Annotated in this window: 51 protein-coding genes and 2 tRNA genes (2 of these 53 cut by a window edge); 20 read left to right on the forward strand and 33 right to left on the reverse strand. The window is 66.5% G+C overall.

Annotated elements, in window-relative coordinates:
- The 4 genes from recF to gyrB form a co-directional block, all read left to right on the forward strand.
- Positions 1-834, forward strand: the 3' portion of a protein-coding gene (gene recF / locus H7F16_RS11350; RefSeq protein WP_185797719.1) for a DNA replication/repair protein RecF. It extends 261 nt beyond the left edge of the window; 834 of the gene's 1,095 nt are visible here — the last part of the coding sequence; its start codon lies off the left edge, out of view; it ends in the stop codon at positions 832-834.
- A complete protein-coding gene (locus tag H7F16_RS11355) occupies positions 831-1,259 on the forward strand; it encodes a VOC family protein (protein ID WP_185797720.1) in 429 nt (142 codons plus the stop codon). Before recF ends, H7F16_RS11355 begins: the two co-directional genes overlap by 4 nt.
- Entirely contained in the window at positions 1,260-1,880 is a 621-nt protein-coding gene (locus tag H7F16_RS11360) for a LysE family translocator (RefSeq protein WP_185797721.1), read from the forward strand.
- Between the two features lie 80 nt (positions 1,881-1,960).
- Positions 1,961-4,411 carry a DNA topoisomerase (ATP-hydrolyzing) subunit B gene (gene gyrB / locus H7F16_RS11365; RefSeq protein ID WP_185797722.1) on the forward strand — a complete coding sequence of 817 codons (2,451 nt, stop codon included), beginning with the start codon at positions 1,961-1,963 and terminating at the stop codon, positions 4,409-4,411.
- Positions 4,412-4,462: 51 nt separating this feature from the next.
- Here the strand turns inward: gyrB and H7F16_RS11370 are convergent, their stop codons facing one another.
- Together H7F16_RS11370 and H7F16_RS11375 are read right to left on the reverse strand one after the other, a co-directional pair.
- The gene (locus H7F16_RS11370) at positions 4,463-4,702 is read right to left on the reverse strand and encodes a hypothetical protein (RefSeq protein ID WP_185797723.1); all 240 of its coding nucleotides are present in this window, start codon (positions 4,700-4,702) and stop codon (positions 4,463-4,465) included.
- Positions 4,703-4,786: 84 nt separating this feature from the next.
- A tRNA-Arg gene (locus H7F16_RS11375) sits at positions 4,787-4,862 on the reverse strand.
- Positions 4,863-5,083: 221 nt separating this feature from the next.
- Between H7F16_RS11375 and H7F16_RS11380 the strand changes: the two genes are divergently transcribed.
- Positions 5,084-6,148: a LacI family DNA-binding transcriptional regulator gene (locus tag H7F16_RS11380; RefSeq protein WP_185797724.1), complete on the forward strand. Its 1,065-nt coding sequence runs from the start codon at positions 5,084-5,086 to the stop codon at positions 6,146-6,148.
- Here the strand turns inward: H7F16_RS11380 and H7F16_RS11385 are convergent.
- From H7F16_RS11385 to H7F16_RS11400, 4 genes are all read right to left on the reverse strand, one after another.
- Positions 6,145-7,026, reverse strand: coding sequence for an endonuclease/exonuclease/phosphatase family protein (locus H7F16_RS11385; protein WP_185797725.1), 882 nt, complete (start codon positions 7,024-7,026; stop codon positions 6,145-6,147). The genes H7F16_RS11380 and H7F16_RS11385 overlap by 4 nt on opposite strands.
- Entirely contained in the window at positions 7,023-8,777 is a 1,755-nt protein-coding gene (locus H7F16_RS11390) for a hypothetical protein (protein WP_185797726.1), read from the reverse strand. Before H7F16_RS11390 ends, H7F16_RS11385 begins: the two co-directional genes overlap by 4 nt.
- Positions 8,777-8,968 (reverse strand): hypothetical protein, encoded by a 192-nt coding sequence (locus H7F16_RS11395; RefSeq protein ID WP_185797727.1) that lies wholly within the window; start codon positions 8,966-8,968, stop codon positions 8,777-8,779. The genes H7F16_RS11390 and H7F16_RS11395 overlap by 1 nt, the downstream gene beginning before the upstream one ends.
- A gap of 279 nt (positions 8,969-9,247) precedes the next feature.
- A tRNA-Lys gene (locus H7F16_RS11400) sits at positions 9,248-9,323 on the reverse strand.
- 94 nt (positions 9,324-9,417) lie between these two features.
- Here H7F16_RS11400 and dapF point away from each other — a divergent pair.
- Together dapF and mtaB are read left to right on the forward strand one after the other, a co-directional pair.
- Positions 9,418-10,269 (forward strand): diaminopimelate epimerase, encoded by an 852-nt coding sequence (gene dapF, locus H7F16_RS11405; RefSeq protein WP_185797728.1) that lies wholly within the window; start codon positions 9,418-9,420, stop codon positions 10,267-10,269.
- The gene (mtaB, locus tag H7F16_RS11410) at positions 10,266-11,519 is read left to right on the forward strand and encodes a tRNA (N(6)-L-threonylcarbamoyladenosine(37)-C(2))-methylthiotransferase MtaB (RefSeq protein ID WP_185797729.1); all 1,254 of its coding nucleotides are present in this window, start codon (positions 10,266-10,268) and stop codon (positions 11,517-11,519) included. Before dapF ends, mtaB begins: the two co-directional genes overlap by 4 nt.
- A 505-nt stretch (positions 11,520-12,024) precedes the next feature.
- On the opposite strand, the gene H7F16_RS11415 is transcribed toward mtaB, so the two are convergent.
- From H7F16_RS11415 to H7F16_RS11430, 4 genes are all read right to left on the reverse strand, one after another.
- Positions 12,025-13,263, reverse strand: coding sequence for a saccharopine dehydrogenase NADP-binding domain-containing protein (locus H7F16_RS11415; RefSeq protein WP_185797730.1), 1,239 nt, complete (start codon positions 13,261-13,263; stop codon positions 12,025-12,027).
- Positions 13,264-13,321: 58 nt separating this feature from the next.
- Entirely contained in the window at positions 13,322-14,416 is a 1,095-nt protein-coding gene (locus tag H7F16_RS11420; RefSeq protein WP_185797731.1) for a carboxynorspermidine decarboxylase, read from the reverse strand.
- 142 nt (positions 14,417-14,558) lie between these two features.
- A complete protein-coding gene (locus tag H7F16_RS11425; protein WP_185797732.1) occupies positions 14,559-15,263 on the reverse strand; it encodes a response regulator transcription factor in 705 nt (234 codons plus the stop codon).
- A complete protein-coding gene (locus H7F16_RS11430; protein WP_185797733.1) occupies positions 15,235-15,525 on the reverse strand; it encodes a hypothetical protein in 291 nt (96 codons plus the stop codon). Before H7F16_RS11430 ends, H7F16_RS11425 begins: the two co-directional genes overlap by 29 nt.
- A 193-nt stretch (positions 15,526-15,718) precedes the next feature.
- On the opposite strand from H7F16_RS11430, the gene H7F16_RS11435 reads away from it, so the two are divergent.
- The 3 genes from H7F16_RS11435 (at position 15,719) to H7F16_RS11445 (ending at position 18,188) form a co-directional block, all read left to right on the forward strand.
- Complete coding sequence (locus H7F16_RS11435) at positions 15,719-16,204, forward strand: hypothetical protein (RefSeq protein WP_185797734.1); 486 nt, start codon at positions 15,719-15,721, stop codon at positions 16,202-16,204.
- Positions 16,205-16,333: 129 nt separating this feature from the next.
- Positions 16,334-16,975: a ribonuclease HII gene (locus H7F16_RS11440; RefSeq protein ID WP_185797735.1), complete on the forward strand. Its 642-nt coding sequence runs from the start codon at positions 16,334-16,336 to the stop codon at positions 16,973-16,975.
- Positions 16,976-17,063: 88 nt separating this feature from the next.
- Complete coding sequence (locus H7F16_RS11445; RefSeq protein WP_185798125.1) at positions 17,064-18,188, forward strand: site-specific DNA-methyltransferase; 1,125 nt, start codon at positions 17,064-17,066, stop codon at positions 18,186-18,188.
- A 306-nt stretch (positions 18,189-18,494) separates the two neighbouring features.
- Here the strand turns inward: H7F16_RS11445 and H7F16_RS11450 are convergent, their stop codons facing one another.
- Positions 18,495-19,631, reverse strand: a complete 1,137-nt coding sequence (locus tag H7F16_RS11450; RefSeq protein ID WP_185797736.1) for an alkane 1-monooxygenase — start codon at positions 19,629-19,631, stop codon at positions 18,495-18,497.
- Positions 19,632-19,779: 148 nt separating this feature from the next.
- Positions 19,780-20,844: an A/G-specific adenine glycosylase gene (locus H7F16_RS11455; RefSeq protein ID WP_185797737.1), complete on the reverse strand. Its 1,065-nt coding sequence runs from the start codon at positions 20,842-20,844 to the stop codon at positions 19,780-19,782.
- Between the two features lie 81 nt (positions 20,845-20,925).
- On the opposite strand from H7F16_RS11455, the gene H7F16_RS11460 reads away from it, so the two are divergent.
- From H7F16_RS11460 to H7F16_RS11470, 3 genes are read left to right on the forward strand one after another with little or no spacing between them, the layout of a single operon-like run.
- Positions 20,926-21,450 (forward strand): DUF721 domain-containing protein, encoded by a 525-nt coding sequence (locus H7F16_RS11460; protein ID WP_185797738.1) that lies wholly within the window; start codon positions 20,926-20,928, stop codon positions 21,448-21,450.
- Between the two features lie 14 nt (positions 21,451-21,464).
- Complete coding sequence (locus H7F16_RS11465; protein ID WP_185797739.1) at positions 21,465-22,097, forward strand: DsbA family protein; 633 nt, start codon at positions 21,465-21,467, stop codon at positions 22,095-22,097.
- The gene (locus H7F16_RS11470; protein ID WP_185797740.1) at positions 22,097-23,224 is read left to right on the forward strand and encodes a CaiB/BaiF CoA transferase family protein; all 1,128 of its coding nucleotides are present in this window, start codon (positions 22,097-22,099) and stop codon (positions 23,222-23,224) included. The genes H7F16_RS11465 and H7F16_RS11470 overlap by 1 nt, the downstream gene beginning before the upstream one ends.
- On the opposite strand, the gene lpxK is transcribed toward H7F16_RS11470, so the two are convergent.
- From lpxK to H7F16_RS11490, 4 genes are all read right to left on the reverse strand, one after another.
- Positions 23,221-24,207: a tetraacyldisaccharide 4'-kinase gene (lpxK, locus tag H7F16_RS11475; RefSeq protein WP_185798126.1), complete on the reverse strand. Its 987-nt coding sequence runs from the start codon at positions 24,205-24,207 to the stop codon at positions 23,221-23,223. The two genes, H7F16_RS11470 and lpxK, sit on opposite strands and share 4 nt — an antisense overlap.
- Complete coding sequence (locus tag H7F16_RS11480) at positions 24,207-25,400, reverse strand: 3-deoxy-D-manno-octulosonic acid transferase (RefSeq protein ID WP_185797741.1); 1,194 nt, start codon at positions 25,398-25,400, stop codon at positions 24,207-24,209. Before H7F16_RS11480 ends, lpxK begins: the two co-directional genes overlap by 1 nt.
- 12 nt (positions 25,401-25,412) lie before the next feature.
- A complete protein-coding gene (locus tag H7F16_RS11485) occupies positions 25,413-25,658 on the reverse strand; it encodes a DUF4170 domain-containing protein (protein WP_185797742.1) in 246 nt (81 codons plus the stop codon).
- 158 nt (positions 25,659-25,816) lie between these two features.
- Positions 25,817-26,251 (reverse strand): hypothetical protein, encoded by a 435-nt coding sequence (locus tag H7F16_RS11490; RefSeq protein WP_185797743.1) that lies wholly within the window; start codon positions 26,249-26,251, stop codon positions 25,817-25,819.
- Between the two features lie 243 nt (positions 26,252-26,494).
- Between H7F16_RS11490 and H7F16_RS11495 the strand changes: the two genes are divergently transcribed.
- Positions 26,495-28,975 (forward strand): DEAD/DEAH box helicase, encoded by a 2,481-nt coding sequence (locus H7F16_RS11495; RefSeq protein ID WP_185797744.1) that lies wholly within the window; start codon positions 26,495-26,497, stop codon positions 28,973-28,975.
- Positions 28,976-29,174: 199 nt separating this feature from the next.
- Here H7F16_RS11495 and H7F16_RS11500 read toward each other — a convergent pair whose 3' ends face one another.
- From H7F16_RS11500 to H7F16_RS11510, 3 genes are all read right to left on the reverse strand, one after another.
- Positions 29,175-29,945, reverse strand: a complete 771-nt coding sequence (locus H7F16_RS11500) for a 3'(2'),5'-bisphosphate nucleotidase CysQ (protein ID WP_185797745.1) — start codon at positions 29,943-29,945, stop codon at positions 29,175-29,177.
- Positions 29,932-31,275: a TldD/PmbA family protein gene (locus H7F16_RS11505; protein ID WP_185797746.1), complete on the reverse strand. Its 1,344-nt coding sequence runs from the start codon at positions 31,273-31,275 to the stop codon at positions 29,932-29,934. The genes H7F16_RS11500 and H7F16_RS11505 overlap by 14 nt, the downstream gene beginning before the upstream one ends.
- Positions 31,276-31,396: 121 nt before the next feature.
- Positions 31,397-32,944 carry a DUF2125 domain-containing protein gene (locus H7F16_RS11510; RefSeq protein ID WP_185797747.1) on the reverse strand — a complete coding sequence of 516 codons (1,548 nt, stop codon included), beginning with the start codon at positions 32,942-32,944 and terminating at the stop codon, positions 31,397-31,399.
- 119 nt (positions 32,945-33,063) lie between these two features.
- Here H7F16_RS11510 and H7F16_RS11515 point away from each other — a divergent pair, with 119 nt between their 5' ends.
- A complete protein-coding gene (locus tag H7F16_RS11515) occupies positions 33,064-33,810 on the forward strand; it encodes an SDR family oxidoreductase (protein ID WP_194308472.1) in 747 nt (248 codons plus the stop codon).
- On the forward strand, positions 33,807-34,415 hold the full coding sequence (locus tag H7F16_RS11520; protein WP_338402000.1) for an enoyl-CoA hydratase/isomerase family protein: 609 nt from the start codon (positions 33,807-33,809) through the stop codon (positions 34,413-34,415). Before H7F16_RS11515 ends, H7F16_RS11520 begins: the two co-directional genes overlap by 4 nt.
- 114 nt (positions 34,416-34,529) lie before the next feature.
- On the opposite strand, the gene H7F16_RS11525 is transcribed toward H7F16_RS11520, so the two are convergent.
- Complete coding sequence (locus H7F16_RS11525) at positions 34,530-34,820, reverse strand: HNH endonuclease family protein (protein WP_185797750.1); 291 nt, start codon at positions 34,818-34,820, stop codon at positions 34,530-34,532.
- 37 nt (positions 34,821-34,857) lie between these two features.
- On the opposite strand from H7F16_RS11525, the gene H7F16_RS11530 reads away from it, so the two are divergent.
- A complete protein-coding gene (locus H7F16_RS11530) occupies positions 34,858-36,018 on the forward strand; it encodes a TIGR03862 family flavoprotein (RefSeq protein ID WP_185798127.1) in 1,161 nt (386 codons plus the stop codon).
- A gap of 197 nt (positions 36,019-36,215) precedes the next feature.
- Here the strand turns inward: H7F16_RS11530 and H7F16_RS11535 are convergent, their stop codons facing one another.
- The 12 genes from H7F16_RS11535 to H7F16_RS11590 all read right to left on the reverse strand — a co-directional run bounded on the left by H7F16_RS11535 (position 36,216) and on the right by H7F16_RS11590 (position 49,416).
- A complete protein-coding gene (locus H7F16_RS11535) occupies positions 36,216-37,637 on the reverse strand; it encodes a gamma-aminobutyraldehyde dehydrogenase (protein ID WP_185798128.1) in 1,422 nt (473 codons plus the stop codon).
- A 34-nt stretch (positions 37,638-37,671) separates the two neighbouring features.
- The gene (locus H7F16_RS11540) at positions 37,672-38,478 is read right to left on the reverse strand and encodes an ABC transporter permease (RefSeq protein ID WP_185797751.1); all 807 of its coding nucleotides are present in this window, start codon (positions 38,476-38,478) and stop codon (positions 37,672-37,674) included.
- The gene (locus H7F16_RS11545) at positions 38,468-39,415 is read right to left on the reverse strand and encodes an ABC transporter permease (RefSeq protein ID WP_185797752.1); all 948 of its coding nucleotides are present in this window, start codon (positions 39,413-39,415) and stop codon (positions 38,468-38,470) included. Before H7F16_RS11545 ends, H7F16_RS11540 begins: the two co-directional genes overlap by 11 nt.
- Positions 39,412-40,449: an ABC transporter ATP-binding protein gene (locus H7F16_RS11550; protein ID WP_185797753.1), complete on the reverse strand. Its 1,038-nt coding sequence runs from the start codon at positions 40,447-40,449 to the stop codon at positions 39,412-39,414. Before H7F16_RS11550 ends, H7F16_RS11545 begins: the two co-directional genes overlap by 4 nt.
- 94 nt (positions 40,450-40,543) lie before the next feature.
- A complete protein-coding gene (locus H7F16_RS11555) occupies positions 40,544-41,710 on the reverse strand; it encodes an ABC transporter substrate-binding protein (RefSeq protein WP_185797754.1) in 1,167 nt (388 codons plus the stop codon).
- 311 nt (positions 41,711-42,021) lie between these two features.
- Complete coding sequence (locus H7F16_RS11560) at positions 42,022-42,924, reverse strand: LysR family transcriptional regulator (protein WP_185797755.1); 903 nt, start codon at positions 42,922-42,924, stop codon at positions 42,022-42,024.
- A 67-nt stretch (positions 42,925-42,991) separates the two neighbouring features.
- The gene (locus H7F16_RS11565) at positions 42,992-43,432 is read right to left on the reverse strand and encodes a GAF domain-containing protein (RefSeq protein WP_241741423.1); all 441 of its coding nucleotides are present in this window, start codon (positions 43,430-43,432) and stop codon (positions 42,992-42,994) included.
- A 41-nt stretch (positions 43,433-43,473) separates the two neighbouring features.
- The gene (locus tag H7F16_RS11570) at positions 43,474-44,541 is read right to left on the reverse strand and encodes an HPP family protein (protein ID WP_185797757.1); all 1,068 of its coding nucleotides are present in this window, start codon (positions 44,539-44,541) and stop codon (positions 43,474-43,476) included.
- Between the two features lie 180 nt (positions 44,542-44,721).
- Positions 44,722-45,744, reverse strand: coding sequence for a DNA polymerase III subunit delta (gene holA / locus H7F16_RS11575; protein ID WP_185797758.1), 1,023 nt, complete (start codon positions 45,742-45,744; stop codon positions 44,722-44,724).
- A complete protein-coding gene (gene lptE / locus H7F16_RS11580; protein ID WP_185797759.1) occupies positions 45,741-46,223 on the reverse strand; it encodes an LPS assembly lipoprotein LptE in 483 nt (160 codons plus the stop codon). The genes holA and lptE overlap by 4 nt, the downstream gene beginning before the upstream one ends.
- On the reverse strand, positions 46,210-48,768 hold the full coding sequence (gene leuS / locus H7F16_RS11585) for a leucine--tRNA ligase (protein ID WP_185797760.1): 2,559 nt from the start codon (positions 48,766-48,768) through the stop codon (positions 46,210-46,212). The genes lptE and leuS overlap by 14 nt, the downstream gene beginning before the upstream one ends.
- A 93-nt stretch (positions 48,769-48,861) precedes the next feature.
- Entirely contained in the window at positions 48,862-49,416 is a 555-nt protein-coding gene (locus H7F16_RS11590) for a DUF3576 domain-containing protein (RefSeq protein WP_185797761.1), read from the reverse strand.
- A gap of 416 nt (positions 49,417-49,832) precedes the next feature.
- Here H7F16_RS11590 and H7F16_RS11595 point away from each other — a divergent pair, with 416 nt between their 5' ends.
- The 3 genes from H7F16_RS11595 (at position 49,833) to H7F16_RS11605 (ending at position 52,525) form a co-directional block, all read left to right on the forward strand.
- Complete coding sequence (locus H7F16_RS11595; protein ID WP_185797762.1) at positions 49,833-50,723, forward strand: porin; 891 nt, start codon at positions 49,833-49,835, stop codon at positions 50,721-50,723.
- Between the two features lie 173 nt (positions 50,724-50,896).
- Positions 50,897-51,571: a glycosyltransferase gene (locus H7F16_RS11600; RefSeq protein WP_185797763.1), complete on the forward strand. Its 675-nt coding sequence runs from the start codon at positions 50,897-50,899 to the stop codon at positions 51,569-51,571.
- 45 nt (positions 51,572-51,616) lie between these two features.
- On the forward strand, positions 51,617-52,525 hold the full coding sequence (locus tag H7F16_RS11605; protein WP_185797764.1) for a glycosyltransferase family 92 protein: 909 nt from the start codon (positions 51,617-51,619) through the stop codon (positions 52,523-52,525).
- On the opposite strand, the gene H7F16_RS11610 is transcribed toward H7F16_RS11605, so the two are convergent.
- On the reverse strand, positions 52,522-55,093 hold the 3' portion of the coding sequence (locus H7F16_RS11610; RefSeq protein ID WP_185797765.1) for a non-ribosomal peptide synthetase. Its footprint extends 128 nt past the window's final position; only the last 2,572 of its 2,700 coding nucleotides appear in the window; the start codon falls outside the window, past its right edge; it ends in the stop codon at positions 52,522-52,524. The genes H7F16_RS11605 and H7F16_RS11610 overlap by 4 nt on opposite strands.

Below are 55,093 nucleotides of genomic sequence, written 5' to 3' on the forward strand. Positions count from 1 at the left end.
GAGACCTTTGCCGAAGGGGCCGAGGCGCGGGTGGTGCGGATCGACGGCAAGGCCGCGCCGCAGGTGGCGCTGGGGCGTATCTTGCGGGTGCTGTGGCTGGTGCCGGCGATGGACCGGCTGTGGATCGAGGCGGCCGAGGGGCGGCGGCGGTTTCTCGACCGGATGGTGCTGAGCTTCTTTCCAGACCATGCGGACGCGGTGCTTGCCTATGACAAGGCGATGCGCGACCGGAACAGGCTGCTCAAGGACATGGTCGGCGATGCGCATTGGTATGCGGCGCTCGAGGGGCAGATGGCCACCAGCGGCGCGCAGATGACGGCCAACCGCAGGGCTGCCCTTGCGCTGATCGCGGCGGCGCAAGAGGGGGCCGAGACGGCCTTTCCAAGCGCCGGGCTGGCACTGACAGGCCCCGAGGGCGAGGCCGAGCCGGAAGACCTTGGCGCGGCACTGGCCGAGGGGCGTCGGCGCGACATGGCGGCGGGGCGCACGCTGGTCGGCCCGCATCGGGCGGATTTGCAGGCGGTCTATACCGCCAAGGGCGTGGCGGCGGCGCAATGTTCGACCGGAGAGCAAAAGGCGCTGCTCATCAGCCTGATCCTGTCCAATGCGCGGGCCTTGGCGGCCGAGATCGGGGCCGCGCCGATCCTGCTGCTTGACGAGGTGGCCGCGCATCTGGACCAGTCGCGGCGGGCGGCGCTTTATGACGAGATCTGCGCCTTGGGGGCGCAGGCGATCATGACAGGAACGGAACCCGGTCTGTTCGACACATTGGGCGACAGGGCGCAGCATATAGTCGTGCAAGAGCATGGCGGGGCATCGGAGGTGCGGGCATGACGCCGCAACGGGTGACGCTGGTCACGCTGGGCGTGGCCGATCTGGCGGCGGCGCGGGCCTTTTACGCGCGGCTGGGCTGGCGCGAGCATGGCGCGACCGAGGGTGTCGCCTTTTACCAGATGAACGGAATGGCTTTGGCGCTGTTCGGGCGCGACGATCTGGCCAAGGATCAGGGGCGGGCCGGGGCCGCGCTTGGCACGGGGGCCATGACGCTGGCGCAGAACTTTCCGACCGAGGCCGCGGTGGATGCCGCCTATGCCGCTGCACTTGCGGCGGGCGGCACCGCGCTGAAGCCGCCTGCGAAAGTGTTCTGGGGTGGATACTCCGGCTATTGGGCCGACCCCGACGGTCATGTATGGGAGGTGGCGATGAACCCCTTCTGGCCATTGGCCGAGGATGGCTCGCTGACTTTGCCCGAGGCGTGAATGAACGTTACCGCATACCAGTTGTTTCTATATGCCTGCGGCATGGCGGCGCTTTGGGTCGTGCCCGGCCCTGTCTGGGTGGCGCTGACCGCGCGGGCGCTTTCGGGCGGGTTCGCGGCGGCATGGCCCTTGGCTGTCGGCGTGGCGCTGGGCGATCTGATCTGGCCGCTGGCGGCGGTGCTGGGGCTGACATGGATCGAGGGTGTCTACGGCGATTTCCTGTCGCTCTTGCGCTGGGTCGCGGCGGGGGTGTTCCTGTTCATGGGGATCATGCTGATCCGCAAGCCGGCGGCCACGCTGAACGCCGACAGCCGCCTGACACGGCCCGGAATGCTGGCGGGCTTTACCGTCGGTGTGGCGGCGGTGATCGGCAACCCCAAGGCCATCCTGTTCTACATGGGGGCGTTGCCGGGGTTCTTCGATCTGGGGCGGCTGACATGGGCCGATACGGGGGCGATCATCGCGATTTCGGCCTTTGTTCCGATGGCCGGAAACCTGTGCCTCGCGCTGTTTCTAGACCGTGCGCGGCGGGTTCTTTCCAGCCCCGAAAGCGTGCGGAAACTGAATGTCGGATCGGGTGTCCTGCTGGTCTGCGTCGGGCTGGTGATTCCCTTCCTGTGACCCAATATCTTGTGGCCCGTGCGTGACATTCCCCGCTAAGGGCGGTATAAACCCGAGACAAATTCAAGGGTCTGGAACGCATGGCTGAAGCCGCCAAGAAGGTTGCCGAATACGGCGCCGATTCCATCAAGGTTCTCAAGGGGTTGGAGGCCGTTCGCAAGCGGCCCGGCATGTATATCGGTGACACCGACGACGGGTCGGGTCTGCACCATATGGTCTACGAGGTCGTGGACAACGGCATCGACGAGGCCCTGGCCGGTCACGCCACCGCGGTGAGCGTGAAGATACACGCCGACAGCTCGGTTTCCGTGCGCGACAACGGGCGCGGGATTCCGGTGGACATCCATCAGGAAGAGGGCGTTTCGGCGGCCGAGGTCATCATGACCCAGCTGCACGCGGGCGGTAAGTTCAACAACACCGACGAGGGCGGAAATGCCTACAAGGTGTCGGGCGGTCTGCACGGCGTGGGCGTGTCGGTCGTCAACGCGCTTTCGGAATGGCTTGAGCTGACGGTCTGGCGCAACGACACCGAATACCGCGCGCGGTTCGAGCATGGCGAATGCGTCGTGCATGTCCACGAGGTCGGCCCCGCGCCCGGTATGCGCGGAACCGAGGTGCGGTTTCTGGCATCGGCCAAGTCGAACATCCCCGAGGGGACGTTCAGCAACCTCGACTACCAGTTCAAGACGCTGGAAAACCGCCTGCGCGAGTTGGCTTTCCTGAATTCCGGCGTGCGGATCATCGTCGAAGATGAACGCCCCGCCGAGCCGCTGCGGACCGAGCTGTTCTACGAAGGCGGCGTGCGCGAATATGTGAAATACCTCGACCGGTCCAAATCTTCGATCATGCCCGAGCCGATCTACATGGTGGGCGAACGCGGCGGCATCGGGGTCGAGGTCGCGATGTGGTGGAACGACAGCTACCACGAGAATGTGCTGCCCTTTACCAACAACATCCCGCAGCGCGATGGCGGCACGCATATGGCGGGCTTTCGCGGCGCGCTGACACGGACGATCAACAATTACGCGCAGTCCTCGGGCATCGCGAAAAAGGAAAAGGTCGATTTCACCGGTGACGACGCGCGCGAAGGGCTGACCTGCGTGCTGTCGGTCAAGGTGCCGGACCCGAAGTTTTCCAGCCAGACCAAGGACAAGCTGGTAAGTTCCGAAGTCCGCCCCGCGGTCGAGAACCTGGTGAACGAAAAGCTGGCGGAATGGTTCGAAGAGAACCCGGCCAACGCCAAGATCATCGTCGGCAAGATCATCGAGGCGGCGCTGGCGCGCGAGGCGGCGCGCAAGGCGCGTGACCTGACGCGGCGCAAGACGGCGCTCGATGTGGCAAGCCTGCCGGGCAAGCTGGCCGACTGTCAGGAACGCGATCCCGCGAAATCCGAGCTGTTCCTTGTCGAAGGGGATTCGGCGGGCGGATCGGCCAAGCAGGGCCGCAGCCGCGCCAATCAGGCGGTGCTGCCGTTGCGCGGCAAGATCCTGAACGTGGAGCGCGCGCGCTTCGACCGGATGCTGGGCAGCCAGGAGATCGGCACGCTCATCACCGCGATGGGCACCGGCATCGGGCGCGACGAATTCGATGTGAAGAAACTGCGCTACCACAAGATCGTCATCATGACCGACGCCGATGTCGATGGCGCGCATATCCGGACGCTTCTGCTGACCTTCTTCTTCCGGCAGATGCCCGAAATCATCGAAGGCGGCTATCTCTACATCGCGCAGCCGCCGCTTTACAAAGTCGCGCGCGGCAAGTCCGAGGTTTACCTCAAGGATCAGGCCGCGCTTGAAGATTATCTGGTCGAGATGGGCATCGAAGGCGCGGTGCTGCGGTTGAGCGACGGCCAAGAGATCGCCGGAAACGACCTTGCCCGCGTTCTGGAAGGCGCGCGCCAGTTCCGCCGCGTGCTCGATGCCTTTCCGACGCATTACCCCAAGAACATCCTTGAACAGGCCGCGATTGCCGGCGCGTTCGAGACGGGCCGCGCCGATGTCGATTTGCAGGCGGTGGCCGATCTGGTGGCCAAACGGCTTGATCAGGTCGCGGCCGAATATGAAAAGGGCTGGGTGGGCCGGATCACGCAGGATCACGGCATCCGCCTGAGCCGCGTTCTGCGCGGGGTCGAGGAATTGCGCACGCTGGACGGCGCGGTCCTGCGCTCGGGCGAGGCGCGGCGTTTGTCGACGGTCGCCAGCCAGCAGCGCGAATATTACCGCGATCCCGGCAGGCTGGTGCGCAAGGACCGCGAGCAGACGATCTACGGCCCCATGGACCTGCTGCGCGCCATTCTGGCCGAGGGTGAGAAAGGCCTGTCCTTGCAGCGCTACAAGGGCTTGGGCGAGATGAACCCCGAGCAGCTTTGGGAAACCACGCTCGACCCCGATGCCCGCACCCTGTTGCAGGTCAAGATCGACGATATGGCCGAAGCCGACGACATCTTTACCAAGCTGATGGGTGACGTGGTCGAACCGCGGCGCGAGTTCATCCAGCAGAACGCGCTGAATGTCGAAAACCTCGACTTCTGAATGACAAAGGGGCAGGCGATGCCTGCCCCCCGTGACCCTGCTCGACAGGACTCAGTTTTTCGCGCCAAGGTTCTGGTAGATGGAGGTCACATTCTCTGTGGCGGCCATCGCTTCGGGCGACAGCGAGCCGAGGATCATCGCATTCACGGCGACAAAGGCGATCGCGGCAAGGATCCGCGCATTGCGCGCGATGTTGCTGCTTTCGACGCTGCGGCCGATAAGGCCCATGCGTTCGGCCGCATAAGCATTGCGCGGCGTGTCGTCAGAGACAATGCTTCTCGAGAGGCTCATCTGGTTCCCCGGAATCGGTTAACCCTTATGAAGCGAGGGAATTGCGGAAATTGCAGGCCAGAGTTGTGGCGAAACTGTGGCAGGTGGCGACCCCGGCAGGACTTGAACCTGCAACCTTCCCCTTAGGAGGGGGACGCTCTATCCGTTGAGCTACGGGGCCACGACGCCCTTAATGCTGCGAAACCGCGCGTTCTGCAACCGTCTGTCGGGGCAAGTGAGGGGAAGATAGGGGGAGTGAATTTGGCCCACCACTCCCCCCGTGGTCCGTTGCGTCTGGGTTGAGAGCTTGCAGGACGCGCAGGATACCGTCAGCCATACGGCTGTTAGCGGTAACATAGCGCATTCGCGGGGCTTGGACAAGGGTGAAGTTTGGCGCTAACAATGGGAGTGCGCCGCTTCAGCAGGATATTGCCCGTGACCAAACCCCCCGTTCACGACCCGAGACGCACGCTGACCTTGCGGGACGTGTCGGAAGCGTCGGGGGTCAGTGAAATGACGGTAAGCCGCGTGTTGCGCAATCGCGGCGATGTGTCGGTAGCCACGCGCGAGAGGGTTCTGGAAGCCGCGCGCAGCCTTGGCTACGTGCCGAACAAGATCGCGGGGGCCTTGGCCTCGCAGCGGGTCAATCTGGTCGGTGTGGTGATCCCGTCGCTGTCGAACATGGTGTTCCCCGAGGTTCTGGCGGGCATTTCCGAGACGCTGGAAGACACCGGCCTGCAACCCGTGGTCGGGGTGACGAACTATTCACCCGAGCGGGAAGAAACGGTGATCTACGAGATGCTGTCATGGCGGCCTTCGGGGATGATCGTGGCCGGGCTGGAACATACCGAAGCGGCGCGGGCCATGTTGGCGCAGGCGGGGATTCCGATCGTCGAGATCATGGATATCGATGGCGAGGCGGTGGACAGCGCGGTCGGCATCTCGCACCGCCGCGCGGGGCGGCAGATGGCCGAGGCGATCATCGCATCGGGTTATCGGCGCATCGCCTTTCTGGGCACGATGATGCCGCATGACCACCGCGCCCGCAAACGCCTGCAAGGGTTCGAGGAGGCCTTGGCCAAGGCGGGGCTGACGCTTGCGGATCAGGAATTCTATTCCGGCGGATCGGCGCTGCTGAAAGGGCGCGAGATGACGGAAGCGGTTCTGAAACGCTCGCCCGACATTGATTTCCTGTATTATTCCAATGACATGATCGGCGCAGGCGGGCTGCTTTACTGTCTGGCACAGGGTATCGACGTTCCCGGCAAGATCGGGCTTGCGGGGTTCAACGGGGTTGAACTGCTTGACGGTTTGCCCCGCCGTCTGGCCACGATGGACGCCTGTAGGCTTGAGATCGGTCGCAGGGCGGCCGAGATCATCGCCGGAAAGCACGCAGGCACCATCGGGGGCGAGGTGATCGAACTCTTTCCGACGCTACAGGCGGGCGACACGATCCGCAGGGCCTAAAGGTCGATTTCCACGGTCAGGGGAAAGTGGTCGGATGCGGCGCAGCCCGTGTCGACCGCGACGCTGCGCACCAAGGGCGCAAGGTCGGGCGTCACGAAACAATGGTCGAGTTGGCGCAGGCGCAGCTTGCCCGCGATGGTCTTTTCATGCGTGTGCAGGCTGCCGGGGGTCTGGCCCGCCGCCGCGACGGCATCGACGAAACCGTCGGCATAGCGCGCGCCGGGATGGTAGGGGGTTTCCCCGACGATCCGGCGGTATTCGGCGCTGTGGGGTTCGGAATTGAAATCACCCATCCAGATCGCGCTGGCGGGGCAGGCGGGTTCGGCCTGACCTTCGGTCCAGTTGCGGGCGGGTTCATCGTCTGTCCCGCTCCACGGCCCGCCCTCGAAGGGGGCGCGGGCATGTTGGGCGAGCAGGAAATCGAGTTGCTCCAGCCGTTCATCCACGCCGACATGGGCCAGATGCAGCGACATCAGGCGCAGCGGGCCGCGCGGGGTCTGAACCATCGCCTCGAGTGCGGCGTTCTGCGTGTTCAACGGGTCTAGCATCCGCCGCTTGGGCAGGGGCCAAAGGCGCGACCACCGGATCGGCAGGCGCGACAGGATCATCGTGCCGAACTGGCGGCGACGGTGGATCACGCGGCCCGCGCGGGTTTCGGAAGCGTCCATGTCAAAGGCGGGGCCATAGACCCAATGGTGGCCGGGCAGCCGGTCGGCCAGCAGGGCGGGCTGGTCGTCCATGCCCGTGCGGGTCCAGTGGCGTTCGACCTCTTGCAGACAGATGATGTCGGCTTCGCGGATCACATCGGCCACGCGCGACAGGTCGTAACGGCCATCGCTGCCGAAACCGTATTGGATGTTATAGCTGACCAGCTTCAACGCAGCACCCTGAGCAGGCGAAGTTTGGACCCCTCTAGCGGCACTTCGGCCAGCCACGGGCGCAAGCCACCCTTGGACAGTTCGGTTCCGATGCTGGTTTCGGGGCCGTAAACATCGCCCGCGCAGAACAAAAGGTAGTCGGCCCTTGTGCGGTCGATGGCGGCGCGCAATCCGGCTTCGTCGCCCTCGAACGGCAGGATGCCATTGGCAAAGGCATCGGCGCTGCGGTGATAGGGGGCCGAGGTGACGGAATGGGGTGTCGCAAGCAGCAGCATCGGGCCGAAGTTCAGCGGATTGAAGATGATGCCCGCCGGAACCTCTGCAAGGCGCTTCACCTGGTCGATGGTGTTGCAGCGGTCACCCAGCGCGACCTGCCCTTCGGCGGGGCCGGAACCGCTCCACGTCAGGGTGACGAAGGCGGCGGCGATTGGCCCTGACAGGCCGACAAAGGCGAAAACGCCAAGCCCTGCGGCGCGTAGCGCTGTGCGACCGTGGTTGATGGCCCAAGCGCAGGCTGCCCCGAAGGCCATGGCGATGACGGGAAGCGCCATCGTTCCCATGCGGGTTTGCCAGAAGGACAGCACCGCCCCGAGCGCCAGAAACCCGAGGATCACAAGCCCCTCGCCGCGACGGGCGATCACCATCGCGCCGTAAAGCAGGGTGATGACGTAAAAGGGGTAGAACAGCGCGATCGAGCGCGCTCCGTCGTTGATCAGGTAGTAGAGGGCGGGTTTGATCTCCTGCACCCGCGCCAGAACGGTCCGCTGCACCTCGGGCGACAGGGCCGTGTAGGGACCGGCTAGGCAGGGTTGCAGCGATGGCAGCAGCGCCAGCGCGACGGCCGCGCCAAGGGGCAGCAGCAGCAACAGGCGCAGGGCAGGCCTTGCCAGATAGCGCCCCGCCCCGATGGCGATGGCCGATGCGGCAAATGCAGCGGTGGTCAGGGCGACCAGCGGCGGCGAAATCGCGTCGCAGACAGGCACAGACCACAGCGCCGGATCGAGCTGGCCCGCCATCAGCAAGGGCACCGCCACCGCCAGCGCCGCCGAAAACCCGAGCAGCCGCTTGTCGGCCTCGGGTTTGCACAGGGCGTGCGACAGGACCAGCACAAGGCCCGCCACCGCGATGAACAGGATCATCTCGAGCCCGATGGCCAGCGACAGGGCGGCCGCCAGACCACCGGCAATTCCCCTGCGCAGCGCGTGGTCGGGCAGGACGAGCGACCCGCAGAGCAGCAGCATCAGGATGATCTGCACCGCATGGTGGTCGGTCGCCCCGGCGCCGAAGCCGCCGTTGAACAGGACGGTAATCGTCATGAAACCCAAAAGGGCAATCGTTGCGGCGAGATAGCCGAAAAGCCGCGCGGTCAATCGCGCCGTCAGCACCATGAACAGGACGCCCAGCGAAAGCGGCCAGATCACCGCAACCCAGCGCGCTGCCATATCTGCGCCGACAAGCGGGTCAAGCGCCGCCATGATCGCCGCCATGGGCGCGTCGATATAGCGTGACCAATGCATCGACAGCCCTTCGGGCGGCAGGACGCGGTGCTGGAAAAGATCATACCACGGCTGGCCGCCCAGCAGGTCGCGCACCTCGACCAGACGCATCGCATCGTCGGTGGAAAGCCGGTCGCCCTGTTCCAGAACCTTGCGCGCACCCGTGATCTGCGTGACCAGATAGATCATCGCAAGCGGCGGCAAGATGAAGCGGAAGCCCTGCGCGGTGTCGAACAGACGACGGGAAGCGTCCATCAGAAAGAGCCCTTGGCGTAAAGGTAGATCAGAAAGAACGCGGCCCCCGCGCTTGCCCCTGCCGACCCGAGCCAGAGCGCAAGGCCGAAGAGCTTGGGAACCAGCCGGACCACAAAGACCAGCGCCACCAGCATGGTTCCGACACCGAAAAGCAGACCCATCGCACCATCCCGACCCCAATTGGCCGCCATTCATGCACCGGTGCGTGATTTTGGCAAGCATCAGCCGCGCCATATGCGGCCCCCGCGTGTTCCGGCCCGACCGGTGGCAATGCCCTGCCCGACGGGGGAGGGGCAAAGAAATTGTTACGGCCCGCGATCAGGATCGGCGCACCGGTCGCCTTGGCCGCGCAGGGGGGGCGATTCACCGGAAAGCCCGCTGCGTTTGACATGTGGAGCGGGTGAAGCCCGCCCGAAACGACAGCGAACCCTGCAAAAGCAGGGCAACGCCGTCATCGTTTCAGGATGAAGTGGTGAGCCGGACAGGATTCGAACCTGTGACCCGCTGATTAAAAGTCAGCTGCTCTACCAACTGAGCTACCGGCCCCACGCGGCGCTGATTAAGGGGGAGGGGCGGGGGGGTCAAGGGCAAAATCAGGGGCCTCTGGCAAAATCCGCCCCCAAGGCGTATATCGGCGCCCATGACCGAGATTCAGGCCCCTTCCGGCCAGCCCTTCATGAAAATGCATGGGCTTGGCAATGACTTCGTGGTGATCGACTCGCGCGGGCGCGGGCCGGATGCGGCGGGCGTGACGACGCCTGCCCTGGCGCGGGCGCTGGGCGACCGGAACCGTGGCGTGGGCTTTGACCAGCTGGCCGAGATTCGCGATGCTGCGGGGGCGGACTTCACGCTCGACTTCTGGAACAGCGATGGCAGCCGTGCGGGGGCCTGCGGCAATGCCACGCGCTGCGTGTCGGACTATGTGATGCGCGGGTCGGGCAAGGCGGCGGTCAGCCTGCTGACCCAGCGCGGGGCGCTTTATGCGGTGCGGCGGGCTGACGGGCTTGTGTCGGTGAACATGGGCCACCCGCAGCGCGACTGGGCCGAGGTGCCCTTGGCAAAGGCCGTGGATACGCTGCATCTGCCGCTGGCGGGCGACCCGGTGGCGGTGGGGATGGGCAATCCGCATTGCGTGTTCTTTGTGCCGGATGCCGAGGGGGTCGATCTGGCCGGTGTCGGGCCGAAGTGGGAGCATGACCCGCTTTTCCCGCAGCGGACCAATGTGGAATTTGCCAGCGTCACGGCCCCCGACCATTTGCGCCTGCGGGTGTGGGAGCGCGGGGCGGGGATCACTTTGGCTTGTGGATCAGGGGCTTGCGCGACCGCTGTGGCCGCTGCCTTGCGCGGGCTGACGGGACGGAGGGTGACGATCGACGCCGATGGCGGCACGCTCGAGATCGACTGGCGGGACGATGGCGTCTGGATGACCGGACCCGTGGCGCATGTGTTCGATGGTGTGCTGTCGCCCGAATTTCTGGCGCAGCACGCATGAGCGCGCCGATCTTTGCCACCCTTGGCTGCCGCCTGAACGCCTATGAGACCGAGGCGATGAAGGAATTGTCGGCTGCTGCTGGCGTCGAGAATGCGGTGGTCGTGAACACCTGCGCCGTGACGGCCGAGGCGGTGCGCAAGGCCAAGCAGGAAATCCGGCGGCTGAGCCGTGAAAACCCCGGTGCGACGATCATCGTCACGGGGTGCGCGGCGCAGACCGAGCCTGAGACCTTTGCCGCCATGCCCGAGGTGGCGCGGGTGATCGGCAATACTGAAAAGATGCAGGCGGCGACCTGGAACAGCCTGAAAGCCCCTGATCTTATTGGAAAAACCGAACGGGTTCAGGTCGATGACATCATGTCCGTGCGCGAGACGGCGGGGCATCTGATCGACGGGTTCGGGCGGCACCGGGCCTATGTGCAGGTGCAGAACGGCTGTGACCATCGCTGCACCTTCTGCATCATTCCCTACGGACGCGGGAACAGCCGTTCGGTGCCCGCCGGGGTGGTGGTCGAGCAGATCAAGCGTTTGGTGGACAAGGGTTTTAACGAGGTCGTGTTGACCGGTGTGGACCTGACGAGCTGGGGGGCGGACCTGCCCGCGCAGCCGCGTCTGGGCGATCTGGTGATGCGGATTCTGCGGCTGGTGCCCGATCTGGCGCGGTTGCGGATCAGTTCCATCGACTCGATCGAGGCGGACGAGGCGTTGATGGGGGCGATTGCCACCGAGCCGCGTTTGATGCCGCATCTGCACCTTTCGCTTCAGGCGGGGGATGACATGATCCTGAAGCGGATGAAGCGGCGGCATTTGCGCGACGATGCGATCCGCTTTTGCGAAGAGGCGCGCAAGCTGCGGCCCGATATGGTTTACGGCGCTGATATCATTGCCGGATTCCCGACCGAGACCGAAGAGATGTTCGCGCAGTCCCTGAAGCTGGTCGAGGAGTGCGGGCTGACGTTCCTGCATGTTTTCCCGTTTTCCCCCCGCAAGGGAACGCCCGCCGCGCGGATGCCGCAGGTCAAGGGGCCGCTGGTCAAGGAGCGGGCGGCGCGGTTGCGGGCGGCGGGAGATGCGGCGCTGGCGCGGCATCTGGCGGCACAGGTGGGCGTGGTCCATCGGGTGTTGATGGAGGGGCCGCGCATGGGGCGGACCGAGCAGTTCACCGAGGTTTCATTCGGGTCGGATCAGCCGGAAGGGCAGATCGTGACGGCGCGGATCACGGGGTTTGCGGGCGAGCGGCTGGTCGTGTGACGCGGCGGGTTTTGCTGCATCGCTTTCCCCTGTTTAACGCTGTGTTAAGCCTTTCGGGGCGATCTTCCAGCTGGTCGGATTTCTTTTTTGATTCAGCGGGTTGAGGAAAACGGGTGCAAACGGGTTTCATCAAACTTGAATGCACACCCTATGCAGACGCGGGTGTTGTGGGGTTACCGGACTGTTAAGGATTTTGATGGGCTGGCGGCACCAAGACGGCGGGCTTTTCTTCTGCCGCTTCTCTGATGCGGCGCCGATAGCAGGGCAGGTATGGCAAAGGCGCGTGCTTTTGCCACGCGGGACGGTTCCACCTTCCGCCGGTGGCCCCAAAGGCCACCGGCCAGCGCCCGCCCCGCCCATGGCGGGCGCTTCTCGCCCGCCGGGGCAGGCGCTGGCCTCTGTCGTGTTTGAGGCAGGCGGCCTTGCGGTGGGCGTTGCGATGCGGGCGGGGAAACGCGGTGCGTTTCCTTATCCGCCCGAGTTCAGCGGGACTGGGTCACCCTCGTCAGAAACTTACCAAGCGATCCCCTGCCGCGTCCTTGATACGGGTGGGCAGGCCCATGTCGTTCAGGAGGGTGATGAAGGGCTTGGGGTCAAGCTCTTCGACATTGGCCATATGGCCCACGTCCCACGTGCCATCGGCCACCAGAAGGGCGGCGGCGACGGGGGGGACGCCTGCGGTGTAGCTGATGCCTTGCGAGCCGACTTCGGCGTAAGCCTCGGCGTGGTCGGCCACGTTGTAGATCAGGACCTCGGCCTCTTTCCCATCTTTGACGCCGCGGATGACGTCACCGATGCAGGTCTTGCCCGTGTAGGTGGGGGCAAGCGAAGCGGGGTCGGGAAGGACGGCTTTGACGAGTTTGAGGGGGACGACCTCGAGCCCCTCGGCGGTCTTGACCGGCTTTTCCGACAGGAGGCCGAGGTTCTTTAGGACGGTAAAGACGTTGATGTAATGATCGCCGAAACCCATCCAGAAGCGCACATCGGCATGGGGGTAGCGGGCCGAGAGGGAATGCACCTCGTCATGGCCGGTCAGGTAGGCTTTCTGGTCGCCCACGACGGGAAGGGTCCATGTCTGGCCCACCTCGAACATCCTGTTTTCGGCCCAGGCGCCCTTTTGCCACGAATAGACCGTGCCGGTGAATTCGCGGAAGTTGATTTCGGGGTCGAAGTTGGTGGCGAAGTATTTGCCGTGGCTGCCCGCGTTGATATCGACGATATCGATCGAGGTGATGGTGTCGAAATACTCATCTTCAGCCAGCCGCGCCCATGCGTTCACCACGCCCGGATCGAAGCCGATGCCAAGGATGGCGGTGACGCCCGCAGCCTTGCAGCGGTCGCGGCGTTGCCATTCGTAGTTGCCATACCACGGCGGGGTTTCGCAGATCTTCTTGGGGTCTTCGTGGATGGCGGTGTCCATGTAGGCGGTGCCGGTTTCGATGCAGGCCTCCAAGACCGACATGTTCACGAAAGAGGAGCCGACGTTGATGACGATCTGCGCGCCTGTCTTGCGGATCAGGGCGGCGACTTCGGCGCTGTCCATCGCGTTGACGGCGTGGGCGTCGAACCGGCCCTGAACCTTCATCGACTTTTTCTCGTGGACCGAGGCGATCACCGCTTCGCATTTCGCAAGCGTGCGGCTGGCGATGTGCAGATCGCCCAAGCGGTCGTTGGCTTGCGCGCATTTATGCGCCACGACCTGTGCCACGCCGCCTGCGCCGATGATCAATACGTTGCGTTTCACTTCGAACCGTCTCCTTCAAGGACAGAGGGAAGTGCCCCGAGGGGCAATTTAACCAAGATTAGCCAAGATTGCCGATGAAATCGGCGTAGCCGAATTCCCGCGCCAGGGTCAGGGAACCGTCGAGTTCCTTGACCACGATGCCGGGCATCCTGACCCCGTTGAACCAGTTTTTCTTGACCATCGTGTAACCGGCTGCATCCGCGATAGAGATGCGGTCTCCGACTTGCAGGGGTTTGGCAAAGTCGAATTCGCCGAACACATCGCCCGCAAGGCAGGACTTGCCGCAGATCATCCACGGATGGGGGCCAGAGGTCTCGATCCGCGCGGGGATGCGGTAGATGAGAAGGTCGAGCATATGCGCCTCGACGGATGCATCGACGATGGCGAGGTCCTTGCCGTTGTTGAGCGTGTCGAGGACGGTGACTTCGAGGCTGGCCGCCCCCGTGATCGCGGCTTCGCCCGGTTCGAGATAGACCTGCACGCCGAAACGGTCGGAAAAGGCGCGGAGGCGGGCGGCGAGGCGGTCGATGGGGTAGCCGTCACCCGTAAAGTGGATGCCGCCGCCGAGGGAGACCCATTTCAGGCGTTTCAGGAGGGGGCCGAATTCATCCTCGATCCGGCCGAGTTGACGGTCGAAAAGGTCGAAGTCGGCGTTCTCGCAGTTGTAATGGATCATGAAGCCCGAGATGCGGTCCATCACGCCTTCGATCTTGCCCGCATCCCATTCGCCAAGGCGGCTGAAGGGGCGGGCGGGGTCGGCAAGGTCGAAGCCGCTGGTCGAGAAGCGCGGGTTCAGGCGCAGGCCGCGGTTGATCGAGGCGGACTGGTTGTCGAAGCGTTCGAGCTGCCCGATGGAGTTGAAGATGATCTTGTCGGCGTAACCCACGGCCTCGGCGATTTCATGGTCGGCCCATGCGACGGAATAGGCGTGGGTTTCCTTGCCGAATTTCTCGGCACCGAGCTTCAGCTCGTAAAGGCTGGAGGAGGTCGTGCCATCCATGTGGTCGCGCATCTGGTCAAAGACCGGCCATGTGGCGAAGCATTTGAGCGCGAGCAGGGTTTTGGCGCCCGACCCGTGGCGGAGCTGGTCCATGAGGGCCATGTTGCGGGCAAGTTTCGCGCGGTCGATCAGGTAGAACGGCGTCTGGATCATGCGGAATCCCCCCCGCGGCAAGAAGGACAAGAGGGGGGGTGTTTAAGGCCCAAGCCCCCCCTGTGCAAGCCCCTGCGCTGCGGGTGGGGGAGGGCAATTTTCTTGAAAGAAAATTGCGAAATCCCCCAAAGGATTTCGCGCGTCAGACCATGCGGATCGCGTCTTTGCCCACGGCCAGCACATAGCCGCGGCGGGCGATGGTCTTGACCAGCAGTTCGGACACCATCTGGTTGCCCAAGGCATCGCGCAGGCGCTTGATGCGGGTGGCGCCTGCGGCTTCGTCGCAGTCGGCCTCGTTCCGGCCCGAGATGACGGCCTCGATCTGCGCGCCGGTCAGAACCTCGTCGTCCATCCGCGCCTCGGCCAGAACGGCCATGGTTTCGAGCGCGGCTTCGGTAAGCGAGAACTCCATGTCGTTGATGTAGACGGCCCGCCCCTCGCGGCTGATGAGAAGGCTTGCCACCTGAATCCCCGACCGCTGGATGGCCGAGATGCGGCGGTTCAGCGCGATGATGGTCACAAGAAAGACCAGAGCGGCAAGCAGCAGGGCGGTGGAAAAGGCGAGAAGCACGAACATGACCATGCGGTAGCTGGCCAGAACCTCGGAAAAGGCCGTGCCGGACTGGGCAAGGATTTCCAGAAGTTTGATGTCGGCATAGGTCGTCAGGTCGTTGTTTTCGACGAAAAGCCGTTCGACGCGGGCGTTGAAGGCGTTGGCGTCGGGCAGGCTGATGAACAGGAAGACCGCCGCGCCGAGCAGGATCAGCACGATGGCGATGATGCCGAAGGCCACGACACGGTTGCCCGCGCGCAAGCTTTCAGTAGCGGAGGAAGTAGTCTCCTGCACTCGCTTTCCTTTCCCCGAGGCCTTCGGGTCCGAAAACCGAAAGCACGTTCAACAGTGTCCAGCCCCCTGCGGCAAGGCGGGGGGAAAGTTCGGCCTCGGCCTCGGCCTTGCCATTGGCACAGGCCGAGTCGCTCACCTGTGCCACGCCATAGTGCAAGCGGAGCGGGTCGTCCTGCTTGGCCTTGTAGTCGGCGAAGCAATCGGCGGAAGCCGGCCCGCCAAGGGCGAGAAGCAGGGCCACGGTCAGGAGAGGGCGCGTCATGGGATGCATCCTTGTGTCGTTCCTCGCATCCTGCGCAGGTCGGCGCGGTTATTCAATGTCGGACAGGGTTTATGCCGATGTTATCGCATAGCAGCGCGGCGTTATTGCCTGTCGCGGGCTGTCGGACCGAGGGTTGGCGCAGAAGGGGCAGGCGATGTGGCCCGCCCCGAGTGGACCGGATCGGAGACGGCAGATGACACATTCGGAAACCCTTGCCGAAACGATGCTTGTGCAGCGCGAGGCCAGACGGTCGAAGCTGCGGGCCTGGGTCGTGGCGTTCATCCTTGGCATGGCGGTGGCGCTTGCCCTGGCGGTGACGACAGCCCCGGCGCGGGCCGATGACAGGGATCTGGCGCGGGCGCTGGCGGCCATTGCCATCGTCGGCATCATCGCCACGGCGGCCAAGGACCGCGACAGGCCGCGGCAGGAACAGCACCCGCATTACACGCCGCGCCAAAGCCGCGCGCCGCGGGTGCCTGCGGTTTGCGGAATCGAGATCAGCGGCCGCAGCACGCGGGCCACGGTCTATGGCGAACGCTGCCTGCGCGAGGAGGGTTTCGACTGGCGCCTGCCGCAGCACTGCGCGCGTCCGGCCCGGATCTACGGGCAGAACGACCGCATCTATACCGAGCAATGCCTGCGCGATGCGGGCTTTCGGATCGGCGGGCACCGGAACTGACCATCCGGCCGTCGGGGCGCGGGGTCCCGAAACCGCGTCCGCCTTGGGGGGCGAGAGGGTGAGCAGCTCTCGCCCCCCTTCTTTTCGGGGCCTCTTCTTTTTGGCGGAATGCTGCGCTAGTCCTGCGCAATGAAAGCCCGTCTTTGCCCCGATTTCGCCTATGAGACCGCCGCCCTTGGCCGGGGGTTCACGGTTGTGGCAGGGGTTGACGAGGTGGGGCGCGGGCCGCTGGCGGGGCCGGTGACCGCAGCGGCGGTGGTGTTGCACCGCGACCGGATTCCCGCAGGCTTGAACGATTCCAAGGTGCTGACGGCAGCGCGGCGCGAGGCGCTGTATCGCGAGATCATCGAGGTGGCCGAGGTGTGCGTGGCCCATGCCTCGGTTGCAGAGATCGACGCGCTGAACATCCTGCGGGCAAGCCATCTGGCGATGGAGCGGGCCGTGGCGGGGCTGCCGCGCGCGGTCGAACACGCGCTGATCGACGGCAACCTGATCCCGCGCGGGCTGGCCTGCGGGGCCGAGGCGGTCATCAAGGGCGATGCGCTGTGCCTTTCCATCGCGGCCGCGTCGATCGTCGCCAAGGTGACACGCGACCGGATCATGGTGGATTTGGCGCAACAGCACCCCGGCTACGGCTGGGAGGGTAACGCAGGTTACCCGACAAAACAGCATCTTGAGGCGCTGCTAAATCTTGGTGTGACCCCACATCATAGACGTTCGTTCAAGCCGGTCCACAATATCTTGTATCAAGACGTTTCTGTAAGTGCTTGATTCAAAAAAGAAATTGACGGCGAATCACCGTTGACTCATCTTGGGTGCCAACAAGACGGCCAAAAGAGCCGATCATATGAGGCAGACCATGACCAAGACGAAACCGGCCGAGGCACATGTGCTTCCGCTGAACCAGATCATTGCGGGTGACTGCATCGAGGTGATGAATTCGCTTCCGGCGGGTTCGGTCGATCTTGTCTTTGCGGACCCGCCGTACAACCTGCAATTGAAGGGCGATCTGCATCGGCCCGACAATTCCAAGGTGGATGCGGTCAACGACCACTGGGACCAGTTTTCCAGCTTTGCCGTCTATGACGATTTCACCCGCAAATGGCTGGCCGCGGCGCGGCGTATCCTGAAGCCGAACGGGGCGATCTGGGTGATCGGCAGCTATCACAACATCTTCCGCGTCGGGGCCGCGTTGCAGGATGCGGGGTTCTGGATGCTGAACGACGTGATCTGGCGCAAGTCGAACCCGATGCCGAATTTCAAGGGCAAGCGCCTGACCAACGCGCATGAGACGCTGATCTGGGCAAGCCGGGACGAGGGATCGAAATACACCTTCAACTACGAGGCGCTGAAAGAGCTGAACGACGGCGTGCAGATGCGGTCGGACTGGGTCATTCCGCTTTGCACCGGGCATGAGCGGCTGAAGGACGAGAACGGCGACAAGGCGCATCCGACGCAGAAGCCGGAAGCCCTGCTGCACCGCGTGCTGCTGGCGACGACCAATCCGGGCGATGTGGTGCTGGACCCGTTCTTCGGCACGGGCACCACGGGGGCCGTGGCCAAGATGCTGGGCCGCGACTTCATCGGGATCGAGCGCGAGGAAGCCTATCGCAACGCGGCGGCCGAGCGGATTTCGCGGGTGCGGAAGTTCGACGCCTCGGCGCTCGAGATCACCGGATCGAAGCGGGCGGAACCGCGCGTGCCTTTCGGGCAGGTCGTTGAGCGCGGGATGCTGCGGCCGGGCGAAGAGTTGTTCAGCGTGGGCAACCGCCACAAGGCCAAGGTGCGGGCCGATGGCACGCTGATCGGGCATGACATCAAGGGATCGATCCATCAGGTGGGCGCGCATTACGAAGGCGCGCCAAGCTGCAACGGCTGGACCTACTGGCACTTCAAGCGCGACGGGAAGATGATTCCCATCGACATCCTGCGCCAGCAGATCCGTGCCGAGATGGATGTCGACGCGGGCGGCCGCCGCCACTAGTCCACCGGATTTCCAGAACGCCAGTGCCGCGGTCCGCCTGCGGTGCCACTCCCCGCCATGTCTTCATGGCGGGGTCTTTTCGTTTTGCCGTGCAGGGGGGCTTTCCGCCCCCCTCTTGGCCGTTCCGGCCAATTCACCCCCCGAGGATATTTGCAGCAAGAGGAAGCGGGGCATGCCTTCCTCTTGCCCTAAATATCCTCGGGGGGTGCGGGGGGCAGACGGCCCCCCGCTGCCAGCGGGTAGGGCGCTTTTGCGCCTCGCCTTTCAGGCTGCGGCGCGGGTTTTGACAGTATTGCGCCTCGCCTTTCAGGCTGCGGCGCGGGGGCGGGGGTTTTGCGCCTTGTTATAGGCGTGCCAGTCGGTGACATCGGGGTAAAATGTCCGCCGCCATGCGCGGACGCGGGGGTTCATGATGCGCCGCCAGAGCGGGGGGACAAGGGCTGCCATCGTCATCAGCGGGTAGCCGAGGGGAAGTTGCGGCGCCTCTGAGGCATCGTAGGTTTGCAGAAGGGGAAAGCGCCGGTCGGGTTTGTAGTGATGGTCCGAGTGGCGTTGCAGGTTGATAAGCAGCCAGTTCGACGCGCGGTGCGAGGCGTTCCACGAATGGCGCGGCAGGACATGTTCGTATTTCCCGTTCCCCAGGTGGCGGCGGGTCAGGCCGTAATGTTCGATGTAATTGACAAGCTCGAGTTGCCACACCGCAACCAGCGCCTGATAAAGGAACAGGCCAAGGCCCCAGATCCCGCCAAGGGTAAGGGCCAGCGCGAGCATGAGGGCTTGCAGGGTCCAGTAGCGCCAATAGGGGTTCGAGCGGTCGCGCCATGTCAGCCCCTTGCGGGCGAGGAGGGCGCATTCGGCCCGCCACGCCGAGCGGCGGCATTGGTAGAGGACGCGGGGAAAGAAGCGGTGGAAGCCCTCGTTATAGCGCGCGGTGACCGGATCGGCGGGAGTGCCGACCCAAAGGTGATGCACGCGCAGGTGTTCCGAGCGGAAATGGCTGTAAAGGACCATCGCAAGCAGGATGTCGCCCAGCCAGCGTTCGAGCCGTGATTTCTGGTGCATCAGCTCGTGGCTGTAGTTGATGCCCACCGTGCCCGAGACGATGCCCACACCGAAGAACACCGCGATCTTTTCGGCAGCGCCCAGATGGGCGGCCTGCGGGACATAGGCGATCAGGCCGAAGAGGGTGACGAGTTGGACCGGAACCCAGAGCAGCGTGACAAGGCGATAGGCGTGGAGCGATGACTCGGGGGTGGCGGGGTCGGGGTTATCCTCGTTCCGTCCGGCGAGGGCGTCGAGGACCGAGAAGAGGCCCCAGCTTGCCAGTGGCGGGAGCAGAAGCGCCCATCCGCCGAAGGCCGCCGCGGCGATGACCGAAGGCGGCAAAAGGAGCGAGAGCCAGAAGGGAAGGGCTGCCGGAAGGGGGGTGCGGTTGCGGATCATGGTTACTCGTTCATCGCCTTGCGTGCTGCACCCTGCTGCGGGAGGGGGCGGGTGTGCGGCCTTGGGGCAAGATTGCACGGCTTTGCGGCAGCGGGGAAGTGTGACGCTTGGTCAGGGGGGGCAAGGGGCGGGGTCAGGGGGGGCGGGGTCAGGGATGCGCGCGCCCGTTGGCGGCAAGGTCATGGGCCTTGCGCATGACGGTGGGCAGGTCGGCGGGGCGGAAGGTGGCTTGCGGGTGCCATTCGCCGCGCAGGGGGTTGGTGCCTTGGGCGAGGGTGGCGGTCTGGACGGTCAGGATCAGGTGGAAATGGGTGAAGGTGTGGCGCACCTCTCCCGCCGCCTGCCAGTCGGCGGGGGCGGGGGCGGGGCCGCCCGCGCCGTCCCAGCCGGTGCCGGGAAAGCCGAGCATGCCGCCGAGAAGGCCACGGTCGGGGCGGCGTTCGAGAAGCCAGTCACCGCCGGTGCTGCGGGCGATCCAGACGGTGCCCTCCCGCAGGGGTTTGGCGGCTTTGGGCGTTTTGCGGGGAAGGGTGGCCTCGACCCCCTCGGCGCGGGCGCGGCAGGGGCTGCGCCACGGGCAGATGCCGCAGGCGGGGCTGCGCGGGGTGCAGATGGTGGCGCCAAGGTCCATGATGGCCTGGGCATAGTCGCCCGCGCGCGCGGCGGGGGTAAGTTCAGCGGCGAGGCGGGTGAGTTCCGCTTTCGACGCGGGCAGCGGGTCGGTGACGAGGCGGAGGCGCGAGATCACGCGTTCCACATTGCCGTCGACCACGGTGGCGGCTTCGTCATGGGCGATCGAGGCGATGGCGGCGGCGGTATAGGGGCCGATGCCGGGAAGGGTGAGGAGGGCCTCGCGCGTTGCGGGGAAAATGCCGCCGTGCAGGTCGACCACGGCGCGGGCGCAGGCGAGCAGGTTGCGGGCGCGGGCGTAGTAGCCGAGGCCCGCCCATTCGGCCATGACATCGGCATCGGCGGCGGCGGCAAGGTCGGCCACGGTGGGCCAGCGGGCGGTGAAGCGGGTGAAGTAGTCGCGCACGGCGGCGACGGTGGTCTGTTGCAGCATCACCTCGGACAGCCAGACGCGGTACGGATCGGGCTTTGTGCCATTCCGGCGGTCGGCGGGCGGGGTGCGCCACGGCATGGAACGGGCGTGGACATCATACCAGTCGAGCAGAAGCGCGGGCAGGTCGGGGGTATCGGCGCTGTCACGCATTCTTTATGGCCTGTCATGGGTCGGCATTTGCAAGCCGGTGGGCTGGCTGCATAGAATAGCGGCAAGAGCCGAAAGGACCAGATGAGCAAAGCACCCCTGCCACCGCCCAACCCTTCGCGACGGATGCGCGGGTTCGAGCCGACCTTCGGGCTGGTGAAGGACCCCATCCGCGCGGCGGGCGAGTCGCGCGGCTTTGCCGTAACGCGGTTGCTGACGCATTGGCCCGAGGTGGTGGGCGAGGAGCTTGCCGGAATGACGCGGCCGGTGAAGATCGGCTATGCGCGCGACGGGTTCGGGGCGACGTTGACGGTGCTTGTGTCTTCGGCCCATGCGCCGATGGTGCAGATGCAACTGCCCAAGATCATCGAGAAGGTGAACGCGGTTTACGGCTATGCCGCCATCTCGCGCATCAGCCTGACACAGACCGCCCCCACGGGTTTTGCCGAAGGTCAGGCCGAGTTCATGCCCGCGCCCAAGGTCGCAGCCAAGCCCGATCCGGTGGTTCTGGCCAAGGCCGCCGAGACGGCGGCACCCATCGCCGATGCGGGTTTGCGGGCGGCCCTTGAAGCCCTTGCCCAAAACATCTTAACTCGTCGCAAGACATAAGAAGGTTGAACGATATGCTGAAGAAATTGGCCGCCGTGCTGGCGCTTGCCCTGACCCCGATGCTGGCCCATGCGCAAGAGGCGACGCCGTCGCCTTCGCCCGCTGCATCGCCTGCGGTCGAGGTGCAGGATTTCTCGCTGGGGGATCCGGCGGCAAAGGTGCAGATCACGGAATATGCCTCGTTCACCTGCCCGCATTGCGCGCGGTTCCACGAAACGGTCTGGTCGGACCTGAAGAAGAATTACATCGACACCGGAAAGGTGCATTTCACCTATCGCGAGGTGTATTTCGACCGCTACGGGCTTTGGGCGGCGATGATGGCGCGCTGCGGGGGCGAACTGCGGTATTTCGGGATCGTCGACATCCTGTTCAGCACGCAAAAGGAATGGGCGGGGTCCGAGGATCCGAATGTCACGGTTGAAAACCTGAAAAAGATCGGGCGCTCGGTCGGGATGGATGATGCGGGCCTTGATGTCTGCATGAAGGATCAGGCGCAGGCCGAGGCGCTGGTGGCGCATTTCCAGAAGGGCATGACCGACGACGGGATTGAAGGGACGCCGACTTTCATCGTCAACGGCACCAAGCATTCGGGCGAGATGTCCTACGAGGAATTCGCCAAGATCGTCGATGACGAGCTGGCGAAGTAATGTCCGCACCCCTTGCCGGAATAAAGGTCGTCGAACTGGCGCGGATTCTGGCTGGCCCCTGGGCTGGCCAGACCCTTGCCGACCTTGGCGCGGATGTGGTCAAGGTCGAGGCGCCCGAGGGGGATGATACCCGCCGCTGGGGGCCGCCTTTCATCGAGCGCGAGGGGGACCGTTCGGCCGCCTATTTCCACGCGACCAATCGGGGCAAGCGGTCGATCACCTGCGATTTCCGCGAGCCCGCGGGGCAAGAGGTGGTGCGGCGGCTGGTGGCCGGGGCCGATGTGGTGATCGAGAATTTCAAGGTGGGCGGGCTGGCGAAATACGGGCTGGATTATGAAAGCCTGCGCGCGGTGAACCCGCGTCTGATCTATTGTTCGATCACCGGTTTCGGGCAGACCGGCCCCTATGCGCATCGGGCGGGCTATGACTTCATCATTCAGGGCATGGCCGGATTGATGAGCGTGACAGGCGCGCCGGACGGGCAGCCGCAAAAGGTGGGCGTGGCGGTGACCGATGTGTTCACCGGCGTCTATGCGGCGACGGCGATTCTGGCGGCGCTGGTGCAGCGGGGGGTGACCGGCACGGGGCAGCATATCGACATGGCGCTGATGGATGTGGCGGTTTCCATCATGGCGAACCAGTCGATGAACTACCTTGCCACGGGTGTCGCGCCGAAGATGATGGGCAACGCGCATCCGAACCTTGCGCCCTATGCCGTGTTCGATTGCGCCGACGGGTGGATCATTCTGGCCACGGGGAATGACGGGCAATACCGCAAGCTGTGCGGGATTCTGGGGCTTGGCGATATGGCCGGGGCGGCAGAGTTCCTGACGAATGCCGACAGGATCGCCAACCGCGAGGCGATGACGGCGCGGATCACGGCGGCGACAAAGGGCTGGGCCAAGGCGGATCTGTTGGCCGCCTGCGAGGCCGAGGGGGTTCCGGCTGGGCCGATCAACGATCTGGCCGAGGTGTTCGCGGACCCGCAGGTTATCGCCCGGGGGATGCAGCTTGACCTTGGCGGCGTGCCGGGGGTGCGGTCGCCCTTTACCTTCTCGGATGCCGAATTGGCGCTGGACCGCGCCGCTCCGAAACTGGGCGAGCATCAGGACGAGGTTTCGGGCTAAAGGCCCAAGGCAGCAAAGGCTTTGTCGAGCGGGGACCAGTCGTCCAGCGCAAGGCGGACGGGGAAGGTCAGCACCTTGGGGCGGAAGGACGCGGGCAGGCGCACGGCGTCTTTCTCGGTCGTGACAAGCTGCGCGCCACGGGCTTTCGATTCGAGTTCGAGCCGTGTCAGCAGCGGCAGCGACAGCGGCTGATGATCGCCAAGCGCGACGGTGCGGATGAGGTCGGCCCCTTCGGCGCGCAGGCTGGCGAAGAATTTCTCGGGCCTGCCGATGCCCGCAAAGGCGATGGTGCGGGTGCCTTGCCAGTCCATGCCCATGCGCAGGGGGTTCAGGCTTGCGGTCAGATGCGGCAGGGGAAGGGCGGGCCATTGGCGGGCAAAGGCGGCCTGCGCCCCGGGCGGGCCGATGGACAGGATCAGGTCGGCGCGGGCAAGGCCCGTGGCAACCGGCTCGCGCAGCGGGCCTGCGGGCAGGCAGCGGGCGTTGCCGAAACCGGTGGCGGCATCGACGACGACGATGGACAGGTCTTTGACCACGGCAGGGTTCTGGAAACCGTCGTCAAGGATGACGACAGTTGCCCCCGCCGCGCTTGCGGCCTGCACGCCCGCCGCGCGGTCCTTGGCGACCCATGTCGGGGCAAAGGCCGCAAGAAGCAGGGGTTCGTCCCCCACGAGGGCGGCGTTGTGCTTGCCCTCGATCACCCGCAGCGGGCCTGTGGCGCTGCCGCCGTAGCCGCGTGTCACCACATGCGGGGTCTGGCCGCGCGCGGTCAGCCGTTCGATCAGGGCGATGGCCGTAGGGGTCTTGCCCGTGCCGCCGACGTTGATGTTGCCGATGCAGATGACGGGGATGCCCGCCTTGACCCCGCCTTGGCGCAGGCGGCGGGCGGTCGCGGCGGCATAGGCCCGGCCGAGCGGTGCCAGCAGCCGCGCCTGCCATGCGGGGCGGTCGGGCGGGGTGGACCAGAAGGCGGGCGGGCGCATCATTCGCCATCCGTGATGTTGCGGATGAGGAGATGGACCTTGTCCGTCACCTCGGCCCCGTCCGAGGTGACAGCCCATGCGGCCTGCGCCAGACGCGCGGCGCGGTCGGGCGAGAGAAGGTCGCCCAAAGCCTCGGCCAGATCGGTGGGCGAGCCTACGGCGCGGGCGGCGCGGGCGGCGCCCAGACGGCCGAAGGTGGTGCCGAACAGGCCGGGGCGCGGGCCGTAGAGGATGGCCGAACCAAGGGCCGCAGGTTCGAGCGGGTCACGGATGCAGCCCTGACCCGACAGGCTGCCGCCCATGAAGGTGATGGGCGCAAGCCGGTACCAGAGGCCGAATTCCTGTGCGTTGTCGGCGATGTAAACTTCGGTCTCGGTGTCGGGTTCCTGATCTTCCGAGCGGCGGGCGACGGTCCAGCCTTCGGCCTCGGCCATGCGCGCGGCGAGGGGTTCGGCGCGGGCGGGGTCTTCGGGAACGATGATCAGCAACAGGCGGTGGGCAAGGCGCAGCGCGGCGCGATGGGCGGTGATGGCGGCGGCTTCCTCGGCCTCGGGCAGGCTGGCGGCCAGCCAGACGGGGCGGGTGGCAAGCTGCCGCGCGAGGGCTTCGCGTTCGGCTTCGAGATGGGGAAGGGCGGCGGATTCCTCTTCCATCTTGCCCGTCACCTCGACCGCCGAAAGCGAGGCCCCTGCCTTGCGGAAGGCGCGGGCCGAGGCTTCGTCGATGGTCAGCACATGGCGGAAGGTCGCGAGCAGGCCGCGCATCAGGCCGGGATACCAGCCATCGCGCTCGCGCAGGATATAGGGCATGCGGCCGGCAACCATCAGGACGGGAAGTTTGCGTTCGTTGGCTTCGTGCAGCAGGGCGGGGCGCAGCTCGCCCTCGGAGAAAAGCGCGATCTCGGGGGCCCAGTGGTCGAGAAAGGCGCGGGCCTCGGCGGGCGTGTCGGCGGGCGGGCGTTGCAGGATCAGCCCCGCGCGGGGCGCGATCTCGGCGGGGCAGGTGAGCAGGACGGGAAGGCCGTCTTCGTCGATCAGGCGGCGGGCGAGTTCGAGCATGGAGCGCGCCACTTCGGCATTGGGCGCATGCAGCCAGACAAGCCGCCCGAGAGGGCGCGGCGGCCGGTCGACCGCCTGCCCCGCATCGCGGCGGTTGGACAGGTTGTAGAATGTGAGCCCTAGGGAATAGGCCATGAAATGAAAGGTTTACTCGCCCAGCTCTTCGGTCGACGAGCCTGCGGCGGCCTCGTCCCGCAGGCGGTGGATATGGGCGATGTAATAGCGCATATGCGCGTTGTCGACGGTGCGCTGGGCTTCGGCCTTCCATGCCGAAAAGGCGGTGGCATAGTCGGGAAACATTCCGACGATGTGGATTTTCGAGACGTCCTTGAAGACGTTCTTCTGGGGGGAAACCAGTTCGCCGCCGAAAACGAGGTGAAGGCGTTGGGTCATCTTTACAGCTGCTCCGAGGGGGAAGAGACGCGCCTAGGGTAACGGGTGGCGGGGCGGGTTGGAAGGGGGCGCGGGCCTGCCGGCCCCGTGCCATGCCCGGCGCAGGCGGTCTGGCCGCGCCGCCGCGATGCGGGCGGGAAGGGAAGTGGCCGCCCCGTTCAGCGCAAGAGTTCGTAAACCTCGGCGAAATCGGGCGAGAACCTTTGATGCACGAAGGTCCATTGCCCGTCGATCCGCGAGGCGGCAAGAAAGGCGTAGAGGCGGCCTTTGTCGGCGCCGAACATCATCAGATAGACCTCGAATTCGGTGCTGAGGGGGCGGGCCACCAGCACGGCGCAATCGTCATAGCCCAAGGGCGCGCGGGCTTCGAGTTCGGCGATCATCGCCTGACGGTCGCCCGTCAGCATCACGGCGGCGGGGTCGAGCGCCTCGGTCAGTTCGCGGTAGTCGCCGCGCAGGACCGAATCGATCACCGGAGTGAGCAGCGGGGCCGAGCCTGTGGTCAGGCCATCTTCGCACAGACCGGCATGGGCGGCGGGTGCTGCCAGTGCAAGGGCGGCACAGCAGGCGAGGATGCGGAAAAGCTGGGGCATGGGCCTGTCGGGGTTGGGATGTCGCCCCAAGCCATAGCCGCTGAAGGCCGGTCGGGGAAGGAAGATTAACGGCCCGCGCGACGTCAAGGCTGTATACAAAGGGCCGCCGATCCTGTAGGCGGCAGCGTGTTACGGCCCGAGATATCCGGGGCAGGGGGCGAGGAGGCCGCCCTGCGCAGGGGAGAGAGGTGCCGGACTTTTGGTGCTTTTCGGGCGCGATACGCCGCCCCTTCAGGAAATGACATGAACGATCTGGATATTGCCGCGCCTTTGGCTGCGGCCCTTTCGGCCAAGGGCTATGAAGCCCTGACCGCTGTGCAACTTGCGGTGATCGCACCCGAAATCGCAGGGCGCGATTTGCTGGTGTCGGCCCAGACGGGCAGCGGCAAGACCGTGGCCTTTGGCCTTGCGATGGCTGCCGAGGTGTTGGGCGGCGTGGACAAGCTGCTTTACGCCGACAAGCCGCTGGCGCTGGTCGTCGCGCCGACGCGCGAGTTGGCGCAGCAGGTGCAGCGCGAATTCGAATGGCTTTACGCCGGAACGGGCGCGCTGATCGCATCCTGCGTGGGCGGGATGGATTACCGCACCGAAAAGCGGGCGCTGGACCGCGGGGCGCATATCGTCGTGGGCACGCCGGGGCGCTTGCGCGACCATATCGAGCGGCGCTCGCTTGACCTGTCGGGCGTGAAGGCCGTGGTGCTGGACGAGGCCGACGAGATGCTGGATCTGGGCTTTGCCGAGGATCTGGAATTCATCCTCGGTTCCGCAGCGGAAGAGCGGCGGACCATGATGTTTTCGGCCACGGTGCCGAAAGAGATCGAAAAGCTGGCGGCGACCTTCCAGCGCGACGCGCTGCGGATCGTGGCGCAGGGGGAATCGAAGCAGCATACCGATATCGAATACCGGGCGCTTTCGGTGCAGGCGCGCGATCGGGAACATGCGATCTTCAACGTGCTGCGTTTCTACGAGGCGCAGACCGCCATCGTCTTTTGCAAGACGCGGGTGAACGTGAACCATCTGCTTGCCCGCATGGCGAACCGTGGCTTTCAGGCCGTGGCGCTGTCGGGCGAGTTGAGCCAGACCGAACGGATGCACGCGCTTCAGGCGCTGCGCGACGGGCGGGCGCGGATTTGCATCGCCACCGACGTTGCGGCGCGGGGCATCGACCTGCCGGGGTTGGAGCTGGTGATCCATGCGGATCTGCCCAGCAATTCCGAAACGCTGCTGCACCGGTCGGGCCGGACGGGGCGTGCGGGCAAGAAGGGCACTTCGGTGCTGATCGTGCCGCCGGCCGAGTTCAAGAAGGCGCAGCGCCTGCTGCAGGGGGCGAAGCTGGCTGCCGAATGGGGCAAGGCCCCGTCGGCGGAAGAGGTGCAGGCCAAGGATGACGTGCGCCTGCTGGAGCATCCGGCGCTGGCCGCCGATGCGGCGGACGAGACGGTGATGGTGACGCAGCTGCTTGAGCGGTTCGGACCCGAGCAGGTCGCCGCCGGTTTCGTGCGGCTGTGGCGCGAGGGGCGGTCGGCCCCCGAGGTTCTGTCGGATGCGGTGACGCCGGTTGCCAGCGCCCCGCGCGAACGCGGCGAGTTCGGGCCTTCGGTCTGGTTCTCGCTGTCGGTCGGGCATACGGGGCGGGCCGAGGCGCGTTGGCTGCTGCCCAAGGTCTGCGAGACGGGTGGCATCACCAAGGACGGGATCGGCGCGATCCGCGTGCAGCAGGAACAGACCTTCGTGCAGATCGCCGATCAGGTGGCGGGGCGCTTCCCCGCTTCGGTCGAGATCGAACCCGGTCTTGTGATGACCAAGCTTGACGGCGAGCCGTCGATGGAGCGGCCCGAGCGTCCGGCCTTTGGCGCCAAGCCCGAGCGGCGCGCGCCTGCGCCGCGTGCCGTGCGCGAGGAGCGGCCGGCACGCGAAGAGCGGCCGGTGACCGCCGAGCGGGCGGAGCGGCCGAGCTATTCGGGCAAGCCGCCGCGCGTGGTGGAAGAGGGCGCCGAGGGGTCGGGCTGGTCGCCCGCCACCGACACCGCCCCGCCGCGCGAGGCCGAGGGTGCGCGCAGCTATGACAAAAAGCCCTATGCGCCGCGTGCGGCCTATGGCGAGAAGAAAGCCTATACGCCGCGGGCGGCCGAGGGCGAGAAGAAGCCCTATGCCCCCCGTGCGGCCTATGGCGACAAGAAGCCCTATGCCCCGCGCGATGCGGATGGCGAGAAAAAGCCCTATGCGCCGCGTGCCGCCTATGGCGACAAGAAACCCTACGCCCCGCGCGAGGGTGGTGGCTATGGCGACAAGAAGCCCTATGCGCCGCGTGCCGCAGGGGCCGAGGGCGAAACCGCAAAGCCGCGCTGGAAAGGCGAGGCGGGCAAGTCGGCGGGTTTCAAGAGCCACGGCGGGTCGCCGGACCGTCCGGCCAAGGCCGCTGGGTTCAAGACGCATGGCGACAAGCCGGCCTATGCGCCGCGTGGTGACGGGCCTGCCAAGCCGCGGGGCGAATGGGCCCCCAAGGCGGATGGCGCGAAACCCTATCGCGGCAAGTCCGAAGGTGGCGCGGATGCGCGCCCCTACAAGGGCAAGCCGGATGGTGCCAAGCCCGAGGGCCGGACATGGGGCAGCAAGCCCGCAGGGTCGGGCGGGGCCAAGCCCTTTGCCAAGCCGAAGCCTGCCGCGCCGCGGATGGATGCCAAGGACACCTCGAAGCGGTTCGTGCCGCCGAAGAAGAAGTGATCTTTCGGTTGTGAACCGGGGGCCGTGCAGGGAACTGCGCGGCCCTTTTGCTTTGCTGCCAGCCCGATTGCCAGCCCGATCGCGCGGCTGCGCCGCATGCCTGTTGCGAAGGCGGGGGGCGTTGCCCCCCTGACGGTGCCGCGGGGCGGCACCTCCCCCCAGAGTATTTGGCGCAAGGATGAAGGGGGTTTCGGGGCGGTCAGAGACGGGCGAGGAGGGCTGCGTGCAGCGCGGGGGCGGCGGCGATCAGGCCATCGGATTGCGGGTGGGGGCGGTTGAACCGCAGGGGTTCGCCCCTGGCATCCGTGACCGTCGCGCCTGCGCGCTGGCAGATGAGCGCGCCTGCGGCGATGTCCCATTCCCAGCCCTGCCGGAAGGAGAGCATCCCGTCGAAGCGGCCCTGTGCCACGAGGGCGAGGCGGTAGGCGACCGAGGCGCGGAAGGAGCGTTTCAGGTCGGGCACGCCGCCGGGCCAGAGATCGGGCCTCATGTTGGCGGCGGGGGTGAGGATGGTCGCGCCCTCGATCCCCGCGATGGTGCTGGCGGTGATCGGATCGCCGTTGAGCGTGGCAGGGCCTTGGGCGGTGGCGGCGAAAAGGCGGTTCAGCGCGGGGAGGTAGACGACCCCCGCCGTGACCTGCCCGCCCTTTGCGATGGCGATGGCGTGGCTGAAGCTGTCTTCGCCCGCGATGAAGGCGCGGGTGCCGTCGATCGGGTCGAGGATGAACTGGGAGTCGGTCGACAGGCGGGCGGGGTCGTCGGGCGTTTCCTCGGACAGCCAGCCATAGGCGGGGCGGGCGGCGCGCAGGTGCTTTTGCAGCGCGTCGTTCACGGCGATGTCGGCTTCGGTGACGGGGCCTTCGTCGCCCTTTTCCCACTGCTTCGGGCTGCGCTTCCAGTAGCGGAGCGCGATGCGGCCTGCGATGCGGGCGGCGTCGATCAGCAGGGCAAGGTCATCAGCTTCCGGCAAGGGTCATCCCGTCGATCAGGCAGGAGGGGACGCGGGTGGAGAGGTGGTCGCGGGCGTCATTGGCGGGGACGAGGCGGAGGAGCATGTCGCGCAGGTTGCCGGCGATGGTGCATTCGTTGACGGGGTGCGCGATTTCGCCGTTCACCACCCAGAAGCCCGCCGCCCCGCGCGAGTAGTCGCCCGTGGTGGGGTTGATGGTGGAGCCGATCATCGAGGTGACGTAGAGGCCGGTTCCCATGTCGCGCAGCAACGCCTCGCGCGAGAGGGGGCCTTGGGTCAGGTCGATGTTCGAGGTCGAGGGCGAGGGCGGCGAGGAGGTGCCGCGCGTGGCGTTGGCGGTGCTTTGCATGCCCAGTTTGCGGGCGGTGCCAAGGTCGAGCGTCCAGCCCGTCAGGATGCCGTTTTCGACGATGGCGCGGCGGGCGGTGGGCAGGCCTTCGGCGTCAAAAGGGCGCGAGCCGCCGATGCGGGGGCGGTGCGGGTCTTCGATCACCGAGAGGGCGGCGGGAAGCACCTGTTGGCCGAGCGCGTCGCGGAGCCACGAGGCGCCGCGGGCGATGGCCGCGCCGTTGATGGCGGAAAGGAGATGTCCGATCAGCGAGGCGGCGACGCGTTCGTCGAAGAGGACGGGGTAGGTGCCGGTTTTCGGCTTCGTGGCCCCCGCGCGGGCAAGGGCGCGGTCGGCGGCAAGCTCTCCGATGCCGCGGGCTGCGGGCAGGTCGGATTGGTAGGTGCGCGATTCGCCGGACCAGTCGCGTTCCATCTGCGTGCCGGACCCGGTGAAGGCCACGGCGGACAGGCTGCGCGAGGTGCGGGAATAGCCGCCGGAAAAGCCGTTGGTCGCCGCGATGTGCAGGGCGCGCGCGGAATAGCCGGCCGAGGCTTCGACCTGCGAGATGCCCGCGCGTGACAGGGCGGCGGCTTCGACGGCGCGGCAATCCTGTTCCAGAGCGGCGGCCGAGGGTTCGGGGGCGCTGTCGGCAAGGTCGAGCGCGGCAAGGTTCCAGTCGCGGGCGATTTGCGACGGGTCGGCAAGGCCGACGGTCGGGTCCTGCGGGGCCTCGCGCGCCATGGCCACGGCGCGTTCGGCCAAGGCGGCAATCGTGCGGTCCGAAAGGTCCGATGCCGAAACGCAGGCCTGACGCCCGCCCAGCAGCACGCGCAGGCCGATTTCCACGGCCTCGGCCCGTTCCGCCTGTTCGAGCGCGCCTTGGCGCAGGTCGATCGAGAGCGAGGTTCCCGAGACGGCCATTGCATCGGCAGCCTCGGCCCCCGCTTTTTTCGCGGCGTCGAGCAGGCGGGCGGTGAGGGTTTCGAGCGATGCGGTCATGGCGTTCCCTTTGGGCTGCGGGATGGAGGTAGTCCGGCCGCGCCGCCGCTGCAAGCGGCGGGTCGCAAATGGCACGGCCCCCGCGAGCGGTGCGGGGGCCGTGCCATCGGTACAGGCAGGCTTACTGCAGGCGCTGGCCGTTGGCGTAGAAGCCCTTGTCCTTGAATTCGAGGGTCGAGGAAAGCTCGTCCTCGCCCGTGGCATTGGCGAACATGGACAGCATCATGCGCATACCCATGACCTGATCTTCGGGCATGAGGCCCATCGCCACCAGCTTGTCCATCAGGGTGTTGGCCCCCGTCGCCTTGAGGTCGATCTTGCCGGTGGGGGCGGGCATTCCGCCATAGGTCGTGGTGTCGGTGTTGTCGAAGGTGAAAGCCCCGTTGCCGGTGAGTTCGGCCCCCGCGAATTTGGCGCGGAGTTCCGTCACCTCGAGCGAGTTCAGCTCGCCCGGCGGGGTGGCGGTCTGGCCTGCGGCCTTCATCGCGGCGGCGTCGAAGAGGCTGGCTTTCAGCGTGGCGGTGCCTTTGGTGTCGATCACCAGTGTCGCGGGGTCGCGCGGCAGTTGCTTGGTCGGGTCGAACATGTCCCACACCTCGTCCGAGATGGTGAAATCGACGAGCTTGGTGAGAAGCTTGAAATCGGCAGGGGTTTCGGACGCGCTGACCGGCATCAGGAAATCGAACGCGGTTTCGGCGTAGGACAGCGAGATTTGCGGGAAGGGAATGTCGGGCGAGGACATGGTGGTGGTCACGCCCGTGGCGCTGCCGGAATAGGCGATGCGCTGGTCGTTCATGCCGAAGGACAGGGCGGCGGTGGCCCCCTTGCCCGACAGCTTGGTGTTGCCCCGCGCGTCGGTCACATCGACCTCGACGGTGGATTCGCCGGCATTGAAGCTGCCGTCGGTGGCGAAGCCCGCCTTGAGGGCGGCCGCCATGTCGGCCATCGCGGCGGCGTTCAGGATGGTGCCGTTGGTGGTGCCGGTGATGTCCTTCATGGTGAAGGCGACCGTGCCGCTGGACGGCGCGGCGGTGCCGTCGGTCGAGGGCGAGGGATCGGGGTCGGTGCCTGCAAAGGAAACGGTCAGGCTGTCGGCGGAATAGCTTGAGGAGAGCGCGTTCCTGTCGCCGTCGGGGGTGAAGATGTATTTGCCCGCCATATTGGCGAGTTCGGCCTTGGCGGTGATGTCGACCGCTTCGGTTTCCACGCCTTCGACCCCGGTCAGGGCGATGGTGACGCTGGGTCCGGTGAAGCTGTAGCTGGTTTCGGCAGTGTCGCCCGAGGCGAGGATGGTCAGGTCAGGCTGGTCGATCTGCAACGAGATGGTCGTGGGATCGCCCCCCGCCGCTTCGGGCGGAAGTGTCAGGGTCAGCGGGTAGCTGTCGGACATGGTGACCTTGACCGTGCCGTCGCCCATGTCGGCAAAGACCATTTCCCCGATGGTGCCCGCGGCTTTCACCCCGTTCTGGTCGTAGTTGATGGCAAGGCCGGTCACGGTGAGCGTGTCGCCCTGATCGTCGACATTGCCTGCCGTCAGCGTCTGGCCGTAGCTGGCGGAGAGGTCCTGCCATGATTGCCAGACCTGCGCGGGGGTGACATCGGCGAAGGCCGGAACCTGCGCGCAAAGGGTGGCAAGGGCAGTGCTGCCCGCGAGCGACCAGAATTTCATGAAAACCTCGTGACCTGAAGAGAAATGCGGGGAAAGCATCCTCTTCGGAACGGGAGGGGTCAAGGGATTACATCGGAAACGGTGTGCGGCTATTTGTAGGGAAAAGCGGAGGAGTGGGCATGCAGGGCAAGGTTGTGGTGATCACCGGCGCAAGCCGTGGCATCGGTGCGGCGGCGGCGCGGGAATTTGCGGCGGCAGGGGCAAAGCTGGCGCTTCTGGCGCGCAGCGGCGGCGAGATCGCGGCTTTGGCGGACGAACTGGGGCCCGAGGCGATGGCCCTGCCCTGCGATGTGGCCGAGTGGACCTCGGTTCGCGGGGCGGTGGCGGCGGTGGTGGCGCGGTTCGGGCGCATCGACGTCATGGTGAACAATGCCGGGGTGATCGAGCCGATCGCGCGGCTTGCTGATGCGGAAGCCGGAGATTTCGGGCGGGCGGTGGACATCAACCTGAAGGGCGTGTTCCACGGGATGAAGGCGGTCATTCCGCAGATGCGGGCGCAGGGGGCGGGGACGGTCATCACCGTTTCGTCCGGTGCGGCGGTGAACCCGCTCGAGGGTTGGGGCGGATACTGTTCGTCGAAGGCGGGGGCGCTGATGCTGACGCGGGTGGCGGATGTCGAGGAACGGCCCAACGGCCTGCGCGTGCTGGGCTTGTCGCCCGGCACGGTGGCGACCGGCATGCAGGTGACGATCCGGGCGAGCGGGGTGAATGCGGTCAGCCGTCTGGACCCTTCGGCCCATATCCCCGCCGAATGGGCGGCCAAGGCGCTGGTCTGGATGTGCGGGGCGGCGGCGGACCCGTGGCTGGGGGCCGATGTGTCGCTGCGCGAGGAGCGGGTACGGCGGGCCGTGGGGCTGATCGCGTGATCCGCGTTCACGACGAGGGGGGCTTGGAGGGGGGCTTGCGCCTTGTGGTGCTGGACCGCGCCGACAAGGCCAATGCGCTGACGGCGGCGATGCTGGCCGATCTGGCGGCGGCGGTGGAAACGGCCGAGGGCTTTGCTGCGCTGGTGGTGACCGGAGCGGGAAAGGTGTTCTCGGCCGGTGCGGATTTGCAGGGCATGGCCGAAGGGCTTGGCGATGCGCCCGAATGGGGGCGGCTGACGGCGGCGCTGGACGGGTTTCGCGGCCTGTCGGTGGCGGCGCTGAACGGAACGCTGGCGGGGGGCGCCTTTGGCATGGCGCTGGCCTGCGATTTGCGGGTTTGCGTGCCGGGGGCCGAATTCTTCTATCCGGTGATGAAACGCGGCTACCTGCCGCAACCGTCCGACCCGAAGCGGTTGGCCGCGCTGGTCGGCCCGTCGCGGGCGCGGATGATCCTGCTGGCGGGGGCGCGGATCGGTGCGGCCGAGGCACTGGGCTGGGGGCTTGTGGACCGCGTCGCGGATGATGCGCTGGCTGCGGCGCGGGCCTTGTGTGCCGATGCGCTGGCGGCGGGCGCGCATGGGGCGCGGATCAAGGCGCTGTTCTGAGGGCGACCACCTTTGCCCCCGGTCGCGTCGCCGCAGCAAAGGGGGCGCGGCCGTTCCGGAACGTCGGCTTCGGGTGCCGCCCGTGCTGTGAGTATTTGGGCAAGGATGAAGCGGTCAGCGTTTCCGTTTCGGCACGCGGGACAGGAATTCGGGCGGGCGTCTGGCGACCCAGTTCAGAAAGGGTTCGAGGCGCGGATCGGCCCGCAGCGCCTCGGGGGTGTTGAGGGTTCGGGCCAGCTCGGCCTCGGAAATGCGGGCGTGGATTTCCTTGTGGCAGATGTGATGCAAAAGCACGGTCGGACCGCCCTTGCCACCTTTGAGCTTGGGGATCAGATGGTGCAGGCTTTGCGGCACCCCGGGCGGGATGGGGCGCAGGCAGAGCGGGCAAAGGGGTGTGTCTTGCATGGGTGACAAGAATGGCGCGGAAACGGGCGGGGGCAAGATGGACGCGCTGGTGATCGGGGCGGGGCCTGCGGGGCTGATGGCGGCGGAAGAGCTGGCGCGCGCGGGGCGGCGCGTGGTGATCTGCGAGGCCAAGCCGAGCGCGGGGCGCAAGTTCCTGATGGCGGGGAAATCGGGGCTGAACGTCACCAAGGACGAGGAGGCGGCGCGGTTTCTGGCGGCCTACGGGTCGGGCTGGCTGGCGCCGATGCTGGCCGAATTCGGGCCGCAGGCGGTGCAGGACTGGTGCCGCGGGCTGGGGCAAGAGGTGTTCACGGGTTCCTCGGGGCGGGTGTTTCCGGTGGCGATGAAGGCCTCGCCGCTGCTGCGGGCGTGGCTGGCGCGGCTGGGTGGCATGGGGGTCGAGTTGCGCGTGCGCTGGCGCTGGGAGGGGTTCGGGGGCGAGGGAGAGGGCGAGGGCGGGGGCCTGCGCTTTCTGACGCCTGCGGGGGTGCAGGTGCTGCATCCGGCGGTGACGGTGCTGGCGCTTGGCGGGGCAAGCTGGGCGCGGCTCGGGTCGGACGGGGTCTGGGTGCCGTGGTTGCGCGCGCGCGGGGTCGAGGTGGCGGCCTTCCGGCCCGCGAACATGGGGTTCGGTGTGGTCTGGTCGACGCATATGGCAAAATGGTTCGGGCAGCCCGTGAAGGGGGCGGCGCTGCTTGTCGGGGCGCGGCGCGAGCGGGGCGAGTTCGTGATCTCGGCGCGCGGGCTCGAGGGCGGGGGCATCTATGCCGTCAGCCGCGATCTGCGCGAAGGGGCGGCGCTGGCGCTGGATTTCCTGCCCGACCTGCCCGAGGCCGAGGTGGCCGCGCGGCTGGCAAGACTGAAGCCGGGCGAGACGCTGGCGAACCGCCTGCGCAAGCTGGGGCTGTCGCCTGTGGCGGTCGCGCTTGTGATGGAATGGGGGCGGGGGCTGCCGCCCGCGCAGGCGGCCAAGCACCTGCCGGTGCCGCTGGGGGGGCCAAGACCGCTCGACGAGGCGATTTCGGTCGCCGGAGGTGTGACACAGGGGGCGGTCACCGAAGGGCTTGAATTGAAGGCCGTGCCGCGCGTCTTTGTCTGCGGCGAGATGCTGGATTGGGAGGCGCCGACGGGGGGCTATCTGCTGACCGGATGCCTTGCCACGGGGCGCCGGGCGGGCAGGGCTGCGGCCTTGGCCTGACCGTTGCACGGGGGGCTGTCTGCCCCCCGCGGCGCAGGAAGCGCCGCCCCCCCGAGGATATTTCCGCGAGTATGAAAGCCGGCTGACGGCTTTGCCCCTTCATCCTTGTCCAAATACTCTCGGGGGGAGTCGCGCCCTGCGCGACGGGGGGCGGACAGCCCCCCTTTGTGCGGTTTGCAGGCGGCGACCGGCTTGCCCTAGTGCTTGATCATCACGTGGCGGACCACGGTGTAATCTTCCAGCGCATAGGCGGACATGTCCTTGCCGTAGCCGGATTGCTTCAGCCCGCCGTGGGGCATTTCGTTGACCAGCATGAAATGCGTGTTCACCCAGGTGCAGCCGTAGCGCAGGCGGGCGGCGGTGGACATGGCGCGGCCCACGTCGCGGGTCCAGACCGACGAGGCGAGGCCGTAGTCGCTGTCGTTGGCCCAGGTCACCGCCTGATCCGGGTCGGTGAAGGGGGTGATCGACACGACGGGGCCGAAAACCTCGCGCCGGACGATCTCGTCCTCTTGGCGGGCGCCGGCGATGACGGTGGGTTTGTAGTAGAAGCCGTTCGGCATCACCTCGCCGCCGGTCGTGACCTCGATATGCCCTACCTCGCGCGCGCGGTTGACGAAGCTTGCGACGCGGTCGCGCTGGCGCAGCGAGATGAGCGGCCCGATTTCGTTGGCGCTGTCGTCATCAAGCCCGAGGGCGATGGAGGAGACGGCCGAGGTGAGGTCGGCCACCAGCCGGTCATAGACCTTCTTGCCGGCGTAGATGCGGCAGGCGGCGGTGCAATCCTGCCCGGCGTTGTAATAGCCGAATGCGCGCAGCCCTTCGACGACCTGATCCACATCGGCATCGTCGAACACGATCACCGGGGCCTTGCCGCCAAGTTCGAGATGGGTGCGTTTGACGGTCTTTGCCGCCGCGTCCAGCATCTTCTTGCCGGTCGCCACGTCACCCGTGAGCGAGATCATGTCCACGCCGGGATGGTTGATGAGGTAGCTGCCCACCGTCTGGCCGCGCCCTGTCAGGACCGAGACCACGCCTTCGGGCAGTTCCTCGGCCAATATCCGCGCCATTTTCAGCGCGGTGAGCGGGGTTTGCTCGGAAGGTTTGAAAACCACCGTATTGCCGCCGCCGATGGCGGGGCCGAGTTTCCATGCCATCATCATCAGCGGATAGTTCCACGGCGCGATCGAGGCGATGACGCCCACGGGGTCGCGGCGGATCATGCTGGTATGGCCGGCCATGTATTCCCCCGCGAGCGATCCGTGCTGGGTGCGGACGGCGCCTGCGAAGAAGCGGTAGCAATCGACGATGGCGGGGATTTCGTCGTTGCGCGCGGCGTTGATCGGCTTGCCGCAGTTCAGCGCCTCGAGTGCGGCGAAGGCGTCGGCTTCGGCCTCGATCCGGTCTGCGATGCGCAGCAGGGCGGCGGCGCGTTCGGCGGGCGTGGTGCGCGACCATCCGTCAAAGGCGCGGCGGGCGGCGGCGACGGCGCGGTCGACCTGTGCGGTCGAGGCCTCGGGCACGTCGAGGATCAGCGCGCCGGTGCGCGGGTTGAGGACGGGTTCCTTGGCCTCTTGTCCCTGCTCGAAGGCAGAGCCGATCAGAAGCTGGGTGTCGATGGTCATATGCGCGCTGTCCATGTGGACCTCCCTTTCATTTGCCCGAACCGGCGGTCTCGGCGCCGTCGCGGGTGAGGTAATAGGCGATGAGGATGGGGAAGAAGGTGGCGAGAAAGACGACGATGGCGACGACGTTGGTCACGGGGCGTTCACGCGGCCGCACCAGTTCTTGCAGCATCCAGATGGGCAGGGTGCTTTGCTGGCCTGCGGTGAAGGTGGTCACGATCACCTCGTCGAAGGACAGGGCGAAGGCGAGCATCCCCCCCGCCAGCAGCGCCGAGCCGAGGTTGGGCAAAAGCACGTGGCGGAAGGTCTGGAAGCTGTTCGCGCCAAGGTCGGCCGACGCCTCGAGGATACCGCCCGACAGGCGGCGGAAGCGGGCGACGGCGTTGTTGTAGACGATGACGATGCAAAAGGTGGCGTGGCCGAGGATGATCGTCAGCGTCGAGAACGGGATGTCCATGATCGAGAAGGCCGAGCGCAGCGACATGCCGGTGATGACGCCGGGCAGGGCGATGGGCAGCAGGATCAGAAGCGAGATCTGGTCGCGCCCGAAGAAGCGGCTTTGCACCATCGCCGCCGATACGAGCGTGCCGAGGATCAGCGCCAGCAGCGTCGAAACCGAGGCGACCCAGAGCGAGAGGTAGAGCGGCGGCCAGATGTCGGCGCGGTTCCATGCCACGGCAAACCATTGGGTGGTCAGGCCGGGGGGCGGAAAGGCGTAGGATTTCTCCTCGGTCGTGAAGGCATAGAGGAAAACGACGAGGATCGGCAGGTGCAGGAACAGCAGCCCCGCCGTGGCCGAGAGACGCAGGCCGATCGAGGCGCGGTCAGAGTGCATCGAAGGCCCCCATGCGCTTGGCGACGGTCAGGTAGAGCAGCATGATGACGATGGGCACCACGGCAAAGGCGGCGGCGAGGGGGATGTTTCCGGCGGTGCCCTGCAACTGGTAGACCGCAAGGCCGATGAAGCGGGCCGAGGTGCCGACGATCTGGGGGATGATGTAATCGCCCATCGTCAGCGAGAATGTGAAGATGGACCCCGCGATGATGCCCGGAAGCGCCAGCGGAAAGACCACCGTGCGGAAGGTCTGCGACCGGCTGGCGCCGAGGTCGGCCGAGGCTTCGAGCATGGAGTTCGGCACGCGTTCCAGCGCGGCCTGCATCGGCAGGATCATGTAGGGAAGCCAGATGTAGACAAAGACGAGGAAGGTGCCGATCCACGATGTGGACAGGGAATTGCCGCCGATACCGGGGATGGAGAGGACCGCGTTCAGCACCATCGACAGGTGCAGCGCGTCTGCGGCCCATGTGATGATGCCCTCTTTGGCAAGGATCAGTTTCCAGGCGTAGACCTTGACCAGATAGCTCGACCACAGCGGCAGCATCACGCCGAGGTAGAACACCGCCTTCCAGCGCCCCTTGGCGAAACGGGCGGCGTAATAGGCGATGGGAAAGGCGATGATCGCACAGCCCAAGGTGACGGCGGCAGACATCAGAAGTGTGCGGATGATGATGTCGAGGTTCTGCGCGCGGAAAAGCTCGGCATAGGTTTTCAGGGTGAATTCCTGTTTCACCACGCCCGAGAATTCGTCGATGGAATAGAAGGATTGCAGCAAGAGCGCCGCCAGAGACCCGAGGTAGACAAGGCCGAGCCAGATCAGCGGCGGGGCGAGCAGGATGCCCAGAAGCAGGCGCGGACGGCGCCAGAAGATTGCCGTGAGCCGGTCGGCAAGGCCGCGTTCGGCAAGGATGGCAGGGGCGGCGGCGGGTATCATCCCTCGCCCTCCATCACATGCAGGGCAGCGGGATCGAAGGCGATGCCGACGGTCGCGCCGGTTTCGGGCAAGGGCTGGCCCGCTGGGACGAGGGCCGAGATTTCCGTGCCCTGCGTCGCCACGGTCACGCGGTTGCCTGCGCCGAGGTAGCGGTGGGTCGTGACGGTGCCCGACAGCGCCACGCCGTCGGGCGCGGTCAGGCGCAGCGCCTCGGGCCGCAGCGAGGACCATGCGGCGGGGCCGCCGAAGGCGCGGGTCACATCGGGCGGCAGCACGTTGGACGAGCCGACGAAATCGGCCACAAAGCGCGTGCGCGGCCGGGCGTAGACCTGTGCCGGCGTGCCGATCTGGGCGATGCGGCCATTGTTGAACACGGCAAGGCTGTCGGCCATGCTCAGCGCCTCGCCCTGGTCATGGGTGACGAAGATGAAGGTGATGCCGAGGCGGGCTTGCAGGGTTTTCAATTCGTCCTGCATCGCCTCGCGCAGCTTGAGGTCGAGCGCGCCGAGCGGTTCGTCGAGCAAGAGAACGCGGGGTTCGTTGACGAGGGCGCGGGCAAGGGCGACGCGCTGGCGCTGGCCGCCGGAAAGCTGGGCGGGCTTGCGGTCTCCGTAGCCGTCGAGCTTGACGAGCGACAGCATCTCTTCGGCGCGGTCGTCGCGAGTGCGGCGGTCGACGCCCTTGACCATCAGCCCGTAGGCCACGTTGTCGCGCACGCTCATATGCGGAAAGAGCGCGTAGTCCTGAAAGACGGTGTTCACGTTGCGGCGGTTGGGGGGGATGTCGGAAACGTCCTGCCCGAAGATGCGGATGCTGCCCGCCGTGGGTTTCTCGAAGCCCGAGATCAGCCGCAGGCAGGTGGTCTTGCCGGAACCCGAGGGGCCGAGCATGGCGAAGAACGAGCCTTCGGCAATGGTCAGGTCAACCCCGTCGACCGCCTTCACCGGCGCCGTGGCAGGGCCGAAGTGACGCGAGACAGAGCGGAATTCGACTGCGGGGGACGGGGCGGCAGGGGACGGGGCGGCAGGGGACATGGGGCAACCGGGACATGAAGGGAAATTCCCCCGCGACGGGCGCGGGGGTCAGTCAGGTCGTGGCCCCGCTGCCGGGGCCACGGGACGCGCGGTCTTAGCGGCCGCCGATCACGCCGATGTAGTCGGACACCCAGCGGTAGTAGGGCACGCAGGCGCCTTCGCCCAGCGAGCAGTCCGAAACGGGGGTGGTCCAGAAGCGGATCTTGTCGAAGTCGTCATAGCCGTTGGCGTGGCAGCCTTCGGCGGTTTGCATGCCGCGCCCGTCGGTGCAGGCGGCGGGAACCGACGGCACCGCGCCGAACCAGACCGACAGGTCGGATTGCAGGTTGGACGAAAGCTGGTGGTCGAACCACTTGTAGGCGCAGTTCGGGTGTTCGCTGTCGACGTGCAGCATGGTGGTATCGGCCCAGCCCGTCGCGCCCTCTTGCGGGATGGTCGAGGCGATGGGCAGTTTCTCGCCCTGAAGCAGATTGACCTGGAAGGGCCAGGAGCCGGAGGCAACCACGCCTTCGTTCTTGAAATCGTCGATCTGGATAAAGGCGTCATGCCAGTAGCGGCTGACAAGCTGGCGCTGGCCGCGCAGCAGGTCGAGCGCGGCCTTGTACTGGTCCTCGTTCAGTTCGTAGGGCGATTTGATGCCAAGCTCGGGCTTGTGGAACATCAGGTATTGCGCGGCATCCGCGATATGGATCGGGCCGTCATAGGCCTGAACGCGGCCTTCGTTCGACTTGCCGTCGGGCAGGTCCATCTTTTCAAAGACGACATTCCACGAGGTCGGCGGTTCCTTGAACACCTCGGTGTTGTACATCAGCACGTTGGGGCCCCACATGTAGGGCACGCCGTAATGCTTGCCGTCGACCGTGTGCCACGGCGCGTCTTGCAGGCGCGGGTCGATGGTCGACCACGAGGGGATCAGGTCCTTGTTGATTTCCTGCACGCGGCCGCCCGCGATCAGGCGCAGCGAGGCGTCGCCCGAAGCGGTGACAAGGTCGAAGCCGCCTTCGTTCATCAGGGCGACCATCTCGTCCGAGGTGTTGGCGGTCTTGACCGTCACCTTGCAGCCGGTCGATTCCTCGAATTTGGTCACCCAGTCATAGGCGGGGTCGGTTTCGCCGCGTTCGACATAGCCCGCCCAGGCAACGATCGAGAGCGCACCTTCGCCTTCGCCGACTTCGGTCATCTGGGCGAGGGCGGGCGAGAGGCCCGTGGCGAGGGCGAGGCTGGCGGTGCAGAGGCCGGTCGTGAACTTCGTGAAGGTCATGAGATTCTCCCTGTGAGAATGTGCGTGCCGAATTTTTCCGGTCATCCGCGAAGAGTAGAGCGAGGGAGGCCTTTCGCAATATCAAAAATGGGATGGGCGGTATCGGTTTTTCCGATGGGTCGAACGGGGGGCCGCCCTTGGGGGGCATCGAGCCCCCGCGCGGGCGGGCTGCCGCGCGGCGGGTCTGCGGGGGCGCGCGGGTGCCTGCGGTTGGGCCGAGTATTTGGGCAAGGGTGAAAGGGCATCGCGCCGCGCCTGTTCATCCTTGCCGCAAATACTCATCTTGCGGCGTTTCGTGCAGGGCGCGCGGTCTAGCGTTCCGGAACGCCCGTCTGCGCCGAGCGCACGAAATTGAGCGCGGGCGGCGAGAGTGGCGCGCCGCGCCGCCATGCAAGGCCCACTTGCACCGAAGGCAGATCGCCCGAGACGTCGCGGATTTCGATGCGGTCGCCTTCGAGCGACCACGGGCGGTAGACGAGGCTGGGCAGGATGGCGAGGCCCGCGCCGGTGGCGACGAGCGAGCGCACGGCCTCGACGCTGCGGGTGCGGAAGGCGATTTCGGGTTTCACGGGAAGGGCTGCGGTGAGGCGGCGGGTGGATTCCTCGATCTCGTCCACCATGAGCTGGATGAGCGGAAGGCCCGCAAGCTCTTCGAGGGCGATGGATTCCTGCTGCGCCAGCGCGTGGCCGAGCGGCAGCCAGAGGCGGTAGGGCGAGACGAGCAGGGTTTCGACGTTCAGCGCCAGACGGTCGCGGACCGAGGAGGTGAGCAGGACTGCGACGTCAAGCTCTCCGCCGATGAGCAGATGTTGCAGGTATTCGCCCGAATCCTCGATGACGTTGAGTTCCACCTTTGGGAAGGCGCGGCGGAAGCGTTGCAGGATGTCGGAGAGGACATAGCCCGCGACGAGTTGCGTCACTCCGAGCGACAGGCGGCCCGTGGCGGTTTCGGCCTCTTCGCGAAAGGAGGAGCGGGCGGTGGCGACGTCTGACAGGATTTGCCGCGCGTGGCGCAGGAAGGCCGAGCCTTTGTGCGTGATCAGCAGGCCGCGCGCCTGACGGTCGAAGAGCGTGACGCCGAGATCGTCCTCGAGGGCGCGGATCGCCTCGGTCACCGAGGATTGCGAGATGGACAGGGCGCGCGCGGCACCCGAGACAGAGCCGGCCTCGGCCGCGGCGATGAAGAACTGAAGCTGGCGGAGCGTGAAGGCCATGACCGGTGCTGTTGCGGCAGGCCGCCGGAGGATGCATGTCGCATCCGCCGGACCCCCTGCGGGATATTCAGGTGGCTGTGAACAAGGCGTCGGTGAGCAGTGTCGCGCGGGCTTCGGCCACGAGGGACAGGTAGGCTTGCAGCTTTTCGGGCGTGAAGTGGTGGGCTTCGGCCAAAAGGTTGACCGTGGCGGTTATGGTGCCCGTGACATCGGCGACGGGGATGTTCAGCGCCGAGCCGAGCCCCATCGAGGTGATGAGCGCGTGGTCGAAGAAATGCTTCTCGAACTCGGCCGGGGTGTTGGCGAGGAAGGGTCGGGCCTTGCGGATGCAATGGTCGAACCATGCGTCATCCAGCATCGGCTTGGTGCCTTGGGCCGGATATTCGGCCGGATGCGAGGTATAGGCGCGGCGTGACAGCCCCGCCGCGCGGTCAAGGATCGAGACGGTGAAAAGCCGCGTGCCGAGGGCGGCGCAGGCTTGGTGCAATCGGGCGATGGGATGGGTCATGCGGCCCATATCGCCACGAGAGGCGGCGGCTGTCCAGAGGGTCAGGCACCGCGCAGGCGGGCGGCGAGCAGCGCGATGAGGTCGGAGCGCGTGACGAGCCCCGCGAGGGCCGTGCCGTTCAGGATGGGCACGGCTTGCTGGTGGCCGTCGGAAAGCAGGTTCATCAGCGTGGCGGCTGTGGTTTCGGGCGTGGCCGTTTCGACCGGGGTTGCCAGATCGGCGGCGGTCAGGGTGGCATCGGTCAGGCCAAGGAGGGCGGCCTGGTCGAGAAGCCCCGCGTAGTGGCCGCCGTCGGTGACGGGCAGGGTCTTGAAGCGGTGGGTGCGGAATTCCTGCGCGAGGGTCGCCAGCGGCGTCGCGGGCGGCACGGTCACCAGATCGCGCGACATGATGTCGGCGGCGGTGAGGTCGCCCAGATGGTGGGCGGCGGCTTCGGTCTCGGCGGCGGTGATGACGCGGGCAAGGTCTTCGACGCCGATGTTGGGGGTCATCCGGAGGCGGTCGAGAATGGTTGCCAGCTCGGGCGGGGTAAGGCCGAGGCGGCGGTCGGGGAGCGGATCCTTGGTGCCGTGCGGAGAGGGCGCGGGCTGGCGGAAGGGATAGACGCGGCCCGTCGCGTGGTTCCAGACGATGCCTGCGGCCACGAGAAGGGCTGTGCCTGCGGCCACGGGGGCAAGGGCAAAGGCCCATGTCGGCGGATGCGCGCCGCCCGCGGCAAGGACCGTGGCGAGTGCGACGGCCCCGGCAGGGGGATGGAACGAGCGGGTTGCCCCCATCGCGGCGATGGCAAGCGCCACGGCAAGGGGGGCGGCGATCAGCGGCGTCTGCGTCACCTGCAGCGTCACAAGGGCGGCGAGGGCGGCAAGCGTGTTGCCCGCGATGGCGCTGAAGGGCTGGGCAAGCGGGCTGTTCGGCACGACGAAGATCAGGAAGGCCGACGCGCCAAAGGGGGCGATCAGCGTCAGATGCGTGGGATCGCCGCCCGAAAGGCTCCACAGGATCAGGTCGCAGGCGAGAAGGCCCAAGGCGGCACCGAGGGCGGCGCGTGTCACCTCGGCCGCATGGGGGGTGGGCATGACGGGGCCGAACATGCGGAGGAGGCGGGACATGGGCGCGGGCCTTATGGTGTATTTCTGCCCGATGTTTAGGCAGTTGGCGCGGGAATGGCGAGGGGGCGGCACGTGCCGGGGCGTTTCTGACGCAAGATTCGGGTTGGGCGGAGCGGTTGCCGTGAGGGCGATATCCGTTTCCTGCGTCAGGAAACGTCGCAAATCCTGCGTCAGGATTTGCTAGCGGCGCTGGGCCAGCATGGCGAGGCGGATCAGCGCGCGTTCCATCAGCGCAAGCGAGGGCGCGCGCGAGGCGGAGCGGAGCGTGAGGTCGGTTTCCACCAGCAGGGTGATGGCATCCTCGAGCTTGCGGGTGCCCCAGTTCGATGCCTGCCGCTGCATCGCATCGCGGGCCTTGAAGGGAATGCCGCGCGCCTTGGCGATGCCTGCCGACACGCCGCCCGGATCGGTGACCGCGCCGTAAAGGGCGCGGAAATGGCGCATGGCGGCGATGCAGAGGGCGACGGGCTGGGTGCCCTGCGCTTCAAGCCGGCGCAGCAGGGGGGCGAGGTCGGTCACGCGGCCCTCGGCTGCGGCGGTGATGAGGTCGTCGACCTCGGCCTCGATGGTGGCGGGGGCAAGGGCGGCCACCTCGGCCGGGGTGAGGGGGGTCGCATCGCCGTATTTGTAGAGCGCGATCTTGTCGAGCGTCTGGCGGAAATCGCCGGGGTCGATGGCGCGGGCAAGGGCGGCAAGGTCGGTCATCGCCTCTCGGTCGATGTTTGTCAGGCCGGCTTTGGCAAGTGCGGCCTCGATCTCCTCGCGGCTGGGCGGGTCGTCATAAAGGCCCGCGCAGAAGGCCGAAGGGTGCTTTTCGAACAGCGTCTTGAGGGTGGATTTGCCGGTGAGGTTTCCGGCGGTGACGACGATCTGGGCATCGCCCGCGCGCCATTCCATCAGGGCGGTGGTCAGCGTGGCGGTCAGCGTGTCGGTGGCGTCTTCGACAAAGGCCACGCGCGGGCCGGGAAAGAACCCCTGCGATTTGATCGCGTCGAGCAGCAGGGCTGCATCTTTGCGCAGGTCGGCGGCGGGAATGCGACTGAGGCGCATCTCCTGTTCGCCCTGCGGGCCGATCAGGGCGGCGATCACCTCTTGCCGCTTGAGGGCGACGCGCATGGTATCGGCGCCAAAGATCAGCAGGCCGGTCTTGGCGGGGTCGGGTTTGGCGAAATAGCGGGTCGCCTCGGCCCCCCGAAGGATCATGGCGCTTCGGCGATCAGCCGTGCGACGATGTCGTCGGCGAGGATGGTCATGAGCCGCTCGGCCGCCGCCTCTTCGGCGGTGACGCCCGCCACGGTGCTGCCGGTTGCCGACCACGAGGTGAAGTTGCGCACGGTGCCGCCTGCCGCGCGGGTGCCGGTGGCGTTTTCGGTCAGCGTATAGGTGGCCTCGCCCTTGAGCGTGTAGCGCGTGATATCGTTGGCGGGCGAAATGCCGCCGCTGACACGTTCGACCCTCAGGCTGTAGGTCAGGGTGTATTCGGCGGTGCTTGCCTGCCCGAGGCGCGCGCTGAGCCGCCCGGCAAAGGCGAATTCGTTGCGGCTGTCGGGGGCCTGGACGGCGACGCGGCCGCGCAGCCTGTCACCGCCCGCGCCGGGGGCATAGGCGGGGGTAAAGCCGCAGGCCGCCACCGGAAGGGCGGCCAGCAGGATCAGGAACTGGCGACGGTCAGACGACGACATTGATGATACGCCCCGGAACGACGATGATCTTCTTCACGGGTTGCCCCGCGAGGAATTTGACCACAGCTTCGTCGGTGAGGGCGATCTTTTCAACCTCGGATGCGGGCATGTCGGCCGGAACGGTGATTTCCGCGCGGCGCTTGCCGTTGATCTGGATCGGCAGGGTGATGCTGTCGTCGACCAGCAGGGCCGGATCGGCCTTTGGCCATGCCGCCTGCGCCACAAGGCCCGCGCCGCCCAGCATTTGCCAGACCTCTTCGGCAAGGTGCGGGGTCATCGGCGACATGAGCTGCGCCATGACGCGCATGGCATCGGCCTTGGCGGCGGTGCCTGCGGCCGAGCGGTGCAGGGTGTTGGTGAATTCGTAAAGCTTGGCGATGGCCTTGTTGAAGGCAAAGCTTTCGATGCCGCGGGTGACTTCGTCCACGGCCTTGGCGGAGGCCTTGGCAAGGGCGGCATCTTCGGCCGCATTGGCAGGGGTGTTGCCGCGTGTCAGTTCGTCGGCGATGCGCCAGACGCGGGCGAGGTGTTTGTACGCGGCTTCGGCGCCCGAGGCGGTCCATTCCACGTCACGCTCGGGCGGGCTGTCGGACATGACGAACCAGCGCGCGGTATCGGCCCCGAAAGAGGCGATGATGTTCATCGGGTCGACGACGTTCTTCTTCGACTTGGACATCTTGGCCGAGGGGATCACCTCGATCGCGGTGCCGTCTTTCAGCGTCGCGCCGCTTTCGCTGCGGATGATGTCTTCGGGCAGGTGATAGACGGGGCGGCCGTTGGCATCGGTGGTCTTGTAGATCTCGTGCGTGACCATGCCTTGGGTGAAAAGCGCGTTGAAGGGTTCGATGGCCTTTTGCGGCAGGTGGCCCGTCTTGTGCATCGCGCGGGCGAAGAAGCGCGAGTAGAGCAGGTGGAGAATCGCGTGTTCGATGCCGCCGATGTACTGGTCGACGTTCATCCAGTAATCGGCATCCTCGGCCACGGTGGGGGTGGTGGCGCGGGGGGCGGTGAAGCGGGCGTAATACCACGAGGAATCGACGAAAGTGTCCATCGTGTCGGTTTCGCGCCGTGCCGCCGCGCCGCATTTCGGGCAGGTGCAGTCGCGCCATGTGGGATGGCGGTCGAGCGGGTTGCCCGGCTGGTCGAAGGTGACGTCGTCGGGCAATCTGACGGGCAGGTTCGCCTTGGATTCAGCGACCACGCCGCAGGTGACGCAATGCACGACCGGAATCGGGCAGCCCCAGTAGCGCTGGCGCGAGATGCCCCAGTCGCGCAGGCGGTAGTTGGTGACCCCGCGCCCGATGCCGTTCGATTCGCATTGGGCGATGGCGGCGGCGACGGCGTCCTCGCCGGTCTGCACCTCGGCTCCGGCGAAGCCGCGCAGGTAGCGGACGCGTTCGGATTTCATCGGGGCGAAGGCTTCGGCCAGCAGGGATTCGTCGGTGCCTTCGGCGGTGAACACGGACTTGATCGGCAGGCCGTATTTAGAGGCGAATTCGAAATCGCGCTGGTCATGGGCGGGGCAGCCGAAGATGGCGCCGGTGCCGTAATCCATCAGGATGAAATTGGCGATGTAGACGGGCAGTTCCCATGTGTTGTCAAAGGGGTGCAGCACGCGGATGCCGGTATCGAGCCCGCGCTTTTCGGCCTTTTCCAAGGCTTCCTCGCTGGTGCCGATGCGGCGGCATTCGGCGACGAATTCGGCAACCTTGGGGTCGTGGCGTTCAAGCTGTTTGGCCAAGGGGTGATCGGGCGAGATGGCCGCGAAGGACGCACCGAGCAGCGTGTCGGGGCGGGTGGTATAGACCTCGAGCCGGTCAAAGCCTTCGGGCGCGCCGGTGGTGGTAAAGGCGAATTGCAGGCCGCGCGACTTGCCGATCCAGTTGGCCTGCATCAGGCGGACTTTCTCGGGCCAGTCCTTGAGCGTGTCCAAAGCCTCGAGCAGCTCGCCGGAATAGTCCGAGATGCGGAAGAACCATTGCGTCAGCTCGCGCCGTTCGACCAGCGCGCCCGACCGCCAGCCGCGACCGTCGATCACCTGTTCGTTGGCAAGCACGGTCATGTCGACCGGATCCCAGTTCACCACGGCGTTCTTGCGGTAGATCAGGCCCGCTTCCATCATGTCGATGAACATGGCCTGTTGCTGGCCGTAATATTCGGGGTCGCAGGTGGCGAATTCGCGCGACCAGTCGATTGACAGGCCAAGCGGTTTCATCTGGCCGCGCATGTCGGCGATGTTGGAATAGGTCCATTCCTTGGGGTGGCCGCCGCGTTCCATCGCGGCATTCTCGGCGGGCATGCCAAAGGCGTCCCAGCCCATCGGGTGCAGGACCGAGAAGCCGCTTGCCGCCTTGTAGCGGGCGACCACGTCACCCATCGTATAGTTGCGCACATGGCCCATGTGGATGCGCCCCGAGGGGTAGGGGAACATTTCCAGCACGTAGTATTTCGGCTTGGACGGGTCGCGCCTGGCCGTAAAGGTGCCAGCCGCATCCCATGCGGCTTGCCATTTCGGTTCGGTCTGGCTTGGTTCGTAGCGCGACATCACTGGCCCCTCGGCGTATCCTGCGGGCGTGGTTATACCCGTGGAACCGCCAAGGTCCAGCGGCTTACGCCGCCGCGTGACGTGCCTAAGCGATCAAAGTTTGCTGTCGCGGATGCGGATCTGGCGCGCGCGGGTCAGGATGGCGTCTTCCACCGCGCGGGCGGTTTCGGGCGGGACGGCGGCACCGCCGCGCGATTGCAGCGCGACCTTGAGGCTGCGGGCGTCAAGCGCAGGGTCCTGCACGTAGATCGTGGCGCGATAGGCGCGGCCACCGCCGGGGGGCGTGCCGTAGCCCGTCACGATGACCCCGGTGAAGGGGTCGACCGATTCGATGGGCAGGAAGTCCAGCACCTCGAGCGAGGCCTGCCAGAGATACTTGTTCACCTCGACCGTGGTGTTCGGATCGGCCGAGTTCTTGAACAGGTCGAAGAGCGTGGATTTGGGCTTGTCCTCGCCGGTGGCGCGGGCCTGTGCGGCGCGCTGGGCATCGGCGCGGGCCTTGCGGTCCTGCTGGTCGACCGAGGGGATTCCCGAGCGGTCGCGGCGGAACAATCCGCTGTCGCCGCTGCCGATTCCCGTGCCGCAGGCCGAGAGCGTGATGAGAAGGCCGCCGATCAGCGCGATCCGTGCCAAGCGATGCAGGTCCATACCCACCCCCGTTATCCTGTTGGGGTTGTCTAGCCCAGCCATCCGGGCCTGCCAAGGCTTTTCCCGGTGTCGATGCGTTCGCGACCGCGTTGCAGGGCCTGTCCGGCGAAAGAAAGCGCGCCCGCCCCCCTGACCGTCACCCTGCGGTAACAGATGGCACGCACGCGCCCCGCATGCGCCGTGCGCGCGAGGGGGCTGCCGGGGCGGTGATGCGGGCGGTGACAGGGGCGCGCGCAGCGCCGACCGGCGCTTGCCCCGCCGCGACAGGGCGGGGTGTGGCGGAGTTGCACCACGCAGAGGCGCATTCACATTGATTAACATGCGGGCGTTGCAATCGGGGTCGTTAGGAATGATTAACGATCCATCCCCACTCCGGATTCCCCTGGGCTGGGTTCCTTAAGACAACGAGGGAAACTATGAAAAAGATTCTTCTTGCGACCACTGTTCTGGTCGGCACCGCTGGCTTCGCCGCTGCCGAAGTGACCCTGTCGGGCGACGCCCGCATGGGTATCGTCAACGACGGTGACACCACCGAATTCTCGAGCCGCGCTCGCGTCGCTTTCACCCTCTCGGGCGAAACCGATGGCGGCCTGTCGTTCGGCGCTTCGTTCCGTGCTGACAACGCTGTTGGCGCCAACGGCAACACCGACACCACCGACGGTTCCGTGTTCATCTCGGGCGCTTTCGGCAAACTGTCGATGGGCAACGTTGCTGGCGCTGCTGAAGCTGCCGTCGGCGACCTGTCGGGCGTTGGCTACACCGGCCTCGGCGACTTCTCGGACACCGTCTACCTGACCGGTGACGGCGCTGAAGGCGAGCCGATCGTCCAGTACGCCTACACCGCTGGCGACCTGTCGGTCTACGCTTCGGCCTCGGACGGCGCCCAGGTGTCGAACTACGCCCTCGGCCTCGGCTACAAGATGGGCGACTACAACTTCGGCATCGGCTACGAATCGACCGATGACGGCCTCTTTGGCGACGATGCGACCCACGTCGTGGCGTCGGCTGGCGGCACCTTCGGCGCTGTCTCGGCCAAAGTCGTGTACGGCCAGGCTGACCTCGGCTCGGGCTTCGACCTGACCCAGTACGGCCTGTCGGCCACCTACTCGGCGGACGCTCTGGCTGTGACCGGCTACTACAAAGTGGTCGACACCGACTTCATCGCCGGTGAAACCACCGCTGTTGGCCTCGGCGCTTCCTACGACCTCGGCGGCGGCGCTTCGGTCAAGGGCGGCGTTGTGAACGTCGACAACGAGTTCCTCGGCGACAACACCGCCTACGACCTCGGCGTGACCTTCTCGTTCTGATCCTAACCGGTCAAACGATATGGAAAGAGCGGGCCTTGTGCCCGCTCTTTTCATTTGCGGGTGCAAGGCCCGGTGCTTGGCATGACCCCCGGCTTTGTCTTAAGGGTGGCTGTGATAACTTTCGTTAATGCGGTAAGACGCCGCAAAGCGGACAGGCAGGCGAGGGCACTGGAATGATGAACGTCTTTATCGGTTTCGATGAACGCGAGGCGATTGCCTACCACGTATGTGTCAACAGCATCATCCGGCATTCGTCGGATGTGGTGGCGGTCACGCCGCTCGCCCTCAAGAACCTGTCGACCTACAAGGAAACCCACAGCGACGGGTCGAACGCCTTTATCTACACGCGCTTTCTGGTGCCTTCGCTGATGAACTACCAGGGCTGGGCGCTGTTCATCGACGGCGACATGATCCTGCGCGACGATCTGGCGAAGCTGTGGGCGCTGCGCGACGAAAGCAAGGCCGTGCTGTGCGTGCATCATGATTACAAGACGCGGCAATCGACGAAATACCTTGGCTCGGCGAACGAGGATTACCCGCGCAAGAACTGGTCGAGCGTGGTGCTGTGGAACTGCGGCCATCCGGCCAACCGCGTGGTCACGCCCGATTTCGTGGCCAAGGGCACCGGCGCGCAGCTGCACCGCTTTACGTGGCTGAGCGACGATCTGGTGGGCGAATTGCCCAAGGTCTGGAACTGGCTGCCCGACGAGCTGGGCGAGAACCCCGATGCCAAGCTGTTGCATTACACGCTGGGCACGCCCTGTTTCCACGAATACGCCGATACGCCGATGGGCAGCGAATGGCACCGCGAGCGGATGCTGACGGATTACTGCGCACAGCGCGATTGACCGCCCGCCGCCGCAAGGCAGGGCCAAGCGCGGGACGCGGAACAGATGCTGGATCCTTTCGGTTTCATCGGACGATGGTTGGCGGCGCGGCGCGACCTGCAGACCGCCTTTGCGCATGAGCTGGCGGTTTGCGCCATCTTCAAGAACGAGGCGCGCTATCTCGACGAATGGCTGACATTTCACCACGGCGTCGGGGTCGGGCATTTCTATCTGTACAACGACGGCAGCACCGACGGTTTCGCCGAGGTGCTTGCCCCGTGGATCGCGGCGGGAAAGATCACCCTGACCGACTGGACGGTAAAGCCGCAGGTGCCTGCCTATAACGACTGCATCCTGCGGCGGCGGACCGAGGCGCGCTGGATCGCCTTTATCGACCTTGACGAATTCCTGTTCAGCCCGACCGGCGCGCCCCTGCCCGAGGTGCTGCGTGGCTATGCCGAGGCGGCGGCGGTCTTTGTCTATTGGGTGCTGTTCGGGTCGGGCGGGCACGAGGCGCAGCCCGATCTGCCGGTGGTCGAGGCCTATACCGCCTGCATGGGCCATGCCGCGGCGCTGGCTGACGGTTTCGACCACGGCAAGGTCAAGGACAGGTCCAACTATGTGACCGGCTGGTCGCGCGACGGCAAAAGCATCGTGAACCCGCGCAAGGTGCGGTTTCAGGGGGTTCACGCGCCACGGGCTGTCTGGTCGGGGGCGACGGTCGACGAACGGGGCCGCCCGCCACGGCAGCGGTCGGACGATTGCGACCTGCCCTATGCGGTGTTGCGGATCAACCACTACTGGTCGAAGTCGCTTGACGAGTTCCGCGCCAAGATCGTTCGCGGCAGCATTGCCAACCGCACCCGCCCCGCGCGCAATCTGGCGCGCTGGCTGGAACGCGAGGCGATGCTGAACAGCGACCGCGACGAGACGATCTTGCCGATCTGGCGCCGGATCGTCGCGGCCCGCCGCTAGGGACCAAGCAGGTGTTTGCGCAGGAAGGGCTTCAGCTCTCCCTTGCGGTGCAAAAGGTAGAGCAGCGGGTGTTCGTCAAAGCGCGGGTCTCCGGCCAGCGTGGCGCGGGGGAACAGGGCCGCCAGATCGGCGGCGGCGTCGCGGTCGCGGTCCTTGCCCGCCGAAAAGGCGATGGTGACGCGGGTTTCGGGCGACTGGTCAAGCCGCGTGGCCGCCTGCGCCAGAGGTGCCGCGAAATGCGGGTGCCGCTTGGGCGAGTCGGCCCCTGACAGCAGGATGCGGCGGCATCCGTTCTGCAGGCCCACGACCAGCGCCGGAATGCCGCCCGCGCTGGTGCCAAGCGCCACGGTTTCGCGATAGGCAAGCGGGGCCTGCCAATCGGCGATCCAGCGCGCCACCCCGCCAAGCGAGGTCGCCACCCCCGGCACGCCCGAGAAGTAATGCCTCCGGTCGGGGTCGCGCAGCAGCAAAAGGTCGTGCTGTGCAGGGTCGAGCGCGCAGAGGATCTGGTAGGTGGGCGCGGTCAGGCGCATGGCGCGGCTGGTAAAGCCGATGACCAGCGTCTTGCGGTTCGAGGGGACCGAGGGATCGGTCATCAGATCGACGTTGTCCGAAACCGTCACGCGCTGCCACGCCAGGGGATCGGTCGCGTCGGCAAGGGTGGCTGCCACCTCGCGCGACCAGTCGGCGCGGCGGCGGGCAAGGGCGGTCCTGCCAAAGGGCCACCAGCCGCGCTTTTCCGGAGATGCTGCGAAAAGGCGGGTCAGCAGGGCGGGCGGGGCCACGTTTTCAAGCGTATGGCGGATGATGTCGAGTTCGACGATGCTGGTGCAGCGTTGCAGCAGAGTGTCGTCAAAGCCGTCGCGGTCGGCGGTTGCGGCCTGCACCGCGTCAAGCAGGGCGTCGCGGTCCTTGCGGTCGGCCTTGGTGCGGAAGGGCGGCTTTTCGGTCGCGCCAAGGGTGACGAGGAAGGCCGACATTTGCCGCACGGTGTCGATCTGGGCCACGGCGTCATCGGGAATGCGCAGGCCCGTCAGCCGCTCGACCGCCAGAATGAGGCGCATGCTCGACAGGGAATCGCCGCCGATCTGCGCGAAGTCGTCGTCCAGCCCCACCTGCGGCAGGTCGAGCTCCTCGGCCCAAAGGGTTGCGACGGCGGTTTCCAGCGGGCTGGCCCGTTCGGGCTGCCCTTCGGGCGGGTGATCGGCCGCCTGTGCCTGTTCGGTGAAAGCGGCCGTCAGGGCGGTGCGCAGCACCTTTCCGATCGGGTTGCGCGGCAAGGCATCGACCAGCACCAGATGGCGCGGCACCTTGAAGGGGGCCAGCGATGCGCCGATGTGGGTCTTGATGTCGCGCAGCGTCAGCGCAGCGCCCGCGCGGGGCACGACGGCGATGGCGATATCTTCGCCCAAGGTGGCATGGGGCACCGGAAAGCAGGCGGCGTGCAGGATGTCGGGGTGGGACAGCGCCACCTCGTCCACCTCTTGCGGGGCGATCTTTTCGCCGCCACGGTTGATGATGTCCTTTGACCGACCCGTCAGGAACAGGTCGCCGTCGGTGTCGAGATAGCCGAGGTCGCCGGTATAGAACCAGCCGTTGCGGAAGGATTCGGCATTGGCCTCGGGATTGTTCTCGTAGCCTGTAAAGACGTTCGGGCCGCGAATGGCGACCTCGCCCCGTTCCAGTGCGGGCAGGGGGGTGCCGTGGTCGTCCATGATGGCGATTTCGGTTCCGCAGGGGGTGCCTGCCGATCCGGGCTTGCGCAGGGCGGGCGGCAGGCGGGTCGAGGCGATGAGGGGCGATGCTTCGGTCATGCCGAAGGTGGTGATGACGGGCAGGGCGAAAAGCTGTTCCAGTTCGGCCAGCTGCGCCGCAGGCAGGGCCGCCGCGACCGAGCGCAGGAACCGCAGCGACGACCCGCGCGGGTCGCGGCCTTCGCGGCGGGCGAGGGTGGCAATATCGCCCAAGGTGGTGGGCACGCCCTGAAACCATGTGGGCTGCGCGCTGCCGAGCAGGTCGAAGAAGCGTTGCGCATCGAAACGCCCCGAGGCGACGACGCTGCCGCCTGCGAAGATCGGGGCAAGCAGCAGGTCGACGATGCCGCCGACATGGTGCAATTCCCACATGCTGAGAACGCGGTCCTGCGCTGTCAGCCCGAGCGAGCGGGCGACCTCGCGCGTTCCGGCCAGCAGGTTCGCATGGGTCAGCGGCACCAGCTTGCCGCGCCCCGTGGTGCCCGATGTCATCAGCACGATGGCCAGATCGGACGGATCGGGTGCGGCAAGCCGCGCATCGGCTTGCGGGGCCGAGACCGCGTGAAAGTCGAGCAAGGGCAGGTCCAGCACCTGCGCCGCTTCGGCGGCGGCGGGCAGGGCCTGCGGCAGCGTCAGAACGGCGGCGACCCCGGCCATCGAGAAATAGGCCAGCAGTTCGGACAGGGTCGAGGACGGGTTGAACGGCACGGCAACGCCCGCGATGGCCGTGGCGAAAAGCGCCTGGCACATCTCGGCCCCTGCGGGAAGGACAATGGCGATACGGCGTTTCGCGAAGCCCTTGGCCTGAAGCCCT

This window comes from Paragemmobacter straminiformis (genome assembly GCF_014243445.1).
Classification (GTDB): domain Bacteria; phylum Pseudomonadota; class Alphaproteobacteria; order Rhodobacterales; family Rhodobacteraceae; genus Paragemmobacter; species Paragemmobacter straminiformis.

What these genes read in the sequence shown, in the direction of transcription:
- H7F16_RS11445 (WP_185798125.1), top strand. Translation starts at nt 17,064, where the DNA reads ATGACCAAGACGAAACCGGCCGAGGCACATGTGCTTCCGCTGAACCAG.
- H7F16_RS11560 (WP_185797755.1), bottom strand. Translation starts at nt 42,924, where the DNA reads ATGGCCTTCACGCTCCGCCAGCTTCAGTTCTTCATCGCCGCGGCCGAG.
- H7F16_RS11430 (WP_185797733.1), bottom strand. Translation starts at nt 15,525, where the DNA reads ATGACGCGCCCTCTCCTGACCGTGGCCCTGCTTCTCGCCCTTGGCGGG.
- H7F16_RS11505 (WP_185797746.1), bottom strand. Translation starts at nt 31,275, where the DNA reads ATGACCGCATCGCTCGAAACCCTCACCGCCCGCCTGCTCGACGCCGCG.
- lptE (WP_185797759.1), bottom strand. Translation starts at nt 46,223, where the DNA reads ATGTCGTCGTCTGACCGTCGCCAGTTCCTGATCCTGCTGGCCGCCCTT.
- H7F16_RS11360 (WP_185797721.1), top strand. Translation starts at nt 1,260, where the DNA reads ATGAACGTTACCGCATACCAGTTGTTTCTATATGCCTGCGGCATGGCG.
- H7F16_RS11395 (WP_185797727.1), bottom strand. Translation starts at nt 8,968, where the DNA reads ATGGCGGCCAATTGGGGTCGGGATGGTGCGATGGGTCTGCTTTTCGGT.
- H7F16_RS11540 (WP_185797751.1), bottom strand. Translation starts at nt 38,478, where the DNA reads ATGCACTCTGACCGCGCCTCGATCGGCCTGCGTCTCTCGGCCACGGCG.
- H7F16_RS11435 (WP_185797734.1), top strand. Translation starts at nt 15,719, where the DNA reads ATGACACATTCGGAAACCCTTGCCGAAACGATGCTTGTGCAGCGCGAG.
- H7F16_RS11595 (WP_185797762.1), top strand. Translation starts at nt 49,833, where the DNA reads ATGAAAAAGATTCTTCTTGCGACCACTGTTCTGGTCGGCACCGCTGGC.
- H7F16_RS11480 (WP_185797741.1), bottom strand. Translation starts at nt 25,400, where the DNA reads ATGGCCTATTCCCTAGGGCTCACATTCTACAACCTGTCCAACCGCCGC.
- H7F16_RS11370 (WP_185797723.1), bottom strand. Translation starts at nt 4,702, where the DNA reads ATGAGCCTCTCGAGAAGCATTGTCTCTGACGACACGCCGCGCAATGCT.
- dapF (WP_185797728.1), top strand. Translation starts at nt 9,418, where the DNA reads ATGACCGAGATTCAGGCCCCTTCCGGCCAGCCCTTCATGAAAATGCAT.
- leuS (WP_185797760.1), bottom strand. Translation starts at nt 48,768, where the DNA reads ATGTCGCGCTACGAACCAAGCCAGACCGAACCGAAATGGCAAGCCGCA.
- H7F16_RS11390 (WP_185797726.1), bottom strand. Translation starts at nt 8,777, where the DNA reads ATGGACGCTTCCCGTCGTCTGTTCGACACCGCGCAGGGCTTCCGCTTC.
- holA (WP_185797758.1), bottom strand. Translation starts at nt 45,744, where the DNA reads ATGATCCTTCGGGGGGCCGAGGCGACCCGCTATTTCGCCAAACCCGAC.
- H7F16_RS11355 (WP_185797720.1), top strand. Translation starts at nt 831, where the DNA reads ATGACGCCGCAACGGGTGACGCTGGTCACGCTGGGCGTGGCCGATCTG.
- H7F16_RS11460 (WP_185797738.1), top strand. Translation starts at nt 20,926, where the DNA reads ATGAGCAAAGCACCCCTGCCACCGCCCAACCCTTCGCGACGGATGCGC.
- H7F16_RS11605 (WP_185797764.1), top strand. Translation starts at nt 51,617, where the DNA reads ATGCTGGATCCTTTCGGTTTCATCGGACGATGGTTGGCGGCGCGGCGC.
- H7F16_RS11380 (WP_185797724.1), top strand. Translation starts at nt 5,084, where the DNA reads ATGGGAGTGCGCCGCTTCAGCAGGATATTGCCCGTGACCAAACCCCCC.
- H7F16_RS11465 (WP_185797739.1), top strand. Translation starts at nt 21,465, where the DNA reads ATGCTGAAGAAATTGGCCGCCGTGCTGGCGCTTGCCCTGACCCCGATG.
- H7F16_RS11525 (WP_185797750.1), bottom strand. Translation starts at nt 34,820, where the DNA reads ATGCAAGACACACCCCTTTGCCCGCTCTGCCTGCGCCCCATCCCGCCC.
- lpxK (WP_185798126.1), bottom strand. Translation starts at nt 24,207, where the DNA reads ATGCGCCCGCCCGCCTTCTGGTCCACCCCGCCCGACCGCCCCGCATGG.
- H7F16_RS11515 (WP_194308472.1), top strand. Translation starts at nt 33,064, where the DNA reads ATGCAGGGCAAGGTTGTGGTGATCACCGGCGCAAGCCGTGGCATCGGT.
- H7F16_RS11570 (WP_185797757.1), bottom strand. Translation starts at nt 44,541, where the DNA reads ATGTCCCGCCTCCTCCGCATGTTCGGCCCCGTCATGCCCACCCCCCAT.
- H7F16_RS11470 (WP_185797740.1), top strand. Translation starts at nt 22,097, where the DNA reads ATGTCCGCACCCCTTGCCGGAATAAAGGTCGTCGAACTGGCGCGGATT.
- H7F16_RS11490 (WP_185797743.1), bottom strand. Translation starts at nt 26,251, where the DNA reads ATGCCCCAGCTTTTCCGCATCCTCGCCTGCTGTGCCGCCCTTGCACTG.
- H7F16_RS11550 (WP_185797753.1), bottom strand. Translation starts at nt 40,449, where the DNA reads ATGTCCCCTGCCGCCCCGTCCCCTGCCGCCCCGTCCCCCGCAGTCGAA.
- H7F16_RS11590 (WP_185797761.1), bottom strand. Translation starts at nt 49,416, where the DNA reads ATGGACCTGCATCGCTTGGCACGGATCGCGCTGATCGGCGGCCTTCTC.
- H7F16_RS11545 (WP_185797752.1), bottom strand. Translation starts at nt 39,415, where the DNA reads ATGATACCCGCCGCCGCCCCTGCCATCCTTGCCGAACGCGGCCTTGCC.
- H7F16_RS11600 (WP_185797763.1), top strand. Translation starts at nt 50,897, where the DNA reads ATGATGAACGTCTTTATCGGTTTCGATGAACGCGAGGCGATTGCCTAC.
- H7F16_RS11530 (WP_185798127.1), top strand. Translation starts at nt 34,858, where the DNA reads ATGGACGCGCTGGTGATCGGGGCGGGGCCTGCGGGGCTGATGGCGGCG.
- H7F16_RS11455 (WP_185797737.1), bottom strand. Translation starts at nt 20,844, where the DNA reads ATGCGTGACAGCGCCGATACCCCCGACCTGCCCGCGCTTCTGCTCGAC.
- H7F16_RS11510 (WP_185797747.1), bottom strand. Translation starts at nt 32,944, where the DNA reads ATGAAATTCTGGTCGCTCGCGGGCAGCACTGCCCTTGCCACCCTTTGC.
- H7F16_RS11565 (WP_241741423.1), bottom strand. Translation starts at nt 43,432, where the DNA reads ATGACCCATCCCATCGCCCGATTGCACCAAGCCTGCGCCGCCCTCGGC.
- H7F16_RS11555 (WP_185797754.1), bottom strand. Translation starts at nt 41,710, where the DNA reads ATGACCTTCACGAAGTTCACGACCGGCCTCTGCACCGCCAGCCTCGCC.
- H7F16_RS11440 (WP_185797735.1), top strand. Translation starts at nt 16,334, where the DNA reads ATGAAAGCCCGTCTTTGCCCCGATTTCGCCTATGAGACCGCCGCCCTT.
- H7F16_RS11495 (WP_185797744.1), top strand. Translation starts at nt 26,495, where the DNA reads ATGAACGATCTGGATATTGCCGCGCCTTTGGCTGCGGCCCTTTCGGCC.
- mtaB (WP_185797729.1), top strand. Translation starts at nt 10,266, where the DNA reads ATGAGCGCGCCGATCTTTGCCACCCTTGGCTGCCGCCTGAACGCCTAT.
- gyrB (WP_185797722.1), top strand. Translation starts at nt 1,961, where the DNA reads ATGGCTGAAGCCGCCAAGAAGGTTGCCGAATACGGCGCCGATTCCATC.
- H7F16_RS11420 (WP_185797731.1), bottom strand. Translation starts at nt 14,416, where the DNA reads ATGATCCAGACGCCGTTCTACCTGATCGACCGCGCGAAACTTGCCCGC.
- H7F16_RS11485 (WP_185797742.1), bottom strand. Translation starts at nt 25,658, where the DNA reads ATGACCCAACGCCTTCACCTCGTTTTCGGCGGCGAACTGGTTTCCCCC.
- H7F16_RS11450 (WP_185797736.1), bottom strand. Translation starts at nt 19,631, where the DNA reads ATGATCCGCAACCGCACCCCCCTTCCGGCAGCCCTTCCCTTCTGGCTC.